The organism is Actinoplanes sp. NPDC049802 (genome assembly GCF_040656595.1).
Lineage (GTDB): Bacteria > Actinomycetota > Actinomycetes > Mycobacteriales > Micromonosporaceae > Actinoplanes.
On sequence record NZ_JBFAMR010000051.1, the window covers coordinates 1 to 57163 of the forward strand.

50 protein-coding genes are annotated in these 57163 nt (G+C 71.5%); 20 read left to right on the forward strand and 30 right to left on the reverse strand.

All coding sequences use genetic code 11. From position 1 onward, the window contains the following. The first annotated feature begins 314 nt into the window (after positions 1-314). The 5 genes from AB0I88_RS28590 (at position 315) to AB0I88_RS28610 (ending at position 5832) form a co-directional block, all read left to right on the forward strand. Complete coding sequence (locus AB0I88_RS28590) at positions 315-686, forward strand: hypothetical protein (protein ID WP_361031172.1); 372 nt, start codon at positions 315-317, stop codon at positions 684-686. Beyond that, positions 632-1078 carry a LamG domain-containing protein gene (locus AB0I88_RS28595; protein ID WP_361031175.1) on the forward strand — a complete coding sequence of 149 codons (447 nt, stop codon included), beginning with the start codon at positions 632-634 and terminating at the stop codon, positions 1076-1078. The genes AB0I88_RS28590 and AB0I88_RS28595 overlap by 55 nt, the downstream gene beginning before the upstream one ends. 256 nt (positions 1079-1334) lie before the next feature. Further along, positions 1335-1799: a DUF4396 domain-containing protein gene (locus tag AB0I88_RS28600; RefSeq protein WP_361031178.1), complete on the forward strand. Its 465-nt coding sequence runs from the start codon at positions 1335-1337 to the stop codon at positions 1797-1799. 72 nt (positions 1800-1871) lie between these two features. Further along, entirely contained in the window at positions 1872-2750 is an 879-nt protein-coding gene (locus AB0I88_RS28605) for a hypothetical protein (protein WP_361031181.1), read from the forward strand. Between the two features lie 10 nt (positions 2751-2760). Next, a complete protein-coding gene (locus AB0I88_RS28610; protein WP_361031184.1) occupies positions 2761-5832 on the forward strand; it encodes a BTAD domain-containing putative transcriptional regulator in 3072 nt (1023 codons plus the stop codon). On the opposite strand, the gene AB0I88_RS28615 is transcribed toward AB0I88_RS28610, so the two are convergent. Both AB0I88_RS28615 and AB0I88_RS28620 read right to left on the reverse strand, forming a co-directional pair. Continuing rightward, on the reverse strand, positions 5813-6577 hold the full coding sequence (locus tag AB0I88_RS28615; protein WP_361031187.1) for an ABC transporter permease: 765 nt from the start codon (positions 6575-6577) through the stop codon (positions 5813-5815). The two genes, AB0I88_RS28610 and AB0I88_RS28615, sit on opposite strands and share 20 nt — an antisense overlap. Continuing rightward, positions 6574-7503: an ATP-binding cassette domain-containing protein gene (locus AB0I88_RS28620; protein ID WP_361031190.1), complete on the reverse strand. Its 930-nt coding sequence runs from the start codon at positions 7501-7503 to the stop codon at positions 6574-6576. The genes AB0I88_RS28615 and AB0I88_RS28620 overlap by 4 nt, the downstream gene beginning before the upstream one ends. 218 nt (positions 7504-7721) lie before the next feature. Between AB0I88_RS28620 and AB0I88_RS28625 the strand changes: the two genes are divergently transcribed. Together AB0I88_RS28625 and AB0I88_RS28630 are read left to right on the forward strand one after the other, a co-directional pair. Further along, a complete protein-coding gene (locus tag AB0I88_RS28625; protein ID WP_361031193.1) occupies positions 7722-8561 on the forward strand; it encodes a DUF389 domain-containing protein in 840 nt (279 codons plus the stop codon). Between the two features lie 320 nt (positions 8562-8881). Continuing rightward, entirely contained in the window at positions 8882-9613 is a 732-nt protein-coding gene (locus tag AB0I88_RS28630; protein ID WP_361031196.1) for a phosphotransferase, read from the forward strand. Positions 9614-9997: 384 nt separating this feature from the next. On the opposite strand, the gene AB0I88_RS28635 is transcribed toward AB0I88_RS28630, so the two are convergent. Then, positions 9998-10807 (reverse strand): alpha/beta hydrolase, encoded by an 810-nt coding sequence (locus AB0I88_RS28635; RefSeq protein ID WP_361031199.1) that lies wholly within the window; start codon positions 10805-10807, stop codon positions 9998-10000. A 191-nt stretch (positions 10808-10998) separates the two neighbouring features. Between AB0I88_RS28635 and AB0I88_RS28640 the strand changes: the two genes are divergently transcribed. Continuing rightward, complete coding sequence (locus tag AB0I88_RS28640; RefSeq protein ID WP_361031202.1) at positions 10999-11790, forward strand: class I SAM-dependent methyltransferase; 792 nt, start codon at positions 10999-11001, stop codon at positions 11788-11790. A 224-nt stretch (positions 11791-12014) separates the two neighbouring features. On the opposite strand, the gene AB0I88_RS28645 is transcribed toward AB0I88_RS28640, so the two are convergent. From AB0I88_RS28645 to AB0I88_RS28670, 6 genes are read right to left on the reverse strand one after another with little or no spacing between them, the layout of a single operon-like run. After that, positions 12015-13769, reverse strand: coding sequence for an alpha/beta hydrolase domain-containing protein (locus AB0I88_RS28645; protein ID WP_361031205.1), 1755 nt, complete (start codon positions 13767-13769; stop codon positions 12015-12017). Then, positions 13766-15064: a sodium:proton antiporter gene (locus tag AB0I88_RS28650; RefSeq protein WP_361031208.1), complete on the reverse strand. Its 1299-nt coding sequence runs from the start codon at positions 15062-15064 to the stop codon at positions 13766-13768. Before AB0I88_RS28650 ends, AB0I88_RS28645 begins: the two co-directional genes overlap by 4 nt. Continuing rightward, a complete protein-coding gene (locus AB0I88_RS28655; RefSeq protein WP_361031211.1) occupies positions 15061-15906 on the reverse strand; it encodes a shikimate dehydrogenase in 846 nt (281 codons plus the stop codon). Before AB0I88_RS28655 ends, AB0I88_RS28650 begins: the two co-directional genes overlap by 4 nt. Then, positions 15906-16925 carry a TRAP transporter substrate-binding protein DctP gene (gene dctP / locus AB0I88_RS28660; protein WP_361031214.1) on the reverse strand — a complete coding sequence of 340 codons (1020 nt, stop codon included), beginning with the start codon at positions 16923-16925 and terminating at the stop codon, positions 15906-15908. The genes AB0I88_RS28655 and dctP overlap by 1 nt, the downstream gene beginning before the upstream one ends. Before the next feature lie 17 nt (positions 16926-16942). Beyond that, a complete protein-coding gene (locus AB0I88_RS28665) occupies positions 16943-18223 on the reverse strand; it encodes a TRAP transporter large permease (RefSeq protein WP_361031217.1) in 1281 nt (426 codons plus the stop codon). Further along, a complete protein-coding gene (locus tag AB0I88_RS28670; RefSeq protein WP_361031220.1) occupies positions 18220-18735 on the reverse strand; it encodes a TRAP transporter small permease subunit in 516 nt (171 codons plus the stop codon). Before AB0I88_RS28670 ends, AB0I88_RS28665 begins: the two co-directional genes overlap by 4 nt. Before the next feature lie 153 nt (positions 18736-18888). Between AB0I88_RS28670 and AB0I88_RS28675 the strand changes: the two genes are divergently transcribed. Next, on the forward strand, positions 18889-19689 hold the full coding sequence (locus tag AB0I88_RS28675; RefSeq protein ID WP_361031223.1) for an IclR family transcriptional regulator: 801 nt from the start codon (positions 18889-18891) through the stop codon (positions 19687-19689). An 85-nt stretch (positions 19690-19774) separates the two neighbouring features. On the opposite strand, the gene AB0I88_RS28680 is transcribed toward AB0I88_RS28675, so the two are convergent. Genes AB0I88_RS28680 through AB0I88_RS28695 form a run of 4 tightly spaced genes read right to left on the reverse strand, consistent with a single transcriptional unit; the run spans position 19775 to position 25519 of the window. Then, the gene (locus AB0I88_RS28680; RefSeq protein WP_361031226.1) at positions 19775-20254 is read right to left on the reverse strand and encodes a type II 3-dehydroquinate dehydratase; all 480 of its coding nucleotides are present in this window, start codon (positions 20252-20254) and stop codon (positions 19775-19777) included. Continuing rightward, on the reverse strand, positions 20251-22317 hold the full coding sequence (locus tag AB0I88_RS28685) for a PQQ-binding-like beta-propeller repeat protein (RefSeq protein ID WP_361031229.1): 2067 nt from the start codon (positions 22315-22317) through the stop codon (positions 20251-20253). Before AB0I88_RS28685 ends, AB0I88_RS28680 begins: the two co-directional genes overlap by 4 nt. A gap of 11 nt (positions 22318-22328) precedes the next feature. Continuing rightward, positions 22329-24062 carry a thiamine pyrophosphate-binding protein gene (locus AB0I88_RS28690; RefSeq protein ID WP_361031232.1) on the reverse strand — a complete coding sequence of 578 codons (1734 nt, stop codon included), beginning with the start codon at positions 24060-24062 and terminating at the stop codon, positions 22329-22331. Continuing rightward, positions 24062-25519, reverse strand: coding sequence for an aldehyde dehydrogenase family protein (locus AB0I88_RS28695; RefSeq protein ID WP_361031235.1), 1458 nt, complete (start codon positions 25517-25519; stop codon positions 24062-24064). Before AB0I88_RS28695 ends, AB0I88_RS28690 begins: the two co-directional genes overlap by 1 nt. Before the next feature lie 112 nt (positions 25520-25631). Between AB0I88_RS28695 and AB0I88_RS28700 the strand changes: the two genes are divergently transcribed. The 3 genes from AB0I88_RS28700 to AB0I88_RS28710 are packed head-to-tail and all read left to right on the forward strand — an operon-like array spanning position 25632 to position 28540. Further along, positions 25632-26804, forward strand: a complete 1173-nt coding sequence (locus AB0I88_RS28700) for a CoA transferase (protein WP_361031238.1) — start codon at positions 25632-25634, stop codon at positions 26802-26804. Then, positions 26801-27562, forward strand: a complete 762-nt coding sequence (locus AB0I88_RS28705; protein WP_361031241.1) for a citryl-CoA lyase — start codon at positions 26801-26803, stop codon at positions 27560-27562. Before AB0I88_RS28700 ends, AB0I88_RS28705 begins: the two co-directional genes overlap by 4 nt. 9 nt (positions 27563-27571) lie before the next feature. Continuing rightward, entirely contained in the window at positions 27572-28540 is a 969-nt protein-coding gene (locus AB0I88_RS28710) for a ThuA domain-containing protein (protein ID WP_361031243.1), read from the forward strand. 783 nt (positions 28541-29323) lie between these two features. On the opposite strand, the gene AB0I88_RS28715 is transcribed toward AB0I88_RS28710, so the two are convergent. The 4 genes from AB0I88_RS28715 to AB0I88_RS28730 form a co-directional block, all read right to left on the reverse strand. After that, positions 29324-30358, reverse strand: a complete 1035-nt coding sequence (locus AB0I88_RS28715; RefSeq protein ID WP_361031246.1) for a hypothetical protein — start codon at positions 30356-30358, stop codon at positions 29324-29326. Further along, positions 30355-30711, reverse strand: coding sequence for a helix-turn-helix transcriptional regulator (locus tag AB0I88_RS28720; RefSeq protein ID WP_361031249.1), 357 nt, complete (start codon positions 30709-30711; stop codon positions 30355-30357). Before AB0I88_RS28720 ends, AB0I88_RS28715 begins: the two co-directional genes overlap by 4 nt. Before the next feature lie 180 nt (positions 30712-30891). Next, positions 30892-33657, reverse strand: a complete 2766-nt coding sequence (locus AB0I88_RS28725) for a TIM barrel protein (protein WP_361031252.1) — start codon at positions 33655-33657, stop codon at positions 30892-30894. Between the two features lie 134 nt (positions 33658-33791). Beyond that, positions 33792-34664 (reverse strand): NAD(P)-binding domain-containing protein, encoded by an 873-nt coding sequence (locus AB0I88_RS28730; protein ID WP_361031255.1) that lies wholly within the window; start codon positions 34662-34664, stop codon positions 33792-33794. Between the two features lie 87 nt (positions 34665-34751). Here AB0I88_RS28730 and AB0I88_RS28735 point away from each other — a divergent pair, with 87 nt between their 5' ends. Continuing rightward, positions 34752-35105, forward strand: a complete 354-nt coding sequence (locus AB0I88_RS28735) for a helix-turn-helix domain-containing protein (protein WP_361031258.1) — start codon at positions 34752-34754, stop codon at positions 35103-35105. A gap of 302 nt (positions 35106-35407) precedes the next feature. On the opposite strand, the gene pdxY is transcribed toward AB0I88_RS28735, so the two are convergent. The 8 genes from pdxY to AB0I88_RS28775 are packed head-to-tail and all read right to left on the reverse strand — an operon-like array spanning position 35408 to position 47719. Next, the gene (gene pdxY / locus AB0I88_RS28740) at positions 35408-36259 is read right to left on the reverse strand and encodes a pyridoxal kinase PdxY (protein WP_361031260.1); all 852 of its coding nucleotides are present in this window, start codon (positions 36257-36259) and stop codon (positions 35408-35410) included. A 9-nt stretch (positions 36260-36268) separates the two neighbouring features. Further along, positions 36269-37873, reverse strand: coding sequence for a carboxylesterase family protein (locus AB0I88_RS28745; RefSeq protein WP_361031263.1), 1605 nt, complete (start codon positions 37871-37873; stop codon positions 36269-36271). Then, on the reverse strand, positions 37870-39054 hold the full coding sequence (locus AB0I88_RS28750) for a glycoside hydrolase family 1 protein (RefSeq protein WP_361031266.1): 1185 nt from the start codon (positions 39052-39054) through the stop codon (positions 37870-37872). The genes AB0I88_RS28745 and AB0I88_RS28750 overlap by 4 nt, the downstream gene beginning before the upstream one ends. Before the next feature lie 59 nt (positions 39055-39113). Next, positions 39114-42194, reverse strand: coding sequence for a family 78 glycoside hydrolase catalytic domain (locus tag AB0I88_RS28755; RefSeq protein WP_361031268.1), 3081 nt, complete (start codon positions 42192-42194; stop codon positions 39114-39116). Next, positions 42191-43444, reverse strand: a complete 1254-nt coding sequence (locus tag AB0I88_RS28760) for an extracellular solute-binding protein (RefSeq protein WP_361031271.1) — start codon at positions 43442-43444, stop codon at positions 42191-42193. Before AB0I88_RS28760 ends, AB0I88_RS28755 begins: the two co-directional genes overlap by 4 nt. Continuing rightward, complete coding sequence (locus AB0I88_RS28765) at positions 43441-46029, reverse strand: family 78 glycoside hydrolase catalytic domain (RefSeq protein ID WP_361031274.1); 2589 nt, start codon at positions 46027-46029, stop codon at positions 43441-43443. The genes AB0I88_RS28760 and AB0I88_RS28765 overlap by 4 nt, the downstream gene beginning before the upstream one ends. Continuing rightward, positions 46026-46847 carry a carbohydrate ABC transporter permease gene (locus AB0I88_RS28770; RefSeq protein ID WP_361031277.1) on the reverse strand — a complete coding sequence of 274 codons (822 nt, stop codon included), beginning with the start codon at positions 46845-46847 and terminating at the stop codon, positions 46026-46028. Before AB0I88_RS28770 ends, AB0I88_RS28765 begins: the two co-directional genes overlap by 4 nt. Then, positions 46844-47719: a sugar ABC transporter permease gene (locus tag AB0I88_RS28775; protein WP_361031280.1), complete on the reverse strand. Its 876-nt coding sequence runs from the start codon at positions 47717-47719 to the stop codon at positions 46844-46846. Before AB0I88_RS28775 ends, AB0I88_RS28770 begins: the two co-directional genes overlap by 4 nt. Positions 47720-47950: 231 nt before the next feature. On the opposite strand from AB0I88_RS28775, the gene AB0I88_RS28780 reads away from it, so the two are divergent. The 5 genes from AB0I88_RS28780 to AB0I88_RS28800 all read left to right on the forward strand — a co-directional run bounded on the left by AB0I88_RS28780 (position 47951) and on the right by AB0I88_RS28800 (position 51489). Further along, positions 47951-48979, forward strand: a complete 1029-nt coding sequence (locus AB0I88_RS28780; protein ID WP_361031283.1) for a LacI family DNA-binding transcriptional regulator — start codon at positions 47951-47953, stop codon at positions 48977-48979. A 41-nt stretch (positions 48980-49020) separates the two neighbouring features. Beyond that, positions 49021-49467, forward strand: coding sequence for an SRPBCC family protein (locus tag AB0I88_RS28785; RefSeq protein ID WP_361031286.1), 447 nt, complete (start codon positions 49021-49023; stop codon positions 49465-49467). Between the two features lie 123 nt (positions 49468-49590). Next, complete coding sequence (locus AB0I88_RS28790) at positions 49591-50373, forward strand: transposase family protein (protein WP_361031289.1); 783 nt, start codon at positions 49591-49593, stop codon at positions 50371-50373. Positions 50374-50462: 89 nt separating this feature from the next. Then, the gene (locus AB0I88_RS28795) at positions 50463-50666 is read left to right on the forward strand and encodes a DUF397 domain-containing protein (RefSeq protein ID WP_361031291.1); all 204 of its coding nucleotides are present in this window, start codon (positions 50463-50465) and stop codon (positions 50664-50666) included. A gap of 325 nt (positions 50667-50991) precedes the next feature. Beyond that, a complete protein-coding gene (locus AB0I88_RS28800; RefSeq protein ID WP_361031294.1) occupies positions 50992-51489 on the forward strand; it encodes a PH domain-containing protein in 498 nt (165 codons plus the stop codon). A gap of 58 nt (positions 51490-51547) precedes the next feature. Here the strand turns inward: AB0I88_RS28800 and AB0I88_RS28805 are convergent, their stop codons facing one another. Beyond that, on the reverse strand, positions 51548-52285 hold the full coding sequence (locus AB0I88_RS28805) for a class I SAM-dependent methyltransferase (RefSeq protein WP_361031297.1): 738 nt from the start codon (positions 52283-52285) through the stop codon (positions 51548-51550). 94 nt (positions 52286-52379) lie between these two features. Here AB0I88_RS28805 and AB0I88_RS28810 point away from each other — a divergent pair, with 94 nt between their 5' ends. Beyond that, complete coding sequence (locus AB0I88_RS28810) at positions 52380-52988, forward strand: TetR/AcrR family transcriptional regulator (protein WP_361031300.1); 609 nt, start codon at positions 52380-52382, stop codon at positions 52986-52988. Positions 52989-53147: 159 nt separating this feature from the next. After that, positions 53148-55160: a hypothetical protein gene (locus tag AB0I88_RS28815; protein ID WP_361031303.1), complete on the forward strand. Its 2013-nt coding sequence runs from the start codon at positions 53148-53150 to the stop codon at positions 55158-55160. A gap of 94 nt (positions 55161-55254) precedes the next feature. Here the strand turns inward: AB0I88_RS28815 and AB0I88_RS28820 are convergent, their stop codons facing one another. The 4 genes from AB0I88_RS28820 to AB0I88_RS28835 form a co-directional block, all read right to left on the reverse strand. Then, positions 55255-55920, reverse strand: a complete 666-nt coding sequence (locus tag AB0I88_RS28820; protein ID WP_361031306.1) for a dihydrofolate reductase family protein — start codon at positions 55918-55920, stop codon at positions 55255-55257. Continuing rightward, positions 55920-56402 carry an SRPBCC family protein gene (locus AB0I88_RS28825; RefSeq protein ID WP_361031309.1) on the reverse strand — a complete coding sequence of 161 codons (483 nt, stop codon included), beginning with the start codon at positions 56400-56402 and terminating at the stop codon, positions 55920-55922. Before AB0I88_RS28825 ends, AB0I88_RS28820 begins: the two co-directional genes overlap by 1 nt. A gap of 3 nt (positions 56403-56405) precedes the next feature. After that, positions 56406-56747, reverse strand: coding sequence for a metalloregulator ArsR/SmtB family transcription factor (locus AB0I88_RS28830; RefSeq protein ID WP_361031312.1), 342 nt, complete (start codon positions 56745-56747; stop codon positions 56406-56408). Positions 56748-56816: 69 nt separating this feature from the next. Next, positions 56817-57146 carry a metalloregulator ArsR/SmtB family transcription factor gene (locus AB0I88_RS28835; RefSeq protein ID WP_361031315.1) on the reverse strand — a complete coding sequence of 110 codons (330 nt, stop codon included), beginning with the start codon at positions 57144-57146 and terminating at the stop codon, positions 56817-56819. Positions 57147-57163: the final 17 nt, after the last annotated feature.

Here is a 57163-nt window from a genome sequence, read left to right on the forward strand (position 1 = left end):
CTCGCTCACCGCTCAACCCACCGGCGACGGCCGCTTCCTGGTCCGCGCCACCGCCCCCATCGGAGTCGCCGCGTGATCCGGGTCCTGCTCGCCGAGCCCGGCGGGCGCGGCACCGGGCGCGGGTGGGCGGGTGATCGCGGGTCGCCCCGCCACGGGACGGGCAGGCGTACCGGATAGTGGTTCTCGGGTTTGTGACGTGCAGGCAGCGGAGCGGGCGCCGTGGGAGTTGCGGCCCTTCGCTGAGGCACCTCCTTTGGGGTCAGTCGCACAAATCCGTCTTGTCTGGTGTCGGCCGTTCCGGTGCACTCCCTGGCATGACGTTTCCGCGTTTTCTGACCGGCGCGGTGTGCGCCGCCGTCCTCGCCGCCACCCCGGCGACGGCCGCCCCGCCACCCGGTGAACTCGAACTTCACTACCTCGGCGACCTCGCCGGCCCGGCCCTGGTCGCCGACAGCAGCGGCAAGAACCTGCACGGCACCGTCGTCACCGGAGGCGGCGGCACGATCACCCCGGTCGACGGCTTCCTGCGCTTCCCGGGCGGCAGCTGCACCGCCGCGCCGTGTCCGCAAGCGATCATCCGCCCGGCGAGCTCGGTCACCCTCGTGCCCGGAGACCAGGGTGAGGGACTTTCGTGTACGGCGCCGCCATCCGCCTCACCGAGACGCCCTCACCGGCGGCCGGGATGAACGTGTTCCAGTTCGGCGCGGCGGGCGCCGGCGTCAGCCAGTGGAAACTCCAGGTCGACGCCGGCCGCCCGTCCTGCCGGTGGTCCGACGGCACCGGGTTCGTGCTGCTGCCGGCCGACCTGACGATGACGGTCGGCCGCTGGTACCGGGTGACGTGCGTCCGCCTGTCGCCGGTGCTGTTCCAGATCCGGGTGGACGATCCGGAGACCGGCCGCCAGGTGCTGCCGCCCGCCCAGCAGACCGGCCCGTTGCAGGACATCCTGCCCAGCGGCGCGGTGGTGATCGGCGGCAAACGGATCAACGCCGCCCAGAGCGACGTGGACACCGACCAGTTCCACGGCGACCTGGACGACATCGAGTTCGGGCGCCGGATCCTGCCCTCCGACGGCTGAACGCCGGTTTCCGGCTGCTGTGGCCCCCCAGCAGCCGGAAACCGGGCCCGGTCCGTCCGATTAGCATGAGCGGGTGGCCCCGCGGGAAGGACCACACAGTGGTCGATCGCCTTCTACAACACCCGAACACCACCGAGATCGGCCGATCCCTGACCATCGACAGCGGCCGGCGCGAGGTCGCCCTCACGTTCGTCCAGCGGTTCCACTGATCGGTCCGGCTGGCGCCGGTCCGCCCGTACCGGAAAGGATCGTGACGTTGAGCCAGCACGCCGATCACACTCATCCCGCCGGCCACGGCGGCTGGAACATGGCGGTCTCCGCCACCCTGCACTGTCTCACCGGCTGCGCCATCGGCGAGGTCCTCGGCATGGTCATCGGCACCGCGTTCGGTCTCAGCGACGCGGTCACCATCGTGCTGGCCGTCGTTCTGGCGTTCTTCTTCGGCTACCTGCTCACCATCCGCCGGGTCCGGCGGGCCGGGCTGCCGCTGCGCGAGGCGGTCCGGATCGCGTTCGTCGCCGACACCCTGTCCATCGCCGTCATGGAGATCGTCGACAACGCCGTCCTGGTCGCCGTCCCCGGCGCCATGGACGCCGGTCTGACCAGCGTCACCTTCTGGCTGTCGCTGGCCTTCGCGCTGGCCGTCGCGTTCGTCGTCACCGTCCCGGTCAACCGCTGGCTGATCGCCCGGGGCAAGGGCCACGCCGTCGTGCCGCACTGAGCGCGCCGGGGGCTGGTCCGGGACGGGCGGGTCTAGTCATGGGGCGTGTTGCGGGGCGGAAGGATGCCGTGGATGCGCCCCACATCGACGCTGATCGCCGTCTTCGGAGGTGCCGCCCTGGTCGGGGCGGTCGCCGCCGGGCTCGACGGCACCGATCTGCGGTACGGCGCGCAGATCGTGGCCCTGCTGGCGCTGGCCGCCTGCGTGATCGTGGCGGGGCGGGCCGCGCCGCGGCGGATGGTGGTGGCGCTGGCCGTGTTCTGCGTGCTGCTGACCGTGGCCTCGCTGGTGGACCTGGCCGCCGTACGGGCGCCGTGGCCGGAGCCGGCGCCCCGGGGCCCGAACGGGTGTCCCGTCGAGTCGCCCGCGATCACCGATTACTGGACCATGCGCCTGCGGTACGGCCAGCTGGCGGAACTGTTGCGGTGCGCCGCTCTGGTGTGCGCTGCCCTGGCCGTACGCGTGCTGCCCGGAACACGCCGCCGGAGTGTCCTGGTCGCGGCGCCGGTCGCCGTCGCCGTGACGGCCGGTCTCTTCACGGTCCTCTCGGGGCCGGCCGAACCCGGGCGGCTGATCGCGACCGTGCCGGGGCTGCTCACCCTCGGCGCGGCGGCGGTGGTGATCGCGGTGGCCGCGACCCGTACCGCCGGGGGTCTGCCGGCGCGGGCGGCGCTGATCGCGGGGGCCGTCCTGACGCTGGTTCCGGCACTGCCCGCGACGGAACGGCTCGCCCATCTGCACCGGCAGTTGCCGGAGCCGGAACCCGGCAGCGTCTTCCGGATCTGCGCCTACATGATCGTCCCGGACACCGCTCCCCCGCTGACCGACGTCGCCTCCGCCGCCGCTGTGGCGGCACTGTCGCTGGCCGCGCCCGCCCTGCTCGTCTGGGCCGCGCTGCGCCTGGCCGGGCAGCACCTGGCGGGAGACGGTTCGCGTACGGAGGCCCGCTAGGCTGACCGTAATGGCCGTCGCTCTGACCTTGCTGTCCTCGGTTCGCTGGCGTGGTGCGGAGATCACCGGATCCCGGCCGCGTGACCTTGTCGCGCTTCTGGCCGCCGACCTGCCCACCGGCTGCGGCAACGCCCGGCTGATCGACGCGCTGTGGCCCGGCGCGCGGCCGGAACATCCCACCAAGGCGTTGCAGACGGTGGTGTCGCGCACCCGCGCCATGCTGGGCGCCGACGTCATCGTGAGCACCCCGACCGGCTACCGGCTGGCGCTCAGCCCGGAGCAGCTCGACACGACGGCGGCCGTGCGGCACGCGGCGGCGAGCCGGCGGTGTGCCCGCGACGGCGATCACCGGGCGGCGCTGCGCCACGCGGACGCCGGGCTGGAGTTGTTCGCCGCCACCGATGCCGATGACGCCGCACCGGACTCTCCGGTGCGGATGTTGCGGGCCGGGCTCGAGGCGACGCGGTGGGAGCTGATCCGGGCCCGGGCGCTGGCCCTGTCGCGTACCGGCCGGCACGACGAGGCGGTCGCGCCGCTGGCCGGCCTCGCCCACCGGCATCCGCGCGACGAGGAGCTGCTGGCCGAGTTGCTGCGCTGTGAGGCCGCGACCAGCGGCGCGGCGACCGCGCTCACCCGGTACGACACCTTCCGGCGGGCGCTGCGCGAGGAGCACGGCACCGGGCCCGGGCCCGGACTGCAGGAGATCCACCGGGAGTTGCTGCTGCTCGACACGCCGGCGGTGCGGCGCGGGGTGCGTCACGAGCCGAACGCGCTGCTCGGCCGGGACGGCGACATCGGCGCCGTCACCGCCCTGCTGCGTGACTCGCGGGTGGTGTCGATCGTCGGCGCCGGCGGCCTCGGCAAGACCCGGGTCGCCTTCGCCGTCGCCGGGCAGGCGTCACATCGTACGGTGAATGTGGTCGAACTGGCCGGGGTCACCGCCGACGGTGACGTGATCGCCGAGGTGGCCTCGGTCGTCGAAGCCGGCGAGAACCGACCCGGTGCGGCGCCCGGCGCGGTGGACCGGATCGCCGAGGCGCTCGGGCCCGGCCCCGCCCTGCTGGTGCTCGACAACTGCGAACACGTCCTCGACGGCGTCGCCGGGCTGGTCCAGTCGCTGGTGTCGGCCGGCCGGGACCTAAGGGTGCTGACGACCAGCCGCGCCCCGCTGGGCCTGTCGTCGGAGCACGTGTACCCGCTTCCGCAGCTGGATCCGCCGACGATGGCCGACCTGTTCCGGCGCCGCGCCCGGGCCGTGCGCCCGGACGCCGACCTTCCGGACGGCGCGGTCACCGCGTTGTGTGCGCGCCTCGACGGCCTGCCGCTCGCGGCGGAGCTGGCCGCGGCCCGGGTACGGGTGATGTCGGTCGCCGAGATCAGCCGCCGCCTCGACGACCGGTTCACGCTGCTGCGGGCGGGTCTGCGTGACGCCCCGCGACGCCATCGCACCCTGCAGGCGGTGATCGAGTGGAGCTGGGATCTGCTGGACGACGACGGCCGGGCCGCCATGCGGGCGCTGTCGGTGTTTCCCGGCGGCTTCACCGTCGACGCCGCGCGGCATCTGATCGGCGACGACACGATCCTGGATCAGCTGGCCGAGCAGTCGCTGCTGAAGGTCACCGACGACGGGCCGCGGGCGCGCCTGCACATGCTGGAGACGGTGCGCGAGTTCAGCACGGCCCGCCGTCGTGAGGCCGGCGAGGACGAGCGGACGGTCACCCGGTTCCTCGGCTGGGCCCGCGATCTCGGCGCCGGCGGCCCGGACCCGGTGCTCACCGCCGATCTGCTGCCCGACCTGGCGCGCGTCCGGGCCGAACAGGACAACCTGGTGCAGGCGCTGCGGTACGGGCTGGACCGTGGCGACGGCGACGTGGTGGCGGTGACCGCGGCGATGCTCGGCAGCCTGTGGCTCACCGAGTCGAACTTCACCCGCCTGACCGCCCTGGCCCGGGACGCGCCGCCGGTGCTGTCGCGCACCCGTCCGGGCCCCGGCACGGTGGAGGCGGCCCGGACCGCAGCGGTGCTGTGCGCGGTCAGCGCGTACCTGCTGCGCGGGCCCGCCCCGCTGCGGGCCCTGGCGGTGCTGCGGCGGATGCCGGTGCCCGCCGCCGACACCGTGGTCCGGGCCGCGCAGGTGGCGCTGTGCGCGCCGGGCCCGCAGGCGTTGCGGGAGCTGTGCGACAGTGATCAGCCGCTGGTGGCGGGCACCGCCGGGTACGCGTACAGCTTCGTGGCCGAGCACGGCAACGACCTGCCCGGCGCGCTGCGGGCGGCCCGGCGGATGCTGGCCGGGATCGGCGACGACGGTGACCCGTGGATCCGGGCCGTCGCGCACGCCCGCATCGGCGAACTGTGCCTGCAGGTCGAGCCGGGACAGCCGGCCTTCGACCATCTGAACGAGGCTCTGCGCCTGATGCGGCAGCTGGGCGCGGCGCCCACCGTGGCCCGGGGACGGTGGGCGCTGCTGCTCGCCGACCTGCAACGCGGCGAGTACGACCGGGCCGAGCGGGGGCTGGAGCAGATCACCGGGGCCGGGGACAAACCGACCGGGCTGCCGTTGTTCGACGTGTGTGCCCGCGCCGAGATCCGGCTCGGCCGCGGCGACGTCGACGGCGGCCTGCGACTGTGGCGGGAGGCGGCCGGGCGGCTGCGCGACGACCCGGCCGGCGCCGCGTCGTGGGCGTGCGAGGTTCAGGTCGTCGCCGTCGTCACCCACGCCCACCACGGCCGTCTCGACCTGGTGCGGGATCTGACCGGCACGCTCACGGAGTCGGCGGCGACGACGGTGGGGGCCGCCCCGGTGGTGGAGTTCCCGGTGTGCGGCTCGCTGCTGCTGGTGCCGGCCCTGGTCGACCTGGACCGTGGGGCGGCGTCACGGGCGGTGCGGATGATCGCCCTCGCCGAGCGTTTCCGCTGGCTGAGCGGATTCCAGCCGACGATGTCGGGCGCCCGGATCCGCGAACTCGCCGAACAGGCCGACAAGGCGGCGTACGCCGTGGCGGTCACGGAGTACGCCGGCCTCGATCATGACGGGTTGCGGGCGGCCGCGCTGGCCCAGCTGATCAGACGGGATCGCGGCTGAACAGCGCCCGCGCCCACAGGTAACCGGCCACCGCCAGCACCAGGCACCATCCGACCGCGGGCAGGCCGGCGTGGTCGACGGGGACGCCCAGCATCAGCGCGCGCAGGGTGTCGGTGATCGGTGTGAACGGTTCGTGCGCGGCGAACCAGCGTACCGGCCCCGACATCGCCTCCGGCGGCACGAACGCGCTGGACAGGAACGGCAGCAGTTGCAGCACGAGGGTGAACGGGGCGACGCCGTCGGGGGTCTTGGCGGCCAGGCCGACGGCGACACCCAGCCAGGTCAGGGCCACCGTCATCATCAGCAGCAGCCCGGCCGCGCCGAGCAGCCGTACCGGGTCGCCGGCCGGGCGCAGGCCCAGCGCCACGGCGACACCGACCACCAGCAGCGCCCCCAGCATGGTCCGGACCGTGGAGCCGACGACGTGGCCGGTCAGCACCGCGGTCCGGGAGATCGCCATGCTCCGGAACCGGACGATGATCCCTTCGGTCATGTCCCGGTTCACGGCCAGGGCGGTGATGGTCGACCCGTACCCGACGGTCATCAGCAGGATTCCGGCCACGACGTAGTCGATGTAGTCGTCGCCGGGCGCCGCGGCGCCGAAACCCGCGCTCAGGGCGTCGCCGAAGACGCCGACGAACAGCAGCAGCAGAACCACCGGCAGGGCGATCGTCATGATGACCGCGCCCGGATTGCGGACGGTGTGGCGCATGTTGCGCCGTACCATCGTCGCCGCGTCTCTCATCGGGTCGCCTCCTCGTGCTGGTGGCCGGTGAGGGCGAGGAAGACGTCGTCGAGGTCGGGGGTGTGCACCGACAGGGACTCGACCGTGACGCCGGCCGTGTCCAGGCGGTCCAGCAGCCGGCGCAGCGCCGGCACCCCGCCGTCGCCGGGCACCTGCACCGTCAGCGCCTCCTCGTCGGGGGCCGCGCCGGGCAGGACTCCCACGGCGGCGGTCAGCGCGGCGGCGTCCGCGAAACGCAGCCGGACGTGGCCGCCGGGAACACCGCGTTTGAGCTGTTCCGGGGTTCCCTCGGCGACCACCCGGCCCTGGTCGAGCACGGCGATCCGGTCGGCGAGTTGGTCCGCCTCCTCCAGATACTGGGTGGTCAGGAAGACGGTCACGCCACCTGCGACGAGGTCGCGGATCGTCTGCCACATCATCCGGCGGCTGCGCGGGTCGAGTCCGGTGGTCGGCTCGTCGAGGAAGATCACCCGTGGGTCGCCGATCAGCGTCATCGCCAGGTCGAGGCGGCGCCGCATCCCGCCGGAGTAGGTGGAGGCGACCTGGCCGGCGGCGGCGCCGAGGTCGAACCGGTCGAGCAGTTCGGTGACCCGCCGCTGTCGGTCGGCGCGGCCCAGACGGTGCAGGTCGGCCATGAGCTGAAGGTTCTCCGTGCCGGTGAGCAGGTCGTCCACGGCGGAGAACTGGCCGGTCACGCCGATCGCCGCGCGTACCCGGTCGGGTGCCCGGGCCAGGTCGTGCCCGGCGACCGCGGCGTGCCCGCCGTCGAAGCCGATCACCGTCGACAGGATCCGTACCGTCGTGGTCTTGCCGGCCCCGTTCGGGCCCAGCAGGGAGAACGTCGTGCCTTCCGGAACGTTCAGGTCGATGCCGTCGAGGACGGTTCGTTCACCGAACGACTTACGCAGCCCGGTCACCGCGATCATGCTGGCTCCTCCTCCGTCGTGCCCGGGTGGCCACGATCCGCCGACAGCATGCGCGCGGCCGGATTCACACCGGTGTCGCCGCGGCTTCACGGCGCCCTCGCCGCCGCCGGCGGCGGCCGTAGACTGCCGGGTGTGCTGCATGTCCGGGTGATCACGCCGCCGTCGGTCACCGCGCGTCTGACCAGCGTGCTCGCGAGGACCCGGGGATCGCCCACCTGATGGTGCTGCCCGGCGCGGCGATCTCCCCGGACGGTGACGTGGTCGAGTTCGACGTCGTCCGTGAAGGAGCCGACACCGTCCTCGACCGGCTCCAGACCCTGGGACTCGACCGTGACGGGGCGATCGTGGTCGAACGCGTCGACGCGACGCTGTCGGCGTCGGCGGACCGGGCCGCCCGCCGGGTGCCCGGGCTCGGCGCCGACGCCGTGGTGTGGCACGAGATCGAGCACCGGACCGGCGAGGAGACCGAACTGTCGGCCGCCTTCCTGGCGTTCATGACCATAGCGACGATCATCGCCGCCATCGGGGTGCTGCTGGACCAGCCGATCCTCATCGTCGGTTCCATGGTCGTCGGACCGGAGTTCGGGCCGCTCGCGGCACTCTGCGTGGGCTTGGCGCTGCGCAAGGGCCGGCTCGTGCGTGACTCGGCGCTGGCCCTCCGCGTCGGCTTCCCGGTCGGCATGGCCGTCACCGTCGGCGCGGTGTGGCTGTTGACCGCCGCCGGCCTGGTGAACAAGTCCATGCTGCTGGCCGACCGGCCGCTGACCGACTTCATCTGGCAGCCCGACGCGCTGTCCTGGGTGATCGGCTTCCTCGGCGGCGTCGCCGGGATCCTCTCGCTGACCTCCGCGAAGTCGGGCACCCTCGTCGGCGTGCTGATCTCGGTCACCACGGTGCCCGCGGCAGCCAACGCCGCCGTCGCGGTGGCCTACGGCGTCACCGACGAGGCGCTCGGATCCGCGCTGCAACTGGTCGTCAACCTGGCCGCGATCGTCGTCGGCGGCCTGTTGACGCTGCTGATCCAGCGGTCCGCGTGGCGAAGGATGCGCCGGGGCTGAGGGGGCTCCGCCTGCTGCCGTCCCCCGAGTGCCGGCTTCCTGAAATCGGCGGGCGCGGTGTCGGCCCGGGCAACCACCGGCGAAGTGGGCATGGTCATCGCAGACGTCCGGTGAAAGGGCCGAGCCGTAGCGGCGATCGGGCCCGCCGGCTGCTGGATCATCGCGTGCCGGCGCGCCCGATCGGGTCAGGAGCTACGGGTTATCCCACTCCTGACGCCATCATCTTGTAGTTGCCAGCAGACTGCGACAAGGGCCCTATTGCGGCCAAGGGCGTGCCGGCCGACCCACCACCGAGGCCGAGCGCCCGTAAAATCCGGGCGATGGGATGGGAGGCGCTTTCGGAGTGGGGTGCGGACGCCACCCGTGTCGAACCGCTCACCGGCGGGGTCGCCAACGACGTGTGGAGCGTACGCGTCGGCGGGCGCCTCGCGGTCGGCCGGCTCGGTTCCCGAAGCGACGCCGATCTGGCGTGGGAGACCGAACTGCTCAGCCACCTCGACCGTGCGGGCCTGACGGTACCGGCGCCGATCCCGGCCATGGACGGCCGGCTCTTCGCCGACGGCCTGATGGTGATGACCTACCTGGAGGGTGGACCGCCCGAGACCCCGTCCGACTGGCGCCGTGTCGCCGGCACGGTGCGGAAGCTGCACCGGTTGACGCGGGGCTGGCCGCAGCGGCCGGGCTGGCGGTCGTCGACGGACCTGCTGCACGCCGACACCGGGACGAGGATCGACCTGCGGGCGATGCCCCCGGAAGGCGTGGCCCGGTGCCGCGCGGCGTGGGCACGGCTGGCCGGGCGCCCGGCATGTGTGGTGCACGGCGATCTCAACCCCGGCAACGTCCGGGTCACCGCGAACCGGGTCGCGCTGATCGACTGGGACGAGTCACGTGTCGACGTCCCCGACCTGGACCTGGTGCTGCCCGGCAACGCCGCCGGTTTGGACGGCGCCGCGTACGACATCGCCGCGCAGGCGTCGGCCGCGTGGGAGGCCGCCGTCTGCTGGAAGGACGACTACGCGGTCAAGCGGCTCGCCGAGGTCCGGGCCGTGTGAGAACACCGTCCGGCGATCGGGTCGGCATCGGGGCTCCGGCGGCGACGGCTGACGTTCGGGTCCGGTGATCGCCGTGGCCTCCCCCGACGACGTCCTCGGCCTCCTGTTCGGATCGCCGGGGAAGCCGCCGCGCGGACGAAGCGGCACCCGTGTCGATCCACACCCGGACCACCCCGGTGGCAGCCAGGTAACGAGGGCCGACAGTCAGGATCGGGCCGATCATGGCCGCTTCCGGTTCCGGCCCGACACGTCCACCGCCTGATCCAGGATTCGCCGGGCATCCTCCCGGACACTCCAGATGCCCTGATCGCGGATGTCCGTCAAACGGTGCACGCCCACCGCGGTCCTGCCGGTCGACTCGGATCCGTCGCAAGATGCGAATCGTTAGATCGCGGCGTGGCCGAGGACGTCGTCGAGGAAGTCGGCGCCGGTCTCGGTGAGGGTGCCCACCTCGACGCTCGCGCCGGTGAAGACGTGGCCCGCGCCCTCGACCGGCAGCACTTCGCACCGTACGCCCTGGGCCTGCATCGCCGCGGCGAAGCCGACGGCGTCCGCGAACGGGACGATCTCGTCCTCGGTGCCGTGCACCAGCAGGAACGGCGGGGCGTCCGGGTGGACGTTGTGCAAGGGGCTGGCGAGCCGCGCGAGGGCCGCGCGTTCGGCGAGCGGGCCGCCGAGCAGCAGTGCCGGGTTTGTGAACGGGTCGTCCTGGTTCCGCAGGCTGGACAGGTCGCCGGCGCCGTACCAGAGGATGACGGCCTGAAGCGCCGTGTCGCCGGTGCCGGTGAGCCCGGCGATCGCCGCCAGCTGGCCGCCGGCCGACTCGCCCAGGGCGGCGAACCGGCCCGGGTCGAGCCGCAGCGCCGCGGCGTGGTGGCGCAGCCAGCGGATGGCGGCGTCGATGTCGGCCTGCTGCGCCGGGTACGTGGCCTCCAGCGCCAGCCGGTAGTCGACGTCGGCGACCGCGTACCCTCGGGCCACCATGCGCTCGTGGAACCGCTGGTCCACGGTCCACACCCGGCTGCCGCCCACCCAGCCGCCGCCGTGTATCCAGAGCACGACCGGGAACGGGCCGTCGCCCGGCGGCACATGCAGATCCAGCTGCAACGGGCGGTATCCGAAGGGAGTCGAGACCACGCAGCCGGCGTGGGTGAGCGTCTTGCGTGGTTCAGGGACGGGCTGAGGATCAGGCATGGATCCATCATGCCGTCGCGAGTGCTGCGGTGGTTGCCGGCGAGATGGTGCCGCAGCACGCACGCGCCGCCGAGTCCGGCTTGGTCGCAGGTCACGGGCTTCGGCGGCAAGCGGATCGCGGCGCAACAGTGAGGCCGTGAGCTCCACCAACGCGGTTGTTGATTGCCCCGTCCGTGAATACGGTGGGAATCATGACGGCGGATCTGTTCGACGCGGCGGCGATGTACGACGAGGACTACCTGCATTTTTTCGCTTCGCCGGGGGGTGGCAGCGCGCCGACGCACGGGCCTGTGGTGGGAACGGCGTATGCCGCCACGTCCGCCGCCGCTGACATCGTCTGGCGGCTGCTGGATCTGCGACCCGGGATGAGCGTGCTCGATCTGGCCTGTGGCCACGGTGCGCTGGCGAACGCCTTGGCGGCCCGTGGTTGCGAGGTCACCGGCCTCGACTCGTCGGCGGTGTTCCTCGACCGGGCTCGAACCGACGCCGCGGCGATGGGCGTGGACGTCGAGTACGTCGCGGGTGACATGCGGCGACTTCCGGGATGGACGGGACGGTTCGATCGTCTGGTCAACTGGACGACGGCCTTCGGATACTTCGACGACCCCGCCAACCGCAACGTCCTTGCGGAGATCGCTCGAGTCCTGCGGCCCGGCGGGCGAATGGCCATGGATCTGGACAACCTGGCGAGGTTCCTTGCCTCGTACACCCCGTCGCGAATCACGGCGGCCCGGGAGAACGGTGACATGCTTGTCGACCGTCACCACTGGGACCCGCTGACTGGGCGCTTCGAGGTCGAACGCACGGTGGTCCGCGACGGTCAGGTCCGCAGATTGACCTTCCTCAAGCGATTGTTCGGCTTTCCTGAGCTGCGCGATTGGTGCACGGCTGCGGGGTTCACCACCGTGGCAGGGTACGGCGAAGACGGTAGGCCACTGAACGCCGGACACGATCGGATGATGGTGATCGCGGAGCTTCCGTAGCACCTGTGCCTTTCGCCGCAGTCGCCGGGCAGGTGTCTGGACGGCCTGGTGGCTCTCCGGCTCGCGAGCGGTCCCCCGCGTTGGTGCCGATGATCGGCGACACAACACAGACCACGGCCCGGCCCAGTGGCGCCGAGAACGACCGGCACCCAACTCGCGTAGCCTCCCGTCGCGGTCGGGCTTTCGGGTGCGGACGGCTGGTCGTCCGGTGGCTCGTCCTCGGGTCACGCGCCGTGCCCGGTGGGCGGGCCGGGAGTGAGGCGCTGGATCAGTTCGGTCGCGTAGCCGTCGAGCAGGGCGGCCTGTTCGACGGTGGCCCGGCCGAGTCGCCGCTGCCGTTCGAGGAGGTCACGGTAGTCCTCCAGGGCCCGCACCGCCACGGCGTAGTGGTGCGGCTGCCGCGCCGGGTCGGTTTGGCCGCGGGCTACCGCGAGGGTCGCGTCGTCGAGCGTGTGCAGCAGCCGGTCGCCGCCGCGCTGGTAGAGGAAGGCGGTGTGGTCGCGCAGCAGTTGGGTGGACGGCTGGATCGGGAACTGGCTGACGTTGGCGCACAGTTCCCGGCATTCCAGGTCGCGGCCGGTCAGGGAGGTGTGGGCGTCGCGCAGCATCTCGGCGGCGTCGGGGAGCAGCACGTAGCCGTCGCGGACGTTGCGGGCCGTGGCGGCGGTGAACTGTCGCAGGTAGGTGGGCCGGTCGGGGTAGAGGGCGGTGAGGGTGGCCCGGTCGAACGGAAGGTGGGTGCCGTTGAGGAAACACAGTCCGCCCGCTCCCGGCGGGTTCTCGTTGATGCCGGTGTCGAGGGCGACGGGCACCTGGAAGGGTGCGAGCCGGAGACCGCCGAGGGCGTTGCCGTGCTGGTCGCGCTGGACGGTCAGACCGTCGGGGCCGAGGGTGATCAGCGGTGCGGTGGGCGGTGGTGTGCCGTGTCGTGCCCAGCGGGCGAGGTGGTGGGTCGCCGCGGACAGGGTGTACCGGTCGGGGATGCGGCTGCGGCTGGGGCGGGCACAGTTGTCGCGCAGCGGCGCGGTGGGCTGGTCGCGTCGCAGGAGGGCGTAGCGGACGGCGAACGAGGCCCAGTCGGAGTGGGAGGTGCCGGCGACGGCCCAGGTGCGCATCCGGCGGGTGTCCGGTTGCAGGGAGCTGATCTCGTTGGCGGAGCTTGCCGGTGGTGCGGCGAACTCGGTTTCGGACAGCACCTTGAACACGGGGATGGGCAGGTCGTCGCGGAGGCGTTCGCCGCCGACGTAGAGCAGGACGGCGTCGGCGACGGGCCGGGTGCGGGGCTGTACGGCGTTGACGAACACGGAGACACGGCCGGCCGACTGGGACACCCCGGCGGCGATGACGGTGCCGATCCGGTTCTGGAGGCCGCCGAGCACACCGGCACGGCGCACCGCCTGGAGTCCCTGGGCGTAGGCGTCGAACGACAGCGCGTCGCCGGCGGGCAGGTCGAGGGCGGCGTACCGCTGGGGGTCGAACGCTTTGAGGCCGAGGACCGGGTGGGTGACGGGGGCGCTCTGTGCGGTGATGCCGACCCAGGCGTAGCCGTCGCGGAGCAGGAACTCGTGGGTGCGGAACCAGTACGCCTCGACGTCGTACTGGCTGGTGGCGTTGAGCCATTCGACGATGACGGTGCCGTTGAACGCGGCGGGGTGCGCCGGCCGGCGGACGACCATGCGGGTGGTGTAGGGATGGCCGCTGGAGACGATGTTCGCGGTCGGTGACGGGGTGGGCCGGGCGCCGATGCCGGGTGCGACGGTCGCGTCGTACACGTTGGCGTGCCCGCTGTAGAGGTATTCCTGTTCGACGTAGCCGCGGGCGGGCAGGTCGAGGTCGCTGGCGAAGAAGGGTCGCGGCGGCAGCGGGCCGGTGACGGCGGGGACCGGGACGGTGGGCGCGCCGGGCGCGGCGGTGGCGGGCGCCGGGCTGATGCCGGCCAGTACGAGGGTGAGCAGTACGGCGGTGGTCCGTCTTCTCATGGTGGGCTCCCGGGTGGGAAGAACAGGAAGGTGGTGGCTGCCAGGACGGGCAGCATGACGATCAGGGCGACGGCGGCGTACGCGAAGAAGTGCGGCATGCGGACGCCCCGGTGTTCGGCGACTTCCTTGACCATCAGGTTGGGGCCGTTGCCGATGTAGGTGAGCGCGCCCATGATCACGGCGCCGCAGGAGATGGCGTAGAGCAGGTCGCTGCCGGTGGGGGTGCTGATCAGCGTGTTCAGGTAGGTGGGGTCGTCGATGCTGATGCCGAGCAGGCCGGCGGCGACGGCGGTGAAGGCCAGGTAGGTGGGGGCGTTGTCGAGGCCCGACGACAGCGCCCCGGTGGCCCAGAAGTACTGCCACGGTTCGGTGAGGCCGGTGTCGGCGGCGCGGGCGTTGAGGATGAGCAGCGGCTGGGTCATGGTGACGAACACGGCGGCGAAGATGATCGCGACGGAGGCGATCGGGCCGAAGGTGAAGTGGTTGTCGCGGTGCACGCCGGGTGGGGTGATCCGCCAGGACAGGTAGGTGATCGCCCACAGGCCGGCGGCTGTCACGGGGGCGGGGAGCCGGGCCACCAGCAGCAGCACGACGGCGGCGAGCAGGAGCAGGTTGCGGCGGCCTTCGACGCGCAGCGGCTCGTGGACGATGAGCTGGTCCATCAGGCCGGTGGCGAGGTCCTGGCGTTCCTCGCGGTTGACCAGGAACTGGTCGATCAGGTTGAACATCAGGATGAGTACGCCGTTGACGAACAGCCACGGCCCCCACAGGCGCAGCGTCCAGTCGAACGGGACGCCTTTGAGGTAGCCGAGGTAGAGCGGTGGGTCGCCGATCGGGGTGAGCAGGCCGCCGGCGTTGGCGACGATGAGGATGAAGAAGACGACCAGGTGGGCGCGGCGCCGGCGGCGGGCGTTGGCGCGCAGGAAGGGGCGGATCAGCAGCATGGCGGCGCCGGTGGTGCCGACCAGGTTGGCGAGGACGGCGCCGACGGTGAGCATGCCGGCGTTGGCGAGGGGGGTGCCGGCGAGGGAGCCGCGCAGGTGGATGCCGCCGGCGATGACGTACAGGGCGGCGAGCAGCGACAGGAACGACACGTATTCGGTGAGCGAGTGGGCGAGCGCGGCGGGGCCGCCGTCGGCGGTGAGCAGGTGCGCGGCGGCGGGGGCGGCGAACGCGGCGCAGACGAGCGCTTTGCTGGTGAGGCGGCTCCACCAGCCGGCGGCGAGGACTTCGAGGAGGGCGACCGTGATCAGCAGTGCCGGGAACGGCGCGGCCGACCACAGTGGCGGGTTCACCGGCCGGTGCGCAGCAGGTCGGCGGAGTCGGCGAGCATCGCGGCCGGGTCGGCGGGCACGCCGGTGAACAGTTCGAAGGCGGCGACGGCCTGGTGGACGCTCATGGCGACGCCGGGCAGGGTGAGGGCGCCGGCGATGCGGGCGGCCCGCAGCAGGGCGGTGTCGGCGGGCCGGTAGACGAGGTCGGCGACCCACAGGCCGGGGCGAAGGCATTCGGGGGGTACGGGTGAGCCGGGGTGGTGGTCCATGCCGACCGGGGTGGCGTTGACGACCCCGTCGGCGGTGGTGAGCAGTGCGGCCAGGTCGGCGGGGTGGCCGGCGGCGCACCGGGCGCCGAGTCGCCCGGCGAGGTCGGCGGCGCGTCCGGGTTCGACGTCGACGATGGTCACCCGGTCGGTGCCGAGGTCGAGCAGGGCGTGGGCGACGGCCGCTCCGGCGCCACCGGCTCCGAGTTGCACGACGTGCCGGCGGGGCGCGTCGGCGAACGTCTCCAGGAAGCCGCGCCGGAACCCGTACCCGTCGGTGTTGTGGCCTTTGACGGTGTGGTCGTCGAAGACGACGGTGTTGACGGCGCCGAGGGTGCGTGCCTCGCCGGAGAGGTCGTCGAGGTGGTTGATGATCTGCTGTTTGAACGGGTGGGTGATGTTGAGGCCGCGGTAGCCGAGGGTGCGGGCCCAGCGGAGCACGTCGGGCAGGTCGCCGGCGTGCAGGTGGCGGGCGTTGGAGTCGATGGTGGTGTAGATGAGCCGGATGCCGTGCCGGTCGGCCTCCCGCTGGTGCAGCAGTGGGGAGTGGGACTGGCCGATGCCGGCACCGACCAGTCCGATCAGCACGTGATCCATCAGGCGGAGGCCCGGATGCTCTTGTAGAGCTCGAGGTTCGCGCCGGTGTAGTGGGAGTTGAAGTACGCCTCGGCCTTGGCGATGAAGGCCTGCTTGTCGACCTGGTCGGCTTCGACGACGGTACGGGTGGAGTCGCCCCGCCATCCGTCGAGGACCGTCTTGGTCTCGTCGTCGACGCATTTGCGGTTCTCGGCGCGGATGTCGTGGACGGCGGTGAAGAGGGCGTCCTTCTGCGGCTGGCTCATCTTGGCGAGGGTCTTGTCGGAGATCACCACGTAGTGGGCGCCGACCTGGTGGTCGGTGAGGCTGGCCACCTTGAGGATCTCGTCGAATTTCTGGGCGTGGGTGGCGACGACCGGGTTCTCCTGGCCCTGGGCGACGCCCTGTTGCAGGGCGAGGTAGAGCTCTTCGACGGCGATGGCGACCGCGTTGGCGCCGAGGGCTTCGGCGTTGGCGAGGAACTGCGGCGTGTTCGGGAAGCGGATCTTGAGGCCGGACAGGTCGGCGGGTTTGCGGATCTCCTTGGTGGCGGTGAAGGTGCGCATACCGAAGTACCAGGAGTCGATGATGGTGGTGCCGGTGGCCTTGTTGAAGTCGGCGAAGAAGGTCTTGCCGTTCTGGTCGACCCATTTGAAGAAGTGGTCGATGTCGTTGAAGGCGTAGGCGGCGTCGAGGACGCCGATCTGCGGGAAGGCGGTCGACATGGCGGATCCGCCTTGCAGGTCCATGTCGATGTCGCCGCTCTGGACGCCGGCGAAGCGTTCGGCGTCCGGGCCGAGCTGGCTGTTGGGGAACAGGTCGATGGTGAGGTTGAGGTCCTGCCGGCCTTCGAGGCGTTCCTTGAGCAGTTGCATGCCGCAGCGGTAGTTGGGCTGGGTCTCCGGCTGAGAGCTGCCGATCTTGATGGTGATCTGCGGGTTGGCGCCGTCGCCGGCGCCGGTGTCGTTCTCTTGGGTGGTGCATCCGGTGGCGAGGAGAAGGGGTAGCAGGATCGCCGCGGCGATCTTCGATCGGTGCATGTTGTTCTCCCGAATCGTCAGAATCCGAGGACTTTGGGCAGCCACAGCACGATGTCCGGTAGTGCGGTGACCGCGATGAGGACGATCAGCAGCGGGATCAGGAACGGCGCGACCCCGCGGAAGACGACGTCGACCGGTTTCCCGGTGACCGAGCTGGTGATGTAGAGGACGCTGCCGACCGGTGGGGTGAGCAGCCCGAGCATCAGGTTGATGATCATGACGACGCCGAAGTAGATCGGGTCGATGCCGAACTGGACGGCGATCGGCAGCAGCACCGGCACGGTGACCAGGATGACCGCGGTCGCGTCGATGAGGCAGCCGAGGATCAGCAGGATGATGTTGACCAGGAGCATGAAGATCCACGGGTTGTCCGAGACGCCGGTCAGGAACGCGGCGACGTCGCGGGACACGTGGGCGCGGGTGAGGATCAGGCCGAGCAGGGCGGCGGCGCCGAGGATCAGCATGATGCCGCCGGTGATCGCCGCCGTCTCCCGGGCCGCCTGCAGGATCACCGGTGCCCGCAGGGTGCGGTAGACGACGCCGAGGATCAGCATGTAGAGCACGGCGACCGAGGCCGCCTCGGTCGGGGTGAAGACGCCGGACAGGATGCCGCCGAGCAGGATGACCGGGGTGAGCAGGGGGCCGACCGCGCCGATCGACGCTTTGGTGAAGCGGGCCCGGTCGAAGGGGACCGAGGTGAACTGGGGGCGCCGGGCGGTCCAGAGGAAGATGTAGACGCAGAGGCCGGCGGCCATCGCGAAGGCGGGGATCACCGAGGCGGCGAAGAGGGCGCCGGTGGAGACGGTGGCGGTGGCGGCGTAGATGACGGCCGGAATGCTGGGTGGCATCACCGGGCTGATCAGGGACGACGAGGCGGTCAGGCCGGAGGCGAAGCCGTGCGGATAGCCGGCTTTGACCATCTGCGGGATCTGCATCTTGCCGAGACCGGCGACGTCGGCCAGGGCGGAGCCGCTCATCCAGGAGAAGCCGACGGCGGAGCCGACGTTGACGTAGGCCAGGTTGCCGCGCAGCCGGCCGAGCGCGGCGAGGCAGAACTCGTAGAGACGGTCGGCGATGCCGAGGCGGTTGGCCAGGACGCCGACCAGGATGAACAGGGGCACGGCCAGCAGCGGGAAGCTGTTGAGGCCGTCGAAGGTGGTTTTCAGGGCGAAGCCGGGTGAGCGGCCGTCGGCCAGCGCGTACCACAGGCTGGGGCCGATGAAGGCGAGGCCGACCGGGACCCGCAGGAACAGCAGGACGGCAATGGCGGCGCCGACCATCCACAGTTCGAGGATCATCTCGCCTCCGCCGCGTCGAAGTGGGCGTCGGGGCGGTGGGCGACGAAGATGCGCACGGTGGCGCGCACCGCGCCGGAGATGAAGCCGGCCAGCGGGACGGCGTAGAGGATCCAGAGGGGTACGCCGAGGGCGGCGGTCTGCCGGTCCGGGTACATCAGGATCAGGTGGTAGGCCTCCCAGGCCAGCATCGCGCAGATGATCGCGGTGAACGCGGCGGAGAGCGCTTTGACGATCGTGAAGGCGACGCCTTTGGCCAGGTAGTCGACGATCTGGATCATGATGTGGCCGTTGTTGCCGATCAGGTAGCCGACCATCACGAAAGTCAGCACGATCAGTGAGTAGCTGGCCAGTTCGCTGACGCCGGGCCAGTTGAGCGCCGGCACGTACCGGCTGATCACCTGCCACAGGACGCTCACGAAGATCACCGCCAGCGCGGCGACGGCGACCCACAGCTCGGCCGAGCCCCAGGCACGCAGGGGCGCCGGCTCGCGCCACTCGACGGGTGTGCTCAACGAAAGGACCTCACTTCCGCCAGCTGTCTGAACCACTGTGCGGACCGTTTGGACCGTCACATGGACTGCGTGTAACGTACGGGCGTCGATCCGTTCACGCAAGAGGCCGGGTGCCGCCGGTCCCCGATGTGGGAAATGCAGCAGAATCCTCGGGTGAGCACCGGCACGAGAGAGTGGGTCACCGTGGAGAAACCGGCCGAGTCCGCCGACCAGCAGGGCGTCCGCAGCGTCCAGCGCGCCCTGGGCATCCTCGGCCTGCTCACCGACGACCGGCCGATCATCTCCGTGCGCGACATCGTCGAGGCCACCGGCCTGGCCAAGACCACCGTGCTGCGCCTGGTGTCCACCCTCGAACAGAACGGGCTGCTGTGGGCCACCAGCGGCGGCTACATGGCCGGGCCCGGCCTGTGGCGGTGGGCGCACCTCGCCCGCCGCGGCTGGGAGCTGCCGCCCGAGACACAGAGCGGCATGCGCGAGCTGGCCGCCCGCTGCCGGGAGACCGTCAACCTGTACGTGGCCCGCGACGTCCACCGGGTCTGCGTCGCCCAGCAGGAGAGCCCGCAACCGTTGCGGCACGTCGTGCACGTCGGCGACGAGCTGCCGATGTGGGCCGGCGCGTCGTCGAAGGTGCTGCTGCGCGACGCCCCGCCCACCCTGCTCGACCGGATCGCCAAGGGCTCGCCGCACGGCCCCGGGCACGCCTCGGTCATGCGGGCCTGGATCGACGAGACCACCCGCAACGGCTTCGGGGAGAGCCACGGCGAACGAGAGGAGGGCCTGTCCGCCGTGGCCGCCCCGATCGTCGGCCGCTCCGGCACGGTGGTGGCCGCGCTGTCGCTGAGCGGGCCGACGGTCCGGTTCACCCCCGCGAAGGTCGCCGAGTTCGCCGCCGACCTGAAACGGATGGCCCGGCAGATCGCCGAACGCGGCTTCGACAGCCCGTTCGGCGGCTGACCGGCTCACCGCGGCGGCACCGGCCGGCCGGTGCACGCCGGCGTGGGGACCGCGTACACCTCGGCACCGGCCGCGCGCGGGGCGTTCAGATCGTCGCGGGCGATCCGGCCGCAGCCGATGACTCCGGCTCGCACCACACCCTCCCGGCCAGGCCGCGCATGGCGAGTTCGTAGACCTCCGCCCCGAATCCGGCCAGGAAGCCGGTGGCGGCGGCCGCGGTCAGCAGCCGCCGGTAGAGCGGCTCGCGCCCGAACACGTTGGTCAGGTGCACCTCGACGACCGGCTGCTGAAGCATTCGCAGCGCGTCGTAGAGGGCCACCGACCGGGTCGACAGCCCGGCCGGGTTGATGATCACCGCCGACGACGTCTCGTACGCCTGATGCACCCAGTCGATCAGCTGCCCTTCGGCGTTGGACTGGCCGAGGAACAGCTCGAAGCCCAGCTCCCCGGCCAGCAGCGTGCACCGCCGTTCGATCTCGGCCAGCGTCACCCGCCCGTACAGTTCCGGCTCCCGCCGCCCGAGCATGTTCAGGTTCGGCCCGTTGAGGACGGCCAGCGGCCTCACGGCGTCACGACCTCGATCTTGCCGGTCGAGCGGGGACTGGCCGGGTCGTTGAAGAAGTACTCCCCCGCCCGGTCGAACGTGTACGTGAACGACTCCCCCGGCGCCAGCCGCACGTCGAACAGTCCCTCGAAGAACTGGGTGACCCCGCGTGTGCCGGCGTTGCCCGGATGGTTGGTGAACGTGACCGTGGTCCCCACCGGAACCCGCAGGTGGGTGGGCGCCATCGACGCGACCCCGAACGATTCGGCCGTCCCGGTCGAGGTCCGCCCGATGATCACCGTGTTGGCGACGGCCGCCCCGTCGACCGGCCCGCCGGACACCGGCCGCCGGATCACCGGGGGTGGCGGGGTCACCGCCGGGCCGAGCGCCCCGTCGATCTCGAACGCCCACAGGAAGTCCCCGCGCGGCGCCGAGTTCCCGTACGGAATGCTGGTCCCACCGGCGAAGACGGCCAGATACTCCTTTCCGCCGGCCCGGTACATGATCGGGCTGGAGCTGATCGCCGCCCCGGTCTGGAACCGCCACAGCTCCCGGCCGGTGCGCGCGTCCATGGCCAGCAGATTGCCGTCCGGCCGGCCGATGAACAGCAGATCGGTGGCGGTCGTCAGGATCCCGTTGCCGTGGGCCAGCGAATACGGCATCCGCCGCTTCCACCGCACCCGGTTGGTGGACACGTCGACCGCCACGATCCCGCCGGTCTGGTATTCGCCGGGCGGCCGCAGCCCGTTGGCGGTCTCGGTGAGCGAGTGCGCCGACGCCACGTACCCGAATCCGGTGTAGACGAGCCCGGTGCGGTGGCTGAACGACAGATGCGACCAGTCGGCGCCGCCGCCGTGGCCGGGGATCGACAGGATCGGCACGTCCCAGTGCGGGTCGTAGAGGGCACCCCGCACGTAGTTGGGGACCGCCCGGTTCGGGTCGCCGGGCACCGACGTGCCCAGCGGCTGGTCGACGACCCGTTGCTCGGTCCAGCCGCCCTGCACCGGGAACGGCTGCGTCGGCCACGTCTTCTGCCGCGGCTCCTGCGGGACCGGCCGCTCCACGATGCCGAGCGGGGCGGTGCCGTCGATGCGGTCGAGGATGAAGAACATGCCGGACTTGCTGCCGTAGACGACCACCTTGCGCATCCGCCCGTGGATGCGGACGTCGGCCAGCACCGGCGACATCACGTTGTCCATGTCCCAGATGTCGTGGTGGACCGACTGGAAGTGCCACCGGTAGGCGCCGGTGCGCATGTCCAGCGCCACCAGCGAGTTCGCGAACAGGTTCGAGCCGCCGCGCGCCGACCCGTCCTGCGACGAGTTGCTGCCGCGGGCGTTGCCGAACGTCCAGTAGGTCAAACCCAGCTCCGGGTCGACGGCCGGATGGATCCACGGTGTGGCGCCACCCTCGGCCCACGAGTCGCCCTCCCAGGTGTCGTTGCCGAGCTCCCCCGGACCGGGCGTGCCCCAGAAATGCCACAACAGATCACCGGTACGGGCGTCGAGCGCGAGGGCGGCGCCACGCGGGCCGTCGTTGGTGCCGCAGAACAGCAGCCCGTCGTGGTGCACGACGGCGACCTTCTCGATGTTGCCGAACCCGTTGATCTGCCGCTCCCACGCCACCTGCCCGGTCTGCTGGTCGAGGGCGATCACGTAGTTGTCGTTGGACTTGGTGTAGACGTAGCCGTTGCCGACCGCGACACCACGCCGGGTCAGCGCGCCGCGCGTCTGGTCGTAACGCCACTTCGTCTGCCCGGTCACGCCGTCGACGGCGACGACGTTGCCCAGGGCGGACTCGATGTAGAGGACCCCGTCGACGGCGACCGCGGTGCTCTGGCTGTTTCCGCTGCGCAGACCGCCCTCGATCGAGTTCATCCAGGCGCCGCGCAGACGGCGTACGTTGCCGGGGTTGATGCGGCGCAGCCCGCTGTAGTTCTGGTTGCCGAGGTTGCCGCCGACCTTGGGAAAATCCGCCCCGCCGGGGGTGTCGCAGGACGTGCGGCGCGGCGCCGCCGGAATGCCGGGCACCACGGCGAGCGCGGCGGCGCCTTTCAACAGGTTTCTTCTATCGATGTACGCCACGTGAATTCCCTCTATTCGAAGACGCCTTGATAGATGTCCTTGATGTTCCAGTGCCCCGGGGTGGGCACCGGCTCGTTGACCATCGGCACGTCGATGACGGCCGGCCGGCGCGCTTGGAGGGCGGCCCGCAGCGCGTCGGCGAAGCCGGCGGCGCTCTCGACCGGGTAGCCGTCCGCCCCGCACGCCCGCCCCAGCGCCGCGAAGTCGGGGCTGTACGGCTCCCCGTCCGGCCCGGTGAAGTCGCACCCGTAGCTGCGGCCGAAGTTGCCGGCCTGCAGATCGGAGATGGTGCCGTGCGACCGGTTGTTCATCACCACGAAGATCACCGGGGCGCCCTGTTCGACGGCCATCGGCAGGGCGGGCAGCTGGGCGCTCATGCCGCCGTCACCGATCAGCGCCACCACGGTGCGGCCGGGTTCGGCGATCTGCACGCCGACCGCGGCGGCCGGCCCGAACCCCATCGTGGACGCGCCGCCCGGGGTGATGAACCGGCCGGCGGCGGGCAGCTCGTAGCACTGGGCCACCCCGTTCTTGTTCCAGCCGACATCGGTGACCAGCACGGCGTCGGCCGGGAGCAGCGCCCGCAGGTCGGTGAGGATGCGTTCCGGGCGCAGCGGGAACCGGTCGTCGGCGCCGCGGCCCCGGCTGTCGGCGAACAGCGTGCGCCGGGCGGCGGTGATGGTCTCGCGCAGCCCTTCCCGGCGGTGCGGGCGCGGCTGGTGGGCGTGCACGGCGGTGCTGATCGCCTGGACCGCCCGGCTGACGTCGGCGACCGCGCCGACGGTGACCGGGAAGTTGCGGCCGATCTCGGCCGGGTCGACGTCGATCTGGACGAGCCGGCCGGGCGGGAAGCTCCAGGTGTAGCGGCGGTCCCAGGAGCTGGCGTCGGTCTCGGCGAACCGGGTGGCCAGCGCGAGCACGACGTCGGCCTCGCGGGTGCGCCGGTTGGTCATCTCCAGGCCCCAGAAGCCGGGCATGCCGAGCAGCAGCGGATGGTCGTCGGGCAGGGTGCCCTTGGCCATCAGCGAGTGCACCACCGGGATGTCGAGGTGTTCGACGAGGGCGCGCAGCGCGTCCAGCCCGGGGCCGCGGCGCAGCCCGCCGCCCAGGTAGACCAGCGGCCGTTCGGCCTCCAGGAGCAGGTCGGCGATCTCCCCGGCGACGTCGGCGGGCAGATCGGGCCGTTGCGGCACGGCGAGCGGGTACGCGACCGGCGTGACCGGCCGGGAGAAGTGGTCCATCGGCACGCTCAGCAGCACCGCCCCGGGACGGCCGGACGCGGCGGTCCAGAAGGCGCGTTCGGTGAAGCGGGCCAGGTCCTCGGGCCGGTGCACCTGCCAGGCGCGTTTGACGAACGGCCGGTAGACGGCGGTCTGATCGGCGTCGGAGTGCAGGTTGATCTCCTGGTGCGGGTGCCGGCCGTGGTAGTAGGAGGGGATGTCGCCGGCGATCGCGACCAGCGGCACCGAGTCGAGGGCGGCGGTCATCACGCCGGTGACCGCGTTGGTCATGCCGGGGCCGACGTGCAGCAGCACCACCCCGGTGCGGCCGGTGGCCCGGGCGTAGCCGTCGGCGGCGTGCGCGGCGGCCTGCTCGTGGCGGGCGATGACGAACTCGACGCTGCTGCGGCCCAGCGCGTCGAGCAGGGCGATGTTGGTGTGCCCGCAGGTGCCGAAGACGTGCTCGACGCCGTACGACTCGAGCTGGGCGACCATCGCCTCGGCGGCGCTCACCGTGGTGTCCATCAGATCTCCTCCGCCGTGCCGAACAGGGATGTGCCGCGCAGCAGGAGGGTTTTGACGACGGTGTAGTCGTCGATCATCCAGCGCGGCGACTCGCGGCCGAAACCGGAGTCCTTGACGCCGCCGAACGGGACGTGGTCGAGGCGGAAGTTCGACGAGCCGTTGACGATCAGGCCGCCGACCTCCAGTTCGCGCCACGCGGTGACGATGCGGCGGACGTCGTGGGTGAACAGTCCGGCCTGCAGCCCGTACCGGCTGTCGTTGCAGGCGGCCAGCACGTCGCCGAAGTCGTCGTAGGCGAGCACGCCGACGACCGCGCCGAACACCTCCTCGCGGACCAGCCGGGCGTCGGCGGGCGGCGACGCCACGACGGTGGGCTGCACGATCGCCCCGTCGCGGCGGCCGCCGGTGGTGATGGTGGCGCCGGCGGCGGCGGCCTGCCGGGCCCAGTCGACGACCCGTTCGGCGGCGTCGTCGCCGACCATCGAACCCACGTCGGTGCCCGGGTCGAGCGGGTCGCCGACGGTCAGTTTCCGCACCTCGGCGGTGAACGCGGCGACGAACCGGTCGTAGCGGGAGCGGTGCACGTAGACGCGCTGCACCGAGATGCAGCTCTGACCGGAGTTGCTGTAGCCGGTCGCCGCGCAGACCCGGGCGGCCGCGTCGATGTCGGCGTCCTCGCAGACGATCGTCGCGGCATTGCCACCCAGCTCCATGACCAGGCGTTTCGCCCCGGCGGCGCGGGCCACCGCGTGGCCGGTCGCCGGGCTGCCGGTGAAGCTGATGACCCCCACCTCGGGCGCGGCGCTCAAGGCCGAGCCGACCGCGGCGCCGCCGTGCAGCACCTGCACCGCCTCGGGCGGCAGGCCGCAGTCGAGCAGCAGCCGCACCACCGCGACCGAGGCGGCGGGCGCTTGCGGCGGCGGTTTGACCAGGGTGGTGTTGCCGGCCGCGAACGAGGCGGCCAGCTTGTGGGCGAGCAGGTTGGCGGGGGCGTTGAACGGGGTGATCGCCAGGGCCACCCCGACCGGCGCCCGGTAGGTGAACGCGGTGTTGCCGACCCCGCGCGCGAAGCCCGCGACCGGCAGCACCTCGCCGCCGATCCGGCGGGCCTCGGCGGCCGAGACGGTGAACGTGTCGGCGACCCGGTCGATCTCGCCGCGGCCGTCCTTGACGGGTTTGCCCAGCTCCAGGGCGAGCAGCCGGGCCAGGTCGTCGCGGCGCCGCAGCGCCTCGGCGGCGGCGCGCTCCAGGATCCCGGCGCGGGCCGCGGGCGACATCCGGGCCACCGCCCGAGATCCTTTCCGGGCGTACGCGAGAGCCGTCCGGACGTCGTGTTCCTGAGCCTGCCGGGCCGAGCTGACGACCGCGCGGGTCCACGGGCCGACCCGGTCCTCGCGCGGGCCGTCGCCGACCCACTCGCCGGCGATCAGGCAGGGGGTGACAGCGGTGTGCTCCATCGGTCATCCGATCCGCTTGGTGGTCCATCTGGACCGTCCTGTGGACTAGGTGTAACGTACGGGCCGCGCAGTCCCCTGGCAATGGGTGATTTTCGATCTATCAAGGGGCCTCATGGATCACGACCGACCGTTGTCCGGCGTCCGCGTCCTCGACCTCACCAACGTCCTCGCCGGCCCCTACTGCAGCTACCACCTGATGCTGTTGGGCGCTGAGGTGATCAAGGTGGAACGACCCGGTGAGGGTGACCTGGCCCGCCGGCTCGGCCCGGAACCCGCCCTCAACACCGCCGCCCTCGGCGCCTCCTTCCTCGCCCAGAACGCGGGGAAGAAATCCGTCGAACTCGACCTCAAGGATCCGGCCGACCGGGCCGTCTTCGAGGACCTGACCCGCGACGCCGACGTGCTGCTGGAGAACTTCCGGGCCGGCGTCCTGACCCGCATCGGCTACGGCTGGGAGCGGCTGCACGAGCTCAACCCACGGCTGATCTACTGCGCCATCTCCGGATTCGGCCAGACCGGGCCGATGCGGCACGCCCCCGCCTACGACCAGATCATCCAGGGGCTGTCCGGAATGATGGAGACCACCGGCACCCCGCAGACCGCGCCGCAACGCGTCGGCTTCCCGGTCTGCGACACCATCGGCGGGCTGGCCGCCGCCATGGCCGTCGCCGCCGCACTCGCCGGCCGCGCCCGTACCGGAAAGGGTGTCCATCTCGACGTCTCCATGCTGGAGACCGCACTGTCGGCGATGGGCTGGGCGGTGTCGAACTACCTGGTCAGCGAGGTCGAACCGGAACCGATGGGCGACCAGAACGCGACGGCCGCCCCGTCCGGCACCTTCCACGCCGCCGACGGGCCGCTCAACATCGCCGCCAACCGGCAGGAACAGTTCGAGACCCTGAGCCGCCTGGTCGGCCGCCCCGACCTGATCACCGACCCCCGGTTCGCCGACCGGGAGGCCCGCAAACAGCATCGTGGCGCGCTCAACGCCGAACTCAACACCGCGCTGAGCCGGCGCTCCTCCCTCGACTGGGAACGCCTGCTCTCCGGCGCCGGCGTCCCCGCCGCCCGCATCCTCACCGTCCCGCAGGCCGTCGGCCTCGACCAGGTCACCGAACGCGGCTTCGTCACCGACCTGCCGTTCCCCGGCGACCCGGGCCGCACGCTGCGCGTCACCGGCAACGGCGTCCTGATCGACGGCCGCCCGCTGCGCCCGGCCACCCCGCCACCCCGGCTGGGCGAACACAACACCGAATTCAAGACCAGAGAGGTACGGGCACCGTGAGCCACGACCGGGAAGCCGCCGACTGGTGGGCCACCGCCGTCTCCCGCATCGAACCGAACGTCATCGAACTGCGCGGCCGCCCGGTCCAGGACCTGATCGGCGGCGTCTCGTTCGCCGGCGTCATCTGGCTGATGCTGCGCGGCGACCTGCCCTCCCCCGCCCAGGAACGACTGCTGGAGGCGGCCCTGGTGTCGTCGGTCGACCACGGCCCGCACGCCCCGTCGATCGCCGTCGCCCGAATGGCCGCCACCTGCGGCATCGGCCTCAACAACGCGGTCGCCACCGGCGTCAACCTGCTCGGCGACGTGCACGGCGGCGCCGGCGAGCAGTGCATGCGCCTGCTCGCCGACGTCCGCGACCGCCCGGCGACGGCCGTCGCGCAATGGCGGGCCCGCGACCGCTACCTGCCCGGCTTCGGGCACCGCTTCCACACCGTCGACCCGCGCCGCGACCCGCTGCTGCGCGCCGTCGAACAGGCCGTCGCCGACGGTGTCGTCGAGGGTGGCTACCTGAGAGCCGCCTACACGGTCGAGCAGCAACTGCATCCGGTGCCGATCAACATCGACGGCTGCACCGCGGTCGTCTACGCCGAACTCGGCTTCCCGCCCCCGCTGGCCCGCGGACTGTTCGTCCTCAGCCGCAGCGTCGGCATCCTCGCCCACGCCTGGGAGGAGACCGGCCAGGGCCGCCGCAACAAGGGGCCGATCCCGCCCACGATCCAGCCCACCTACACCGGTCCCCGCCGGTCCGGTCCTTGAGGGAGAGACATGGCCGTCCACCGCCTCACCAGCGCCGTCCTGGCCGCGGGCATCACCGCGGCGGTCCTGATCGCCGGCCACACGATGCTGCGCCCCACCGCCCCCGCCGCCGCGCCCGACCGCGGCGCCACCAACCTGGGCCGCGTCGACTACGGCGTGTGCCGGGGCACCGATCCGTCCTGCTACCACAGTTGGGGAAACTTCGACCCGGCCACCGAGGGCTACCGGGTGCTCGTCTACAGCCGTACCGCCGGGCCCCGCCACGCCCACCTCGGGCCCGTCCTGCCGGCCGGCCTCAACCCGCCGCTGGCCGCCGCCAACGCCGCCCAGTCCGCACTGGTGGAACTCGGCGCCGACCACGGGTTCGCCGTCGACTGGACCGAGGACGTCACCCAGCTCAGCAGCCCGGCCCGGCTGTTCCGCTACAACGCGGTCATCTTCATGAGCACCACCCGCGACGCCCTCGACGACCCGGCCCAGACGGCGATGCGCCAGTACATCCGCGGCGGCGGCGGGTTCGTCGGCATCCACAACGCGTTCGGCACCGAATACAACTGGGAATGGTTCGAAGGACTGCTCGGCGGCGCCAACTACTACGACCACGGCGCCAACCAGCCCGGCACCGTCGTCACCGCGAGCCGCCGCGACACCTCCACGGCCGGGCTGCCGGCCCGCTGGGACTTCACCGACGAGTGGTACAACCTGGTGCCGTTCCCCAGCGACGTCCGCATCCTGGCCCGTGTCGACGAGTCCACCCTGCCCAACGGGGCGACCGGCGGCAGCGGCCACCCCGGCCACGGCCGCGACCACCCGGTCTCGTGGTGCCAGTACTACGACGGCGGCCGCTCCTGGGTCACCACCCTCGGCCACTCCGTCGACGCGTGGACCGACACCCCCACGGTCGGCGACACCTACTTCATCCAGCACGTCCTCGGCGGCATCGAATCCGCCATGGGCCGCAAACCGTTCTGCCGCTGACCCGCCCCCGGTGCGCGTTGACCCTCCCGCCCGGTCCGGGCCGATCTTGTCCAGCTGGTCGTGGGCGCTGCCTCAACACCGCCGAATCAGCGCCCACGGCCAGCCGACGATCCCCGCCCGGTCCCGGCTGGTCGCCGGCGGCGTCCCATGAGAGTTGAACCGGCTTCCGTCGCCCTCCGCTCGGTCACTACGGGGAGCGACGAGTTGTCCGCGAGAAGGGATCCAAACTGTCGTCAGCGTGGAGCATGATGTCCGCCAAAAGGGATAATCCGGTGTCCGCTGTCAAGACATGACACCCGCAACGGGTGTCCCCACACCCACAACGGGTGTCACATTCTCCGGGCACACCGCCGTGCACGCCAGCCCTCCCCCCACCGGACGCCAGGTTGCGAGGGCGCAGTGCGCCAGGACGCCAGGACGACCGAGCGACAGGAAGACAAGGCGACAGGGCGACAGGACGCACCGTCGGTGCGCTGTGCCCGCCCCGCCCGGCGGGCGTGCAGGCGGGTGGGCGAATTGGCCAGCAGGGATGTCAGCGCTGACATAGCCGGCTATTTAGGGACAGCCATCTACCTGCGGAAACGCCATGGCGGATGGGCCTCCACCTCCCTGGAGGCGCCGTCGCAGGCCATGGAATCCTGGATCCAGGTCCGATTTCCGCTACCCGACACCCCCGAGGTGAGGCCTGGCGGCCAGGGATCGGACCAGATATGCGCTGGTAGAGAGCATTTCCTGAATAGCCGGCAGGGTCGGCGCTCACGACCAGCCGGAGTTGATCACCGGTCAGTCCGGGACCCGGTCAGCCCGGCGGGATCCGGGGTGAGCGCCGCACGCGGCGCAGCGGCCGACGGCGGCACGGGTGGAGGCGACCCGCCGTTGGACCGTCCGCGCGGCCGACACGACGACCGCCGCCGCGAACGCCACGATGATCGCCGCCGCGGCCAGTGTCGTCCGGTCCGCGTTCGGCCCGCCGCCGTACAGGCCGACGGAGAGTTCCTCGGCCAGCGGATGCAGCCACAGCATGCCGATCGGGCCGAGCAGCACCAGCAGCGCCCAGACTCCACGAAGATCGTTGTGCGCGGCCGGCACCGCACCGGCGAGCAACGTCACCAGCAGGAGCGCCGCTCCGGCGGCGGGCAGAACGTGCCCGGCGGGCCAGCCGTAGTACATGAGGATCTCGCCGCCACCGGCATGGGCCGAGGTCGCCACCACGGGTAGCGCCGCGGCGGCGCCGGCGAGAGGCAGCAGCCGTAGCCATAGCGGCAGCCGGCCGGGAACGCCGAGCGCGACGAGTCCGAGGCAGACCTGGGGCAGTAGTACGAACAGCGGAGGCCGGTACGGGTGGACGACGGCGGCGAGCGGTACGACGGCGACGGTGAGGACGAGGGCGAAACCGATCGCCAGGCGCGTCCACCGGCCGGGTGCCACCAGGTGCACCACCGCCGTGAGCAGCCAGGCCGCCCAGACGCCGACACCGAGGGACACCGACGTGCCGGACGGCTCGAACCCCGTCCACGCCGCCGCCCATGGGTTGAGCTCCAGCATGGTCCAGCCGCCGGCGAGGGCCGTGGCGGTCGACAGCGCCAGAACGGCGGCGAGTCGCAGGCCCGCACCGAGTCCGGTGGCGCCGACCACGCGCAGGCGCCGGCGTAGCCCGCCGACCGCCAGATCGGCCGCGTCGGCGACCGAAGGCCACCGCCGGTCCGGCGAGGACAGGGCGAGATAGGTGCCCACCATCTCGGCGCCGCGCTCGTGGCGGTAGCCGGCCGGGTAGAAGATCCGGACCAATCGCAGATAGCGGCGTTCCAGTTCGCTCATGCGATTCCTCCACTGAGGCGGGGCATGCCACGACGGACGTGAGCCTTCAGCCGTGCGGTTGCGGCCTCGACGTTGCGCCGCATCCGTTCGGTCTCGTCGGCGAGCAGGTCACCGCCGTGCTCGGTGAGCCGGTAGTAGCGCCGTAGCCGGCTGTCCACCACCTCCTCCCGCTCGACGGCGACCAGACCCGCGTCGAGCAGCCGGTCGAGGGCGCCGTAGAGCGTGCCGGGGCGCAGCGACACGCGTCCGTCGGAGAGCCGGGCCACCTCGGTGATCAGCCCGTAGCCGTGCAGCGGCTCCGCGGCCAGCGCCGTGAGGATCAGGAATGTGGGTTCGCGTATCGGTGTCTCCACGCGATCAATATATCGGCTGCGAAGATATAACGGCAGCCGCATCGGGGACCTGCTCTGGGTGAGCCACGAGCTCAGCCCGGCGGGCGCGGCACCGGCCGGAGTCGGCAGGAGGTCGCGCCGGCGGGGCGGGACGGTCCGAACTGTCCGGGACGCGGTCACGCGTACCGGAGAAATGGTGTTCTATGCGGCGGCCGGGACGCGGTCGAGCCGACGGCGGGCCGCGGTGATCGCCTGGCGGGCGTGTTCCTTCGCGCCGATCTGGGCCACCATCTGGGCGCGCGGAATCTCCAGGGCGTAGGGCAGGCCCGGCGGCAGGGCGGACAGGATGCCGTCGACGTCGATGCCGCCCTCGCCCGGGTAGAGGCGCTCGAAGCGAGCCGTGTGGATCAGTTCGGCGTTGGTGGGCGGGACGCCTGCGGGCGCGTCGCAGACGTGCGCGAAATGGAACCACTCGGCCGGGAGCTCCCGCAGCACCGCCACGCTCGACCCGGAGCGGGCGAAGTGCAGCAGGTCGATCAGCATGCCCGCGTTCGGCTGGTCGGCCGCCCGCAGCACCCGCTCCGCCTCCAGCAGGTCCGGCGTCTCGGTCCACGACGGGAACTCCAGGTCGACGGTGAGGCCGAGCGGCCGCGCCATCTCGCACAGTTGCGCGAAACGGTGCACCTTGCGGGCCCGGTCCGGGTCCGGCAGCTGGGTGATGACGTGCCGGGCGCCGAGTTCCGCGCCGGCCTCCAGGAACCGCTGGAAGTCGCGGGGGTCCTCGTCGGGGCCGATCCTGGCCAGCTCGATGTCGAGGACCTCGACGCCGGTGGCGGCCAGGCGCACCTTGGTGGTGCGCATCAGCGCCGGGTCGGTGGCCAGCGGATAGTGCGGCTCCTGCGGGGTGACCCGGGTCAGGCGGACGCCCACGTACCGGTAGCCGGCGTCGGCGGCGGCCTCCACCAGCTCCGGCGGTGACAGGCTCAGCACGGTCAGATGGGCCAGCGAGTAGTCGTGCGCCCGCCCGCCGGACGCCTCCGGGTCGCGCAGCCGTTGCAGGCGGCGGTGCCGGTGCGCGGCCATCCGGACCGGAACCGTCGCGACCGAGCCGTACCCGGAGTAGTCGCCGACGCGCTGGACCACCTCGAAGAACAGCCGGGAGCCCAGCATCTCGGTGTAGAGGTGCAGGTATTCGCCGTGGTCGTCACTGTCGTACAGGATCGAGTGCTCCCGCAGCGTGGCGAGAAGCTCGGGCGGCGGGGCGAGCCGGGCGTCCAGGTCGTCGTAGTAGTTGTCCGGAATCTTGAGCACCGGGGCGCCCAGCGCGCGCAGGGACCGGGCGGTGGCGATCACGTCACTGCTGGCAAAGGCGACGTGCTGCGGGTTCGGGGTGCCCGGCGCCCACGATCCGCGCCGCAGCGGGGCGGTGTTCAAGGTGATCCGCACGGTGTGGGCGGCGTCGGTCGCCGACCGGCTGCGCAGCAGCCCGAACGGCGCCGCGAACTCGGCGGTCGGGCCGGACCGCAGGCCCAGCACCGACCGGAAGAACAGGGCGGCCTGGTCGAAGTCGTCCACCGACTCGGTGAGGGCGATGTGGTCGGTGGCGGTGATCAGGCCGTCGGCGGTGGCGACCGCGCCGGTCGGCGCGAAGTCGGCCAGCCAGCTGTCGGCGTCGGCGCCGGTGCGGCAGAAGAACACGGCGGTGCCGTCCGGAGCGGCCACCGAACTCAGGTCCGCCTCCCCCGGCTGCCGCACTCGTGGCAGCACCGGGGCCAGCAGCCGGTCCGCGCGCTGCGCCGACCGTGCCGGGTCGTCGCTCTCCAGGCCGAGCGCGCAGATCATCGCGGTGCCCGGCTCGACCCGCCGCTGGGGTGCGAAGTTCAGCAGGATCCGGGCGGTCCCCTGCTGCCACAGCTGGACCGGCTTGGAGCGGTGCCGGCCGGTGCAGGCGAACCCGAAGGCGGTCAGGGTCCGCGCCACCGCCGGCCCGGACACCTCGTCGACGGCGAGCTCGGTGAACACGTGCCCGCCGAGCCGTGGCGGTGGCGGCAGGTGCCCGCCGGACCGCACCGCCTCCTGCAGGGCGAGCAGGGAACGCATGCCGTCGATGGCGGCCTGCCGGGGGTCGGCCTGGCGGTAGGTGTCGTTGAACACCTCCAGCGACAGTGGTCCGCGGTAGCCGGTGGCCAGCACCCGGCCGGCGAACGCGGTCAGGTCGAAGGCGCCCAGACCGGGGAACAGCCGGTGGTGGCGGCTCCACTCGACGACGTCCATCTTCAACCGTGGCGCGTCGGCCAGTTGCAGGTGGAACACCTTGTCGCCGGGGATCACCGCGATGCCGGCAAGGTCGTCGTCGCGGGACAGCACGTGGAAACTGTCCAGGCACAACCCGAGCGCCGGGTGCGCGGCGCGGCGCACGATCCGCCAGGCGTGCGTGTACGACTTGACGTGGCGGCCCCACGCCTGCGCCTCGTAGGCGATCCGCAGCCCGCGCCGGGCGGCCCGGTCGGCGAGGTCGCGCAGTTGCTCGGCGGCGAGGTCGTCGTCGTCGATGGAGGCCGGCGACTCCGACGAGCAGATCAGCATGGTGCCGGCGCCGAGCTGTTCCAGCAGGTCGAACTTGCGTTCGGCGCGGCGCAGGTTGGCTCGCAGCAGGTGCGGTGGGACCGCTTCGAAGTCCCGGAACGGCTGGTAGAGGTCGATCGTCAGGCCGCGGCGTTCGCACTCCTGGCGTACCCGCGCCGGTGACCAGGCGGAGGCGATCAGGTCGCTCTCGAAGATCTCCACACCGCTGAATCCGGCGGCGGCCGCGGCCGCCAGCTTGTCCTCCAGGGTGCCGGATAGGCAGGCGGTGGCGATGGACAGCCGTGGGATCTCCGCCGGTGGGGCCGGCGGCCGGTAGGCATCATGTTCGCCGATGAGCATGACAGCGCCGCCTTCCCCGGAGGGCACACCGAACGGATCCACCAGGCGGTCCCCGCGGACCAAAATGTATGTACTAGTTAGTTAGTTATAGTCGACGGCCGCCCCTACCGGAAGACGCCACCGCTCTGCCCGCGCCCCCGAGATGCCCTGACCGGGCGCCGGCACCGCGCCGGCCGTCAGCCGGTCCTGATGCTCTCGATGATGCGCGCGAAGCCCTCACTGCCGTGACCGCCGTCGATCTGGCGGCGGATCAGTCTCTGCACCATGTCGATCACCTCGGTACTGATGTTCTGGTCAGCGCTGGCCGCCACGATCCTGCTCAGGTCGGAGAAGAGAAGAGACTGCTGGCCGGCGACGGTGTAGTCGCCGCCGTCGACCACCTCGGCGAACTCCGGCAAACCGCTGGTCATCGCGGCCAGCCACGGGGCGGACATCGCCGCGAACTCGGTGGCCGTCACCCCCGCGGGCGCCACCATCGCGACGCCGTGCAGGAACCCGGCGAACATGACGTACATGCCGGCCAGGAGGGCCAGGTCGTACAGCGACGCCATTCCGGGGTCGGCCCCGAGGTATGTGCTGGCTCCCCACCTGTCCAACAAGGGGCGGCACCGTTCGAACGCGGCGCCGGAACCGCTGTAGAGGATCGAGGCTCCGGCCTGCCCGATCATGGAGGGAACGGCGAGGACACCGCCGTCCAGATACTCCGCGCCCAGGGCGGCGGCCCAGTCCGCGAGTTCGCGGGCCTCGGCCGGGGAGGTGGTCGTCAGGTTCACCAGCAGCCGGCCGTACAGATCACCGGCATGCGGATCGAGGACCTCGTGAACCGACCGATGGTCGAAGAGGCAGACGACGATCACGGGACTGGCCCGAACAGCGTCGGCGAGGGCGCCGGGTGCGGTCGCCCCTTGTGCCACCAGAGGTTCCGACCTGCCGGGGGATCGATTCCACACGGTGGTGGGCGTCGCGCTGGTGACCAGAGCGGAGGCCAGGGTGCTGCCCATCGCGCCGAGCCCCAGCACGGTGACCTGGAGAGAGTTCGCCGTCGTCATGCCTCGATCCTCACCACGGCGGACGGTGTCGGCCAGTACCGACTATTTTGTGGGGTACTCACCTTCCGGTAAGCCGCAGGAGGCCGCATGGCGGAGACGACGCGACGGGGACCGTACTTCTGCGGCATCGATGCCGCCATGGACGTCATCTCCGGCAAATGGAAGGTGCTGATCCTCTGGGAGTTGCACCACCACGGCGTTCGCCGATTCGCTGAGCTGCGGCGCGGGCTCCCCGGCGTGAGCGAGAAGATGCTGATCCAGCACCTACGGCAGATGGAGGAGGACGGCCTGATCCGCCGCAAGGTGTATCCGGAGGTGCCACCGAAGGTCGAGTACACATTGACCGAGGACGGAAGCTCCCTCAACGCCGCGCTGGAGTCGCTGGGCGACTGGGGCACCGCACGCATCCGCAGAATCGGCGCCGGGAAAGTGACCCTCTGACTGTTCCGCGCCGTCGGCGAAGATGACGGGTACCGCTGGTGGTGCGCCGTGACGGCGGTCCGGCGAATGGCCGGCCGGCTGACTCCGGGTACAACCGGCCGCGGGCGCCTGACCAGGCTCTGGACCTGGTCCGGCGCCCGCGGACGTCACAGTGTCCGGTAGTAGGTGACCAGCGGGAACGGGGTGCAGCCGACGCTGGCGTACAGCTTGCGGGCCGGGGCGTGGAAGTCGTCGCCGGCGCCGATGGTCACGACCTCGGCGGCCGCCCGGTCGCCGTCATCCGCGCGAGGATCGCCGCCTGATCAGCGCACCTGCTCGGCACGGAACTGCATCCGCGGCGTGGCGTAGAACTCCTGCGCCTGCACCAGCCGCAGTTCCCGTTCCCCGGAGCAGTAGGTCAGGTCGATCAGGTCGTAGACACTGGAGGCGGTGCGCTCCAGCGCCACCGGAGCGTCCTTGGTCTTCACGTAGTGGGCGGTGAACAGCGCGGCCGTGACGTCGCCGGAACCGTTCGCCTTGAACGGCAGGTGCGGGGTGGTCACGATCCAGGCGCCCGTGGCGTCGACGGCGAGCATCTCGATGGTGCCCTGCTCGCGGTCGGGCCGTTCCACGCTGGTGACCAGTACGGTGGACGGTCCCATGCCGCGGGCGAGGTCGGCCGATTCGAGGGTGGACTCGATGCCGGCCGGCTCGGTGCCGGTGAGGAAGCCCAGCTCGAACTGGTTGGGCGTGATGATGTCGGCCACCGGCACGACCCGGTCGCGCAGCAGCGCCGGGATCTCCGGCGCGACGAAGCACCCGGACTTGGCGTTGCCCATGACCGGGTCGCACGCGTAGACCGCCGACGGGTTGGCGGCCTTGACCCGCCGCACCGCGTCGATGATCACGTCGGCGATGCCCGCCCCGCCCTGATAGCCGGACAGCACGGCGTCGATCCGCGGGAAGACTCCCCGCTCCTCCACCCCGAGGATGATCTCGGCGACGTCGGACGGCGGGAGCAGCGGCCCCCGCCAGGCCCCGTAGCCCGTGTGATTGGAGAAGTTGACCGTGGGTACGGGGACGACCTCGACCCCGAGCCGCTGGAGCGGAAAGACGGCCGCGGAGTTTCCGACGTGGCCGTGGGCGACCGCCGACTGGATGGACAGAACCTTCATCCGCCCAGCTTAGAGATCTTCCCAGTAGAGCCGTTCCGCCCGGTCCGGGTCGGCGACGACCCGGCTCTCGGAGTCGATCCACATCGTGGCGCGGGTGGCCGGTGTGTAGGCGGGCCAGCGCGGCACGCCCGGCGCGTGCGGGCGGCTGTCGTGGGCGAAGCCCGCCCACAGCGCGCTCATGTGCCGGGCGGTCGCCCGCTCCCCGGCCGGCCGGCCGGCGGGGGTGTTGGCGAACTTGAGCGGGATGTCCGCGGCGTGCGGCGCGCCCATCGGGAAGTCGGTGCCGGGTACGAGGGTGGGGTCCTGATAGGCGAGCTGGTACATGTACACCGGGGCGCGGCGCTGCGCCGCCTTGGCCTCAGCGATCTTGATGGCGTCTCGCCGGATGGGTGAGGTGGTGATGGCGAAGTAGAGCTGCGCCGGGGTCGCCGTGGGCCGGGAGGCGCGGAAGGTGGCGATGATCCGGTCGAGTTCGGCGCCCTGATAGGTGCGGCTCAGCTCGCGGCGCAGTCCGGCGTCGTCGATGCGGAAGATGTCGGGCGGGCCGAAGAGGCTGAAGAACACCGTCTCGTCGCGGGTGGTGCCGACCATCAGCGGTTTGCCGGCCGACCAGGGCGCGGCCCCGTCGGCGAACGGGTGCCGTGGGATGAGGTGGCCGTCGACGAACGCGCCGAAGCCGGGCAGCGGGTCCGGGTCGCCCCACGGCGCCACCCCGTTCGCGGCTTCGGACCGCTGGATCCGCAGGAGCTCGGCGGCCGGGATGTCGTGCAGTCCCGGGATGCCGGCGCGGGTCAGGCCGAGCAGGTGCAGGGTACGTTCGGCGCGGGCGGTGGCGCCGTCGCGGGTGGGGAACCGTAGTGGTGCGGCGCTCTCGATCGACGCCTTGTGGAACAGCGGCGCGGCGGCCGGCATGGTGTACACGGCGGCGGTCTTGGCGCCGCCGCCGCTCTCGCCCCAGATCATGACGTTGTCCGGGTCGCCGCCGAAGTCGTCGATGTTGTCGCTGGTCCAGCGCAGGGCGGCGAGGATGTCGAGCATGCCCTGGTTGGCGGCGTACCCGTGGTGGGCGAGGTCGCCGAGGTGCAGATAGCCGAGCAGGCCGAGCCGGTGGTTGGACTCGACCACCACCACGTCGTAGAGCTGGGCGAGGCGGGTGCCGTCCTGGCCGGTCGCGGACCCGGAGCCGATCATGTAGCCGCCGCCGTGGTGGTAGAGCATCACTGGGCGGCGCTTGCGGTCGGCGGCCGGGGTCCAGATGTTGAGGTAGAGACAGTCCTCCGACGGCGCGGGCATCCGGCCGTTGCCGTTCGGGCCCATCTCGCCGCCCGCGACCTGGTAGGCGGGGTTGGGGAAGTCGACGGTGTCGCGTACGCCGGTCCACGGGCGGGGCGGGCGCGGAGCCCGGAAGCGGAGTTCGCCGAGTGGCGGGGTGGCGTAGGGGACGCCGAGGAATTTGACGATGCCGTCCTCACGGCGGCCACGGACCCGGCCGTAGCGGGTGGCGGCCACGTCCCGGCCGCCGTGTGCGTGTGCCGCGGCCGGCATGGCGAGGGCGGCTGCCGCGGACAGGGTGCCGCCGATCAGTGTCCGGCGGGTCAGTGCGGGGTGTCTCATGCGGGCTCCTCGGGTCGGAGTTCGGCGAGCCGTCCGGAGGTGGCGATCCGGGCGAAGGCGTGGGCGCTGGGCTTGGGCGTACGGGTGAAGTCGTCCCCGACCGCGATGAGGCCGAACTTCGGCCGGTAGCCCTCGGACCATTCGAAGTTGTCGAACGCCGACCAGTGCAGGTAGCCGCGCACGTCGGCGCCTTCGGCGCGGGCCCGGGCGAGCGCCGTCAGGTGGGTGTGGAGGTAGGTGACGCGTTCGGTGTCGTCCTCGGTGGCGATGCCGTTCTCGGTGACGTAGAGCGGCAGCCCGGTCCGGGCCGCCCGGTGCAGCATCTGGCGCAGGCCGTCGGGGTGCACGGCCCAGCCCATCTGGGTCAGCGGGGTGCCGGGCGGTGGCGGGGCGAACAGGGCCGGTGATGCCGGGTCGACCCACTGTCTGCGGTAGTACTGCACGCCGAGCCAGTCGCCGCCGGGATCCTCCAGGTACCGGTCGACGATCTGGCGCCGGATCTCGAGGTAGGCCGGTGTCTCCGGTCCCACGGGAACGAGCAGGGGCAGCTGGACCGCCAGTCCGGCGCGGCCGTCGCTGTGCGCGTGGACCTCCTCGACGGCGGCCCGGTGGGCGTCGAGCAGCACGTCGCCGGCGCGGCGCCACTTCATCGGGTTGATGACGCCGGGTGGGTGGTAGCCCTCCAGGTAGCCGTGCAGGGCGATCATCTGCGGTTCGTTGACGGTGCAGACGTACGGCATGAGCGGTCCGAGCGCGGCCACGACGTGCCGGCAGTAGCGGGCGAACGTGCCGACGGCGTCCGGGGCGAGCCAGCCGCCGCGGGCGGCGAACCAGCGGGGCAGCGTGAAGTGGTGCAGGGTCACGAACGCGGTCATGCCGGTGTCGCCCAACGCCGTCAGGACGCGCCGGTAGTGCTCGACTGCGGCGCGGCTGAACTCGCCGGGGGCGGGTTCGATCCGCGACCATTCGATCGACAGCCGGTGGGTGTTGTGACCGAGCGATGCCAGGAGCGCGAAGTCGTCGGCGTACCGGTGAAAATGGTCGATGCCGTCGCCGGACGACGCTCGCGCGAGTGACGCGGGGTCGTGTTCGAAGTCCCACCAGTCGTTGTTGGTGTTGCCGCCTTCGACCTGATGGGCCGAGGTGGCGCTGCCCCAGAGGAAGTCGCCGGGAAAGTCCACGTGACGCCTTTCGCCGTGCCCGGCCCCCGCGAGGGGTTGCGGGAACCGGGCACGGGGTCTCATCGGGTGGTGAAGGTGTAGGCGCCGGACGGCACCCGGTAGACGGCGTAGCCGCCGTCGAGGCGCAGGAACGTCGCGCGGGGCGGGGTGCCGGTGATCCGGCCGCCCAGGGTCGGCACGTGGATGACAGCGGCCGTGTTCGGCGGGATGGTGACGGTCAGCCGCAGCCGGTCGCCGTCACGCGCCCATTCCGACCGGGCGGTGCCCTGTGGGGTCTCGTAGTGGCCTTTGACGTGGGTGAGGTCGCCGACGATCTTCGGCTGGACGATCAGTTCCGCGTACGCGGTGGCGCCGGCGCGGATGCCGGCCAGACCGGCGTGGAACCACTCCTCGATCTGCGCGAGGATCATGTGGTTCTTGGAGTCGCCGCGGTTCCACCGCTCCCCCATGGTGGTCATGCCGCCCGGGTTGGCGACGGTCGGCGCCATGAAGTAGCCGTAGCCGGGCTGGTCGTCGCGTTGCAGCACCTCCCAGAGGACGTCGTCGCGGTCGCCCGCGGACAGCGCCCGCACGATCGGGGCCATGCCGATCGTGCCGCCGGTGAAGTGGTGCCCGGCGGCGGCGACCAGTTCCACCAGGGCGTCGAGGACGGCCGGGCGTTCGCTGTCGGGGACGAGGCCGGCGTCGAGGGCGAGTGCCTGGGCGGCCTGGGTGGCGCCGGTGGTTCCGGCGTCGCCGTCGGCGGTGTAGCGGCGCAGGGCGGTGTTGTAGAAGGCGGCGTGGAACGCGGCCCGGATGTCGGCGGCGAGGGCCGTGTAGCGGTCGGCGTCCGCCGCGTGTCCGGTGAGCCGCGCCAGCTCCGCCAGTTCGGTGATCATCTGGTGGTAGCCCCAGGTGCCGGTGATGCGGCCGGAGGTCTGCTCGGCGGACACCCAGTCGGCCAGGGCCGCGTCGACGATGTGGCCGACGGCTTTCTGCCGGGCGATGTAGTCGGCGAACAGGACGAGCTGCGGGTACCAGCGGGCCGCCGTCTCGGTGTCGCCGTACAGCTGTCGCAGGAAGCCGGGCACCAGGATGATCGCGTTGCCCCAGTTGATCTCGTCGCCGAAGCGGCCCGTGTAGCCCCAGTCGTAGACCGGGGTCTTGAGCGCCACGTTGCCGCGCATCGGGGTGTCCGCGATTGATTGCCCTTCGACCAGGTGCCGCTGGTGGGTGCGCAGGTAGGCGGACAGGTCGAAGTCGCGGTGGATCGAGCCCATCGGCATCGTGTAGTCGGCCGGGTAGGACAGTTTCTCCCGGCCGGGGCAGTCGGTGAAGACGCTCATCATGTTGCCGGCGAAGGAGTACCAGGCCATCTTGTGGATCCGGTTGATCCGCGCGCTGGACGTGGTCACCGCCCCGGCGAGGGGTGTGTCGGCCTGCACCCGCAGGCCGGTGATCGTCTCCTTCGTCGGCACGTAGCCGTCGGGCAGGCCGGTGACCTGCACCCACTGCATGCCGAAGTAGTTGAAATCGGGCCGCCACGTCTCGGTGCGCAGCCCCGCCGTGGTGTAGGTGTTGAACAGGTCGACACCCCGGCTGCCGCCGCCACCGCGCAGCGACGCCTGGTCCACGGTGCCGTCGGCGGCGAGCGACTCGGCCGGGGCGACGCGGATCGTGGTGCCGGCCGGCAGCCCGCGCACGTGCAGCTGGGGCAGCCCGACGATGTTCTGGCCGAAGTCGAACACCCAGGTGCCGGGCACCGGGTTGGTGATGCTGACCGGCTCGTGCCGGTCGGCGATCGTGATCGGCGGCGCGGTCCGGCCGACCAGCTTGGTGGCGAGGTTCGGCGGTGGGGCGATGCCGGCGGCGATCCAGCCGGTGGGCGTGCCGTCGCGCCGCTTCGCGCCGGCGGTCAGGTCCGATCCGGGCCGGTCCCAGCCGGGCTGCTCGCGGCGGGCGTCGAAATCGGATCCGGAATACCAGGCGTCGGTGATCAGCGGGCCCAGCGCGGTGCGCCACTCGCGGTCCGAGACGATCACCGTTTGACGGCCGTCGGCGTACGTCAGCTCGAGCCGTGCGATGAAGCGCGGGGTGACGGCCGCCCCGGCGCTGGCGTCGCTGGCCGCGATGTTGTTGCCGGAGCCGGTGACCGTGGCGCCGGACGGGTGCGGTTTCGACAGTGCGGGGGTGAAGGTGATGCTGTCGGCGCCGATCGCGGTGATGACCCGCGATTCGAGGTTGTCGCCGCCGTCGCCGGTGTCGACGTTGACGGTGCCGCCGACGTGGTATCCGGTGACGCTGCTCAGGGCGACGACGGTGGCTCCGGCCTCGGCGGCGGAGGTGAGGGTGCCGTTGCCTTTGAGCTGGCTCTGCCACCACGAGTACGGTGCGGTCCGCCCGACGGCCGGGTTGGTGACGCTGCGCCGCACGTAGGCGGGCCCGTTGCCGAGGCGTACCCCGAGGGTGTTGTCGCCGCGGCGCAGTTCGCCGGTGAGGTCGTGGACCCGGTATTCGCTGGACAGCTGGTAGTTGGCGTAGCCGGGGGCGAGGACCTCGCCGGTCAGGGTCCGGCCGTTGAGGGTGGCCAGGTGCAGGCCGACGCCGGACAGGTAGAGCCGGGCCCGGGTGAGCCTACGGCGCGGGCCGACGGTGAACTGCCGGGCGAAGATCGGCATCGGCTGGGTCTCGGTCCGGCCGGGGTGTTCGATCCAGCGGGCGTCGCCCCAGTCCTCGTTGTTCAGCAGTCCCACCTCCCAGGTGGCGGGGCTGCTCCAGTCGGTGGCGTGCCGGTGGGCGTCCCAGGCGCGGACCTGCCAGCGCAGCCGTTGCCGGGATGTCAGCGCCGGCCCGTCGTAGCGGACACCGGACTGGACGGCGGAGTCCACCTTGCCGGAGTCCCAGAGCAGCCGGTCGCGGCCGGCGTCGTGGACGCGGATCTGGTAGGCAGTCTGCCGGTCGGCGGCGGACGTCCGGGTTTCGGTGAACCGCCAGCTCAGCACCGGTCTGGGCGAGTCGAGGCCGAGCGGCCGGCCGGGGCGGCCGTCCACGCGCAGGCCGACGACGCGCAGGCCGGGGCCGGTGGCTTCGGCGGGGCCGCCGGTCAGCAGGGACGCGGAGGGGACGGCCAGCGACAGTCCGAGCGCGGTACGCCGTCTCATGAGCCGGCCTTGTAGTCGGTGTCCATGTCGGCCAGCACGTCGGCGGGTTTCGCCTGGTCGCTGAAGACCTCCTGGAGGCCGCTGAGCATGGTCTGCTGCACCTTGGCGTTGGGCCACAGCTGGTCCATGAACGGCACGGTGCGGTCGTCCTTGACGAAGGTGGTGAGGTCGGCCAGGCCGGGGTCGACGGTGGTGGGCGCGTCCGGCAGGGTCGGCAGGCTGCCCTGGGCCTCGTTGAACAGCTTCATGCCGTCCGGCGACATGACGAAGGTGACGAACTTGAGGGCCAGCTCTTTGTTCTTGGCCTTGGCGTTGATGCCGTATCCGGCGCCGGCGGCGGCGGGCATGATGAACTCGGCCGGCTTGTCGGTGGCCGGCAGCGCCTTCATGGTGAACTTGCCGCCGGGGTTCTTCTGCTTGAGCAGGCCGATGATCCAGTTGCCCTGGATGATGCCGAGGGTCTTGCCGGTGGCGGCGAGGGTCTGACTGGCCTCGTAGCTGGTGCCGAGCGGGTCTTTCTGGAAGCAGCCGGCGCCGTCCATCTCCTGGTACTTGGCCATCGCGGTGGTCCACGGCGACCCGGCGAAGGTGGCCTGCCCGGCGGCCATCCTGGTGTCGAAGTCCCGGTCGCCGCTGTAGACGGTGGTGGCGACCAGGGCGTACAGGGCGATCTGGGTGACCCAGTTGTCCTGGATGCCGAGGGCGAAGGCGGGGGTGCCCTTGCCGGCGGCGGCCTTGCAGAAGGTGAGCAGTTCGGTCCACGTGCCCGGTGCGGTGAGCCCGGCCTCGGTCATGGCCTCGTCGTTGTAGACGGCGCCGATGCCGTTGAGCCCGAAGACGGCGTTGTAGGTCTTGCCCTCGTACTGGGCGACCTTCTTGAACGCGTCCGGCAGCTGGGCGGCCCACGGCTGACCGGAGAGGTCGAGCAGGTAGCCGGGTTTCGCGATGACGTAGGTGGCGGCCGGGTTGCCGTTGCCGGGCCACACGGTCATCACGTCCGGGGCGGTGCCCGAGGACAACTGGGTGCGGATCTGCTGCTGGTACTGGTCGGCGCCGCTGGTGGTCAGGTTGACGGTGACGCCGGGGTTGGCGGCCTTGAACGCGTCGACGACCTTCTCGATCGAACCCTGGTCGACCGAGGCGATGGTCAGCGTCATGTCGTCGCCGTCGTCGCCGGATCGGGTGCCGCTGGAGCAGGCGGCCAGCAGGGTGGCGGCCGTCAGGGTGGCGAGGACCTTTCGTGACTTCATTGTTTCTCCCACGTTGGAGATGAATCAGAAGGGTTGACGGTGGTGAAGGAGTGGCGGCCGGAGGTCAGCCGCAGGGCCGGCTCGTGCTCCCGGCCCGGGAGATGCAGCAGCGCGGTGCAGCCCGGCGGCACCGTGGCGGTCACGGTGAGCCGGTCGTCGTGGCGGGACCAGCCGCAGGCCACCAGCCCGCGTACGGTCTCCTGTTCGGCGTGGGCCCTGGTCAGCCGGCCGCCCGGGGTGGGGCGCAGCAGCAGTTCGGAGTAGGCGGCCGACGACGGGGTCTGGTCGATGCCGGCGACCCGCCCGTAGAGCCAGTCGCCGACGCTGCCGAGGCTGTAGTGGTTGAACGAGTTCATCGCGGCGGACTGGAAGCCGCCGTGATCGGTCCAGCCGTCCCAGCGTTCCCAGATCGTGGTGGCGCCGTGCCGGATCGAGTAGCCCCACGACGGGAACTCGTCCTGGTGCAGCAGCGCGTAGGCCAGATCGGCGCGCCCGTGGTCGGTGAGCACCGGGCACAGCAGCGGCACGCCGACGAAGCCGGTGGTCAGCCGGTTGCCGCGGCTCTCGATGTCGGCGGCCAGGCGGTCCACGGCCGCGGCGACCAGGTGCGGCGGGAGCAGATCAAAACCCAGAGCCAGCAGGTACGCCGTCTGCGTGCCACCTTTGACGCTGCCGTCGTCGCCGACATAGGCGTCGATGAAGGCTCCACGGATCGCCGCGTGCAGGGTTCTCCAGCGGGCCGAGGGGTGGCCGAGCACGTCGGCGGCGGCCGCGACGATCTCGGTGCTGCGGGCGAAGTAGGCGGTGGCGAGCACGTCACGGGGTGTCGCCGCGCCGACCTGGAGCCAGTCGCCGTACGAGTTGCCGGTGCGGTGCTCCCACAGCAGACCCGGGTTGTGCCGGTGGATGTGCTCCACCCAGCGCACCATGGCGCCGAAGCAGCGTTCCAGGACGCGCCGGTCGCCGTACGCACGCCACAGCAGCCACGGGATGATGACGCCCCCGTCGCCCCAGGCGGGGGCGCCCTCCCGGTCGAAGGCGATGATCGGGGCGACGTCGCGGAAGGCGCCGTCGCCGTCCTGGCCGTCCACGACGTCGCGCATCCACCGGGCCAGGAACGCGGACACGTCGGCGTTGCGGGTGGCGGTCGGCGCGAACACCTGGGCGTCGGCGAGCCAGCCGAGCCGTTCGTCGCGTTGCGGGCAGTCGGTCGGCACGGCGACGAAGTTGCCGCGCTGCCCCCACCGGATGTTGCCGTGCAGCCGGTTGACGACCGGGTCGTCGCAGTCGAAACGGCCGGTGAACGGCAGGTCGTTGTGCAGCACCCGGGCGGTCACGTCGGCGCTGTCGAGCGTGCCCGGACAGCCGGTGATCTCGGCGTAGCGGAAGCCGTGGAACGTGAACCGCGGCTCGAACACCTCGGTTCCGCCGCGGGCGACGTAGGTGTCGGTGGCCGCGGCCCGGCGCAGGTTCTCGACGTACAGTTCGCCGTCGCCGTCGAGGACCTCGGCGTGGCGCAGCACGATCCGCTGCCCGGGCCGTGCGCCGCGGACGGTGAGCCGGACCCGGCCGACCAGGTTCTGCCCGAAGTCGGCGATGAATCTGCCCGGCTCCCGGGCGTCGACGGCGACCGCCGGCAGCGTCTCGGTGACCCGGATGGGGTGGTCGGGTTCGGCGACCAGCGGGCCGGGCCGGGTGTCGAGGACCGCGACCGGCCGGCCCGGCCCCCACTCGCGGCGGGCGTCGGCGAACTCGCCCATCATCAGGTCGGCCGAACGGATCGGGCCGTCGTGTTCGGTCCAGCTTCCGTCGGTGACGATCGTCCGCCGGGTGCCGTCGGCCAGGTCGGCGACGAGCCGGGCCAGGAACTGCGGCGCGTCGCCGTAGTGGCGGGCCGGCCGGCGCGGGTCGAAGCCGACGTAGCCGCTCCACCAGCCGTCGGCGACGATCGCGGCGAGCTCGTTGCCGCCGCAGCGCAGCAGCCCGGTGACGTCGTAGGTCTGGTACTGGATGCGCTGGTGGTATTCGGTCCAGCCGGGGGCCAGCTCCAGGTCACCGGCCCGCACTCCGTTGACCCGCGGCTCGTAGACGCCGCGGGCCGTCGCGTACAGGCGGGCACGGGTCACGTCGGCGGGCAGGTGGAAGGTGGTGCGCAGGTGCAGGGGTGCCTCGGCCGGGCCGGGGGCGGTGAGGTCGTCGTCGGTGGGCGGGTCGACCGGAGGCAGCGCCTTCGGATCGCGGCCGATCCACACCGCCTGCCACTCGCCGGGGTGCAGCAGGCCGGTCTCGAACCACGTCTCGGCCGCGCCTGCCGGCGTACCGTGCTCGTCGAAGATCTCGACACGCCAGCGGTAGCGGGTCGCCGAGCGCAACGCCGCACCCTGCCACGGGATGAGCAGGGTGTCGGTGCTCTCGCGCCGGCCGGTGTCCCACACGGTCTCGCCGTCGGCGGTGGCGGTGATGCGGTAGGCGGACTGCGCCGCGCCGGTCCGGTCGGAGCGGAGCTTCCAGGAGAGGCGGGGCGCCGGTTCGCCGAGGCCGAGGAATTCGGTGCGCTGTTCGGTGGTGAGGCCGTAGGGGATCATCCTTTGAGTCCTCCGGCGAATCCGTTGATGATGCTGCGCTGCAGGGCCAGGTAGACGGCGAGGACCGGCACGATGCTGATCAGCAGGGCGGCGAAGATGAGGTTCCAGTCGGAGACGAACTGGCCGACGAACCCGGCGACCGCGACCGGCATGGTCTGCTGGTCGCTGCCGGACAGGTAGAGCAGCGGGGTGAAGAAGTCGTTCCACACGCTGACGGTGTTGAGCACCAGCGCGGTGACGGTGATCGGTTTGAGCATCGGCAGGATCACGTAGCGGAAGGCGGTCAGCGGGCCGCAGCCGTCGATGATGGCGGCCTCCTCGAAGTCGCGGGGCAGCGAGCGGAGGAAGCCGACGTAGAGGAACGTGGTGAACGGGACCTGCAGGCCGGAGTAGAACAGCACCAGCGACCAGACCGAGCCGAGCAGGCCGAGGTCGCGGACGGTCTGGTAGAGCGGCAGGGCGGCCAGCTGGAACGGCAGGATCAGCCCCAGCATGATCAGCAGGAAGGTGCCGCGCGACCAGCGGGCGGTGGACCGCGCCAGCGGGTAGGCGGCCAGCGACGACACGGCGAGCACGATCAGCACGCTGACCGCGGTGACGGCCACGCTGTTGATCAGGGCGCCGCCGAGGCCGCCCTCCTGCCAGGCCTGGGCGAAGTTGTCCAGGGTGGGCGAGGCGGTGGGGCTGATCGGTGACGAGGTGTCACTCGGTGCCCGGAACGCGAGGTTGACCAGCACGTAGACGGGGAAGGCGAAGACGATCGCCACCGCGATCATGACTACTTCCAGCAGCAGCGTCTTCGTCGTGTAGCGGTTCACGATGCCGCCTTCTCGTTGCGGTTCAGGACGGCGTACTGGCCGGCGGAGGCGACCGCGACGACGGCGGTCAGGACGACGGCCAGCGCGATGCTGTAGCCGAATTCGCCGAGGGTGAAGGCGTCCTTGTAGATGAGGGTGCTGATGGTGTCGGTGGCGTGGCCGGGGCCGCCGCCGGTCAGCGCGTACACCTGGTCGAAGAGTTTGATCCCGCCGATGATCGACAGCATCAGGTTGATCGTGATGGCCGGCGCGAGCAGTGGCCGGACGATGGACCAGAACCGGCGTACCGGCCCGCTGCCGTCGATGGCGGCGGCCTCGTAGATCTCGCGGGGCACCGACTGCAGACCCGCCAGGAAGATGACCATGGAGTAGCCGGCGAACTGCCAGACCACGACCAGCACGATCATCCAGAGGGCGAGGCCGGGGTCGCCGAGCCAGTTCTTCGCCTCGACGCCGAACAGGCCGAGCACGCTGTTCACCGCGCCGTCCGGGCCGAGCAGGTTGCGCCACAGGTAGGCGGTGACGATCGGGGTGACCACGGCCGGGGCGAACAGCAGCACCCGCAGCAGGTTGCGGCTCTTGATCATCGTGTTGACGCCGAGGGCGAGCAGCAGGCCGATGCCGTTCTGGATCACCGTGATGGCGACCGCGATGAGCAGGGTGTGCCCGATGGCCGCCAGGGCGTCGGGGTCGTCGGCCATGGCGGTGAAGTTGTCCAGGCCGATGAACGCGAACTGCGGGTCGAGGCCGTCCCAGTCGGTGAAGGCGTAGTAGACGCCGCGGGCGCTCGGTACGAGCACCACGAAGGCGAACAGCAGCATCGCCGGGACGGTGAACCACCACGGTGGGGCGGTACGACGGTCGGTTGTCACAGAGATCCCACCTTGCTGAATCGTTTCATATCGAGGCGGAACGGCCGCCACCTCGGTGACAGCGGAGTGATGTGGGTAACGTTTCCCAAATGTTTCGCCGACCCTATGAGCGTTTCACGAACAGCGTCAAGGGGTTGCGCGAGCTTTCCGGGGAACACCATGATCACCGTCATGGGTAACGTTGCCCATGATTTAGGCTTTGCTCGACGAGCTCACCGTTAAGGAGACCAGGTGGACAAGCCCGCGCCCCGGCGCGTCACCATCGTCGACGTCGCCCGCCACGCACAGGTGTCCACCACCGCCGTGTCCAAGGTGCTGCGCAACGCGTACGGCGCCAGCCCCGCCATGCGCACCAAGGTCCAGCAGGCCATCGCCGAACTCGGCTACCGCCCGTCCGCCGCCGCCCGCGGCCTGCGCGGACAGACCTACACCATCGGCGTCATGCTCCCCGAGCTGCGCAACCTGTTCTTCGCCGACATCCTCGACGGCATCACCACCCAGCTCGGCGACAGCGACTACCAGGTCCTGCTGGCCCCCGGCTGCAACGGCGAGAAAGCCGAGGCCCGCGTCATCGAGGCCATGATCGACCGCAGCATGGACGGCCTCGTCCTGATCGCACCGGTGTCCGCCAGGAGCCGCCTCACCGAGGTCGCCCGCAACATCCCCACCGTCGTCGTCGGCCGGCACGGCTCCTCCCCCGCCTACGACACCGTCACCGACGACGACATCGCCGGTGCCGCCCTCGTCGTCGAGCACCTCGCCGGCCTCGGCCACCGCCGCATCGCCCACATCGAACACCACGAGACCGACCGGGTACGCCTCGCCGAGATGCCCAACGCCCAGCGCGCCCGCGGCTACCGGCAGGCGATGATCGCCCACGGCCTCGAGGACGAGATCGACATCGCCTCGACCAGCTACACCCAGGCCGGCGGCTACCTCGGCGCCCAGCAACTGCTGGCCCGCCCGGTCCGGCCCACCGCCATCTTCGCCGGCGCCGACGTGGTCGCCCTCGGCGCCATGGAGGCGATCGCCGAAGCCGGCCTGTCCGTGCCCGGCGACATCTCGGTGGCCGGCTACGACAACAGCGCCCTCGCCGCCTTCGGCCCGATCTCCCTGACCAGCGTCGACCAGGACGGTCGCCAGATGGGCGCCGACGCCGCCCGCCTGCTCGTGGACCGCATCGCCCAGCGCGACCGCCGCACCGCCCAGATCACCCTGTCCCCCACCCTGGTCGTCCGCCGGACCACCGCCGCGGTGTGACGTCCCTGGACGCCCCACCCCCGGTGTGCTCCGATGGGAGGATGCGGTTCGACGTCGACACGAGGGCCACACCCGAGCAGGTCCGCCGCGCCTTCACCGAGTTCGGCGACCGCCGCCCACAGATCTGGAGCCGCACCCTCGACCCGAAGAAGTACGAGCTGCGCGAACAGGGCGACACCTGGGCGGTCGCCCGGGAGAGCACGGCCGGCTCCCCGTTCTGGGTCGTCGCCCGCTACGACTGGTCGGATCCCGAGGTCATCCGCTGGACGGTCGTGGAGAGCAGCTACGGAGGCGGCGGCGACGGGCACGTCCGCATCACGCCGGGTCCCGGCGGAGGCAGCCGTCTGCACGCCGAGTGGACCAACACCGGCGCCCGCGTCCTGCAGCGGCCCCTGCTGTTCCTGCTGCACCTGCGCCCCATGGCCCGGATGCTGTCCCGCATGTACACGACCACCCTGGACCGATTCGCCGAGCAGGACCGTCAGTGAGCCTTTTTCAACCTGATCTTGCAGGTCAACCCAGGTGGCCGGGGGCCGTAGATCGATGGGTGCGAGGCTCCAGGTAAGACAGCAAATCGACCAAAACCCGATGCCCCGACCGGGAGCCTCGCCATGCTGTCTTACCCGTCCACGATCTCGTTGTCCAGCCGGACCCTCAACCACCTCGCCGACCGTCTCCGCAGCCACCGCAGGCAGCGCCGATCCCGCTGGCGGCGCCTGGATCCCGGTCGTCAAGCCCTGCTCGCCCTCGCCCATCTGCGCAACGGCGACACCTACACCCGCCTCGCCGCCGGCTTCAACATCGGCATCGCCACCGCCTGGCGCTACGTCCAAGAAGCAATTGCCCTGCTCAGGGCAGTGGCCGACGATCTGGACACCGCGATGCGCCGCATCCGCCGATTGGCCTACGTCATCCTGGACGGCACGCTGATCCCGATCGACCGCGTCGCCGATCAGAAGCCGTACTACTCCGGGAAACACAAGAGTCACGGCGTGAACGTGCAGGTCATAGCCGACGCGGTTGGTCGGCTTGTGTGGGTGTCACCCGCACTGCCGGGCGCGACGCATGACCTGACGGCCGCACGCACTCACGGCATCATCGAGGCGTTGACCAGCGTGAACGTGATGACCTTCGCGGATAAGGCCTATCAGGGAGCCCGGGGCAGCGTGCGCACGCCGTTCAAACGGCGCCGCTTCCGGCCGAAGTTGTCACGCCGGCAGAAGACGGTCAACCGAGCACACGCGAAGATCCGCGCCCGCGGCGAACGGGCGATCGCCACGCTCAAGACCTGGAAGGTCCTCGCCAAGCTGCGCTGCTGCCCACGCCGAGCCACCGCCATCGTGCAGGCGATCCTCGTCCTTCACCACGTCGAAACGAACCGCTACGCAGGATGAAAATGGCTCAATGAAGAATCCATCAACCTGATCCAGGCCGCGGCCGCGAGTTTGTGAGCCGGGGCCCGGCGATCTCATCGGAGATAGTCATGCGGCAACCACAGCCGGTCAGCGCTGACTGGCGCACCTCGTCGTTCTGCTCCACCGGAAACTGCATCCAGGTGGCGGCGATCGACGACTCCATCGCGCTCCGCGACTCGAAGAACCCGGACGCCGTCCAGATGTACTCACGCGACGAGTGGAACGCGTTCCTCGACGGTGTCACCGACGGCGACTTCGCCATCTGGGCGTAACGCCGAACCGGCGGAACGAGGGCCGTTCCGGGTCCTCGTTCCGCCGGAGCCGTTCGACGCCCGAGCAGATCCGGCAGCACCGGGAATCCACCTCCGCGGCCAGATGGGCCCGCCACGGTCACGGTCGCGACACCACCGGTGCCTGATCGGCTCAAGCATCGGGTGGCGCATCCACTTGAGTCGATCAAGTGTTAAGTTTTCGGCATGGCCGATCCTTCCGGTCGCGTCTCACCCTCGGCCGAGGCCGAGCGGGCGATGTCCGGCCGCGCCCACGAGACCGCCGCCGAAGCGCCCGGCCGGTCGGCGCCCGACGCTTCCTGACCGCGTGAGCAGCAAGCCGATCATGCACCGGTGGGTCGAGCCGTACGAGTCCCCCATCGACAGTGGGCTGCGCTATTGGGGTGCCGGGGTGGTGGCACTGCTGGCCCTGGCCATGTGGTGCGGCGGCGCCGGTGAGGGGGCACGGCCCGACATCGGATGGCTCCCGCCGGCCGCCGCCCTCGCCGTCTGTGCCGCACTCATCTGGCGGATGACGCACATCGGCGTGGCCGTCAGCGACTACGGCGTCCGGGTCAGAAACGTGCCGCGGACTCACACGGTGCCGTGGTCCGCCGTCGAGCGGGCGTGGGTCGGCCCGGCCACCCGGTGCCCCACCGCCCGGGTGATGTGGATCGCGGTGCGCGGCGCCCGCGACGTCGAGACGCTCCTGTGGTTGCGCGGCACGAACGACCGGCGTGGCACACACGAGGGCGTTCTCCTCGACGCCGCGGACGTGGCGTACGTCGTCGATCTGATCAATCGGAGAGCCGTCGTGGCCGGATGAGGCGGGCGGCGACGTCCCGGCCGAGGTGCCGGGCCGTGGCGCCGGACCGGATTCACGCCTACCCCTCGCGACGCTTGCGGGCCAGCGTCAGGGTGGTCTGCAGGTCGAGGGTCACGGTGCCGCCGAAGTCGTCGGCCAGCCGGCCCAGCACCTCGAGACCGCGCCGGCGCAACTCCGGCGGGCGGGTCAGGAACGGGCCGAAGGTGCTGATCAGCGCGAGATACCGGGCACGGCTGAGCGGCAGGTCACGGCGGAACCGGACCAGCCGGACGTCGGTGAACTCGCCGCCGGCCATCACGTCGTGGTACATCCAGTCAGCCGGGCGTTCCTTCGCGGTCGGGTCGAGCGAGTCGAGCGCCGATCGGATGCGCGCCGCCTGCTGGGGGTCGGTGTAGCCGTACCGGTGCCCGAAGAGGGCGAGGACTCCCCCGGGCGCCAGCGCCGCGCGCGCTCTCGGGTTGCGGTCGCCCGGGTCCAGCCAGTGCCAGGCCATGGCACAGCCCAGCACGTCGACCCCGCCGGGCGGCGGGTTCCAATGCTCGAAATCACCGACGAGCACCTTCGCCCGGGGGAACTTCGCTTTGAGCAGACCGGCCATCCGCGGGTCCGGTTCGATGCAGGTCAGAGGGGCGCCGATGGCGGCGAGGATCTCGGTGCCCTTGCCGGTGCCGGCGCCGATCTCGGCCACCGAGGCGGGAGAGCCGCCGTGATAGTCGATGATCGCGGCGGTCACCTCGGGCGGATAGCCGGGCCGCGCCTGCTCGTACAGATCCGCCACCGCACCGAAGACATCCACGACGCCCCTCCTGAGTTACCTGGTCAATTCGTATACGCTTCCGTATGCGGTGAAGGTAGCGCCTCATGTACGGAGGCGTATACGGCAGAGTGGGGTGGGTCACATCAAGTTCGAGACGCGGACGCCGCGAGACCGATGGATCGAGGCCGGGCTGGAAGCGCTCGCGGTCGGTGGCCCGGACACGGTTCGGGTCGAGGCGCTGGCCAAGCGGCTCGGCGTGACGAAGGGCGGTTTCTACGGCTTCTTCACCGACCGGGAGGCCCTGTTGACGGCCATGCTGGACACCTGGGAACGGGAGAGCACCGACGAGGTGGCCGAGCGCATCGAACGCAGAGGCGGCGACCCGAAGACCCGGATCACCCGGGCCGGGGTGATGACCTTCTCCAGCGACCGGCTCCTGCCGATCGACCTGGCGATCCGAGACTGGGCACGCCGCGATCAGGTGGTCGCCGATCGCCTGCGCCGGGTCGACAACCGGCGGATGGGCCTGCTGAGGCAGATGATCGGCACGTTCTGCGACGACCCGGAGGAGGTGGAGGCCCGCAGCGTCCTCGCGTTCTGTCTCCTCATCGGAGAACACTTCCTGGCAGCCGACCACGGCGACCGCACCCGGTCGCAGGTGCTGCGCAAGGCCGGTGACATCATCCTCGACCGCCGCCCCGGCGACGGCGCCGACGGCCGGCAGCCGTCCCGGCCCTCATGAAGGGCGTGAACGCCCAGCTTGCAGGGCATCCAGTTCCTCGCCCCGGAGCCCTTGATCAAGCCCGGCTCACCTGAGAAGTCCTCACTTTATTAGACGGATGTCGATGAGTCGCCCGTACGGGCAATGTCGTTTCGTCTCCTTCGTTGGCAGCATGTCTGGGTGCTCCGATGGTCTCGAAATCCCCGGCTGTGGTTCGCCGTCTGCCTGGTCGTGCTGGCACTGCTGTTCGGGGCGTTGATCTGGTTCCTGCAGCGGGAGGGGCTGGAGCGCGCCGACAAGTGGGCGAGTGTCGTCTTCGGCGGCACCGGAGCGACCGCGATCGCCATCGGGGCGCTCTCCTGGCTGTGGCGACAGGGCGAGGTACGGACGGAGCCTGACGACGACACCGCCGCCGTGCTGTCGTGGCTGGCCGACGCGCAGCGGGAGCAGTGGCAGGCGGAACAGAACGCCCGGCGGGTGGGTGACCCGTGGCCGTTGAACATCCGGTGGCTGTCCAGCGCCCGGGCGCAGGCCGTGATGGCGAGCTGGGCCTCGGTGCGCGGCACACCGGGCGGCGGGCCGGCCGAACTCGCCGGTGAGTACGCGGTGATCGGCGATCTGTTCACCGCCCCGGACGGCCCGAAACGGCTGATCGTGCTCGGTGAGCCCGGCGCCGGCAAGTCGATGCTGGTGCTGAACCTGGCACTGCAGCTGCTGGCGCGGCGCGGGCCACGGGAGCCGGTGCCGGTGGTGCTGTCGGCGGCCGGCTGGAATCCGGTGCCGGGCCTCGACGACTGGGTCGCCGAGCAGATCGCGATGATCGATCGCCGGCTGGCCCGGCAGGTGCGCGGGCCGGGCGGCACACCGCGTACGCTCGCCCGCGACCTGTTCGCACGGGGGCTGATCCTGCCGGTGCTGGACGGCCTCGACGAGATGGCCGGCGCCCTGCAGGAGGCGGCGATCCGCGAGATCTCCCGTGCGGCCGGCGCCGGTCACGGCCTGGTGGTCACCTGCCGCACCGTGCCCTATGAGGCGGCCGTGGCGGCGTCCGGCCCGGTTCCCGCCGCCGCTGTGGTGGAGATCCAGCCGGTGGCGGCCCGCGACGCCGCACGGCACCTGGCCGACAGCGCGGCGCTCAGCGACCGCCGCTGGCGGCCGGTGGTCGAGCATCTGACGGCGGTGCCGAACGCGCCGCTGGCGCAGGCGCTGTCCACCCCGCTGATGATCTGGCTGGCCCGTACCGTCTATCAGGACCGCGGCCGTGACCCGAAGGAGCTGCTCGACGCCGGCTGGGCCGCGACCCGCGGCGGCGTCGAGCAGCATCTGCTGGAGCATCTGGTTCCCGCCGCGTACGCGACCGCGCTGGCCGGCCGGCCGGCCCGGACCGTTGAGGAGGTGGCCCGGGTTCGCCGCTGGCTCGGCACGGTCGCCGCGCATCTGCGGGAGCAGCGGACGTACGAGCTGGCCTGGTGGCATTTCCACGAGTTCAAGCCGGTTCCCACCGCGCAGTTCGTCTCGGTCGCGTTCGCCGTCGTCGTCGCCTTGACCACGACGGCGGCGGCGATACCGCTCGCGGCGGAGAGCATGGGTTCCGCCCCGCCGTGGGTGACCTGCTGGTACATCGGAACCGTGATCGGCCTGGCGGCGGCCTACGGCCGTCTGTTGTTCACGGACCGGTCGGTGCCGCGGCGGCTCACGCTCGGTGGCGCGTGCAGGATGTTCGCCGCGGTCGGCCTGCCGTTGGCGGCCGTCTCCACGCTGTACGGGGAACCACTCTTCAGTCTGGGCCTGATGCTGTCGGCCGGGACCGTGAGCGCCCTGGTCGCCGGTTCGACGGTGGCGGCCGCCGCGACCAGGCCCGACCGTTCGCTGCACATCGACCGGGCGACCGCGCTGACCGCGGGAGGTGCGGCCGGCCTGGCCACGACAGCCATGGGCGTGGTGGCGTTCCCGGACGCCAACCCGGGCACATGGGCCGTGGCGGGGCTGGTCGGCGCCGGCTCGGTGATCTGCCTCAGCGCCTGGGGGCAGTTCTGCCTGGCCCGGGTGGTGTGCGCGGCCGTCAACGGGATGCCGCTGCGGATGATGAGCGCCCTGGACGAGGCGTACGCCCGCGGGGTCCTGCGGCGGGCCGGCGGTGTCCATCAGTTCCGCCACAACCTGCTGCAGGACCACCTGGCCGGCCGGCGTTGACCACGTCGGCCGTGCCGATCGCCGCGATGCCGGCGTCCAGGCCGGTGCAGGGTCGTGCCGGCGAATCGCCCGGCCGTGACGATCCGCTGCGCGGCTACCGGGGGCGTACGGCGTAAGTCAGGTGCGTCACCCGTGCCGTCGGCTCCGAACGGACCGGCTCCAGGGCGATCCGGGACGCGTCGATGCCGTCGAACAGCCGGGATCCGGCACCGAACAGCACGGGTGAGACGGCGATCGTGAACTCGTCGATCAGGCCCGCGTTCAGGAATCGCAGGATCGTGTCGGCCCCGCCGGCGATGCGGACGTCCCGGTCTCCGGCGGCGTCGCGGGCCTGCTCCAGGGCGCGGTGGATGCCGTCGCCGATGAAGTGGAAGGTGGTCCCGCCCGGCCGTTTCCAGGGGTCGCGCCGCTGGTGCGTGACGACGTAGACGGGGGTGTGGAAGGGCGGTTCCTCCGGCCAGGAGCGCTCGCCGAGGTCGAACATGCGCTTTCCCATGATGCCGGCGCCGGTGCGCTCGTACGTCTGCCGGGCGATGTCGTTGTCGCGGCCTTCCTCGCCGTCGTCGCCGAGGTGGAGGTTCTCGCGGAAGAATCGCAGCGGCAGCATCCACGCGTGCAGTTCCCTCCATTGCGCGACCCAGCGGTCCAGCCTCGGGTCCTGTTCGCGTTGTTCGGGCGTGGCGAGGATGCCGTCCATCGACTCCGGCGCGGTGAAGCCGTCGAGCGACATCGACACGCTGAAGAACACTTTCCCGGCCATCAGCGCGGTTCCCCGGTGTGTCGCAGGCCGGTGACGTAGGCCGCCAGGTTGCTGAGCGTCTGCCGGCCGCCCTCGATCGCGTGGTATTTCTCGACAGCCCGGTCGCGCAGTTCCTTGGAGGGGAAGATCGTGCGCATCACGATCCGGGTGGCGGCGCCGTCGGCCGTGAAGGTGAGGATCGAGGCGAAGGCGTCCGGGTCGTCGCGGGACTCGCCGTGCAGCATCGCGATGCGCTCCGGTGCGGAGATGTCGGTCCAGGTGATCCACTCCTGGTAGTCGGTGCCGTCCGGGCCGTGCATGACGAAGTCCCAGACGCCGCCCGTACGGAACTCGAAGGAGCGGGTGGTGGTGGTGAAGCCGTGCGGCCCCCACCACCGGGACAGGTGGCGGACGTCGGTGAAGGCCTCGAACACCAGGTCCGGTGGGGCGTCGATGACCCGGGAGATGACGATCTCCCGGTCGGTGGTCGCGGTGCTTGCCATCGGTCAGTCCTCCTGGCGGGTCTGTTTGAGGTGCCGCACGTAGGTCTCCAGCCGGTCGAAGCCGCCGGTCCAGAATTGTTCGAATCCGCCGACCCACTCGTGGATGGGCCGCAGTCCGCGGGCGTCGAGGCCGTAGAGGCGCTGTTTGCCGGCCTCGCGGACCCGCACCAGCCCCACTTCCCGGAGCACCCGCAGGTGCTTGGAGGCCTGTGGCTGGGTCATCCCCAGCTCCCGGGCCAGGTCGGTGACCGGCCACTCCCCCGCCCGCAGCAGCGTCAGGATGTCCCGGCGCTGCGGCTCGGCGATCGCGTTGAACGCGTCCGACGTCGTCGCTGCTCGTGCCACGCCAGCCATCATATGCCTATAAGGGAATGCGTCAAGCCGTTCGGCAGCCCTGTGCCGTCACCGCGCGGCTCAGCTCGCCGGGCCGTCCGCTGCCGGGGTGGGCGGGCAGCAGCAGGTGAGGTATCCCTGCAAGTGGGCGAGGCGGTCACCGATGGCGGCGGGGTCCGCGCGGTAGCGGACGAGTTTGCCGTCGCGCGCCGAGGTGAGCAGGCCGCCACGGCGAAGGATCGCGAGCTGTTCGCTCGCGGTCGACTGACCGAGCCCGCAGGCGGCCGCGATCTCGCCGACGGCATGTTCGCGGCCGTCGGCGAAGAGCATCATGATCTGTTGACGGGTTTCGCTCGCCAGGGCTTTCAGGAAGTCCCGGGTGGGGCCGTCGAGCGGCGTGGGCGCGGTCATCGGCTACCAGTATCCCT

Bases quoted from the DNA above. Each gene is read 5' to 3' on its own strand.
- AB0I88_RS28590 (WP_361031172.1), top strand. From the start codon at position 315: ATGACGTTTCCGCGTTTTCTGACCGGCGCGGTGTGCGCCGCCGTCCTC.
- AB0I88_RS28605 (WP_361031181.1), top strand. From the start codon at position 1,872: ATGCGCCCCACATCGACGCTGATCGCCGTCTTCGGAGGTGCCGCCCTG.
- AB0I88_RS28610 (WP_361031184.1), top strand. From the start codon at position 2,761: ATGGCCGTCGCTCTGACCTTGCTGTCCTCGGTTCGCTGGCGTGGTGCG.
- AB0I88_RS28615 (WP_361031187.1), bottom strand. From the start codon at position 6,577: ATGAGAGACGCGGCGACGATGGTACGGCGCAACATGCGCCACACCGTC.
- AB0I88_RS28620 (WP_361031190.1), bottom strand. From the start codon at position 7,503: ATGATCGCGGTGACCGGGCTGCGTAAGTCGTTCGGTGAACGAACCGTC.
- AB0I88_RS28625 (WP_361031193.1), top strand. From the start codon at position 7,722: ATGGTGCTGCCCGGCGCGGCGATCTCCCCGGACGGTGACGTGGTCGAG.
- AB0I88_RS28630 (WP_361031196.1), top strand. From the start codon at position 8,882: ATGGGATGGGAGGCGCTTTCGGAGTGGGGTGCGGACGCCACCCGTGTC.
- AB0I88_RS28635 (WP_361031199.1), bottom strand. From the start codon at position 10,807: ATGCCTGATCCTCAGCCCGTCCCTGAACCACGCAAGACGCTCACCCAC.
- AB0I88_RS28640 (WP_361031202.1), top strand. From the start codon at position 10,999: ATGACGGCGGATCTGTTCGACGCGGCGGCGATGTACGACGAGGACTAC.
- AB0I88_RS28645 (WP_361031205.1), bottom strand. From the start codon at position 13,769: ATGAGAAGACGGACCACCGCCGTACTGCTCACCCTCGTACTGGCCGGC.
- AB0I88_RS28655 (WP_361031211.1), bottom strand. From the start codon at position 15,906: ATGGATCACGTGCTGATCGGACTGGTCGGTGCCGGCATCGGCCAGTCC.
- dctP (WP_361031214.1), bottom strand. From the start codon at position 16,925: ATGCACCGATCGAAGATCGCCGCGGCGATCCTGCTACCCCTTCTCCTC.
- AB0I88_RS28665 (WP_361031217.1), bottom strand. From the start codon at position 18,223: ATGATCCTCGAACTGTGGATGGTCGGCGCCGCCATTGCCGTCCTGCTG.
- AB0I88_RS28690 (WP_361031232.1), bottom strand. From the start codon at position 24,062: ATGGACACCACGGTGAGCGCCGCCGAGGCGATGGTCGCCCAGCTCGAG.
- AB0I88_RS28695 (WP_361031235.1), bottom strand. From the start codon at position 25,519: ATGGAGCACACCGCTGTCACCCCCTGCCTGATCGCCGGCGAGTGGGTC.
- AB0I88_RS28700 (WP_361031238.1), top strand. From the start codon at position 25,632: ATGGATCACGACCGACCGTTGTCCGGCGTCCGCGTCCTCGACCTCACC.
- AB0I88_RS28710 (WP_361031243.1), top strand. From the start codon at position 27,572: ATGGCCGTCCACCGCCTCACCAGCGCCGTCCTGGCCGCGGGCATCACC.
- AB0I88_RS28715 (WP_361031246.1), bottom strand. From the start codon at position 30,358: ATGAGCGAACTGGAACGCCGCTATCTGCGATTGGTCCGGATCTTCTAC.
- AB0I88_RS28730 (WP_361031255.1), bottom strand. From the start codon at position 34,664: ATGACGACGGCGAACTCTCTCCAGGTCACCGTGCTGGGGCTCGGCGCG.
- AB0I88_RS28735 (WP_361031258.1), top strand. From the start codon at position 34,752: ATGGCGGAGACGACGCGACGGGGACCGTACTTCTGCGGCATCGATGCC.
- pdxY (WP_361031260.1), bottom strand. From the start codon at position 36,259: ATGAAGGTTCTGTCCATCCAGTCGGCGGTCGCCCACGGCCACGTCGGA.
- AB0I88_RS28745 (WP_361031263.1), bottom strand. From the start codon at position 37,873: ATGAGACACCCCGCACTGACCCGCCGGACACTGATCGGCGGCACCCTG.
- AB0I88_RS28755 (WP_361031268.1), bottom strand. From the start codon at position 42,194: ATGAGACGGCGTACCGCGCTCGGACTGTCGCTGGCCGTCCCCTCCGCG.
- AB0I88_RS28760 (WP_361031271.1), bottom strand. From the start codon at position 43,444: ATGAAGTCACGAAAGGTCCTCGCCACCCTGACGGCCGCCACCCTGCTG.
- AB0I88_RS28765 (WP_361031274.1), bottom strand. From the start codon at position 46,029: ATGATCCCCTACGGCCTCACCACCGAACAGCGCACCGAATTCCTCGGC.
- AB0I88_RS28785 (WP_361031286.1), top strand. From the start codon at position 49,021: ATGCGGTTCGACGTCGACACGAGGGCCACACCCGAGCAGGTCCGCCGC.
- AB0I88_RS28790 (WP_361031289.1), top strand. From the start codon at position 49,591: ATGCTGTCTTACCCGTCCACGATCTCGTTGTCCAGCCGGACCCTCAAC.
- AB0I88_RS28795 (WP_361031291.1), top strand. From the start codon at position 50,463: ATGCGGCAACCACAGCCGGTCAGCGCTGACTGGCGCACCTCGTCGTTC.
- AB0I88_RS28820 (WP_361031306.1), bottom strand. From the start codon at position 55,920: ATGGCCGGGAAAGTGTTCTTCAGCGTGTCGATGTCGCTCGACGGCTTC.
- AB0I88_RS28825 (WP_361031309.1), bottom strand. From the start codon at position 56,402: ATGGCAAGCACCGCGACCACCGACCGGGAGATCGTCATCTCCCGGGTC.
- AB0I88_RS28835 (WP_361031315.1), bottom strand. From the start codon at position 57,146: ATGACCGCGCCCACGCCGCTCGACGGCCCCACCCGGGACTTCCTGAAA.